The organism is Microbacterium sp. NPDC077663, from assembly GCF_044542795.1.
Classification (GTDB): Bacteria; Actinomycetota; Actinomycetes; order Actinomycetales; family Microbacteriaceae; genus Microbacterium.
Genome location: NZ_JBITVE010000002.1, coordinates 844,766 through 902,436 on the forward strand (window position 1 = coordinate 844,766; position 57,671 = coordinate 902,436).

The following is a 57,671-nucleotide window of genomic DNA, read 5'->3' on the forward strand; positions in this document are numbered from 1 at the left end:
AGCGGTCTCGCTCTTCGGCATCCGCCGCAGAGTGGACAGCCGCACGCTGTGCCAGTCGAAGGTGCCGATGCAGACGACGATCATCACGGCCACCAGCGCCGCCATCGGGATGATCGCGACGACGTCGCCGAGCGCGAGCACGAGGACGAGCAGGAAGACGCCGGCGAGGAAGGTCGAGATGCGCGTGCGGGCGCCCGACGCCTTCACGTTGATCATCGTCTGGCCGATCATGGCGCAGCCGCCCATGCCGCCGAATGCGCCGGATAGGATGTTCGCCGCGCCCTGGCCGAGGGCCTCGCGCGTCTTGGGCGAGTGCGTGTCAGTGATGTCGTCGACGAGCTTCGCGGTCATGAGCGACTCGAGAAGACCGACGACCGCCATCGCGAGCGCGAACGGTCCGATGATCTGGAGCGTCTCGAGCGTAAGGGGGACGGACGGCAGGAAGAGGGTGGGCAGGCTCTCGGGCAGTTCGCCCTGGTCGCCGACCGTCGGCACGTTCCAGGCGAACACGACGACAGCCGCGGTCAGCAGCACGATCGTGACCAGGGGAGCGGGCACGGCCTTGGTGAGTCGCGGCATCGCAGAGAGGATGACGAGCCCCACGGCGAGCAGCGGCCAGACGAGCCAGGGGATGCCGTCGCCGAACAGCTGCGGCAGCTGTGCGATGAAGATCAGGATCGCGAGGGCGTTCACGAAGCCGACCATGACGCTGCGCGGGATGAACCGCATGAGCTTCGCCACACCGAGCAGTCCGAGCACGATCTGGATCGCCCCGCCGAGCAGCACAGTGGCGATGAAATAGTCCATCCCGTGCTCGCGGGCCACCGGTGCGATGACGAGGGCGATCGCCCCCGTGGCCGCGGTGATCATGGCCGGTCGGCCGCCGAGGAACGAGATGGCGACCGCCATGATGAACGACGAGAACAGCCCCAGGCGGGGATCGACGCCGGCGATGATCGAGAAGGCGATCGCCTCGGGGATGAGGGCGAGGGCGACGACGAGTCCCGCGAGCACTTCGCGGGTGAGCAGGCGTGGGCTGCGCAGAGCCTGCAGCACCGTGGGTTCGATGCGCGGGCGCGGGGGTGCCGTGGTGGTCATGAGGACTCCGGGGGAGTGGTGCGCGCGGGGAGGGGGACGCGGAAGAATGGGGGCGCGCGGATCGCGCGCGAACAAACCTAACGTAACGTGAGATTTGCGTCCACTCGAGAGGGAGACCGTGTCGGAGAGCACGATGCGCATCGGCGAGGTCGCCGAGCGGACCGAACTCTCGTTCCGCACCCTCCGGCACTACGACGAGATCGGCCTCGTCACCCCCTCGGCGCGCACCGACGGGGGCTTCCGCCTCTACACGGAGGGCGACGTCGCCCGCATCCTCCTCATCCGCCGCATGAAGCCGCTCGGGTTCACACTCGATGAGATGCGCGAGCTGCTCGCCGTCGTCGACGCCATCGGAACGGATGCGGCCGATCCGCAGGTGCGGGCGCGCCTCGATGCCGTTCGCGCCGAAGCAGCATCGCGCCGCGAGAAGCTCCGTCGTCAGGTCGAGATGGCGGACGAGTTCCTCGCGTTGCTCGCCGAGATCTGACGGACCTCAGACCGCCGTCAGCTCGACGACGGTGGACTGCTGCGGGTTCTGCACCGGCGGTCGCAGGCCGACGACCGCCAACTGGCGGCCGGTCAGTACCGTGTCCTCGTGCGCCCACTCGAGCGGCGACTGCGCCGGGGTCTGCACGACCCCTCCCGGGGTGGCGACGCGGATCCGGTAGGTCCGGTCGGCGTCGAGCCCCGGCAGGCGCACCCGCCCCGCGGGCGACGAGATCAGGGTCTGCGTCTGCGTGATCGTGAAGAACGCGGATGCCGCGTCCTCGGCGACGACGCCGCGGACGTCGAGTCCGGGGTCGGCGACATCCGCGTTGACCGCACGCCCGGTCGCGACGAGGGGGCGCACCCGTTTGGCGAGCGCGACCCACGCGCCGACGGTCGCGGCATCCGTCTCGCTGAGGGTCGTCACGTCCCATTCGATGCCGAAGTGGCCGAACAGGGCGACCGCTCCGCTGAGGGTGAGGGACACGGTGCGGCCGGTGGAGTGCACGTGCGGTGTCGTGAGGTGCATCCCCATCATCTCGGGCGGCACGACGAGTGCGGTGTAGCGCTGGTTCTCGAGGCGTTCGATCGGGTCGAGGCAGTCGCTTGTCCAGATCCGGTCGGTGCGGTCCAGGATCCCGAGGTCCACCCGCGCGCCGCCCGAGGCGCAGCTCTCGATCTCCAGCCCCGGATGCGCGGCTTTGAGTTCGTCGATCAGCCGGTACACGGCGAGGGTCTGCGCGTGGACGAGCGCGGCGCCGCCGGGGCCGGCGGCGGCGTCGACGAGGTCGCGGTTGTGGTCCCACTTCACGTACGCGATCGGGTAGGCGCCCAGGATGTCCGAGATCACCTGGAACATGTACGCGTACGCGTCGGGGTGGGCGAGGTTCAAGACCTGCTGCTGACGGGCCGACGGTGGCAGGTCGGTGCGGCCGCGGAGAATCCACTCCGGGTGGGAGCGGGCGAGATCGCTGTCGGGGTTGACCATCTCGGGTTCGAACCAGAGTCCGAACTCCATCCCCTTCGCGACGACGTAGTCGGCGATCGGGTGCAGGCCCTCCGGCCAGACCGTCTCGTCGACGTACCAGTCGCCCAGCCCTGCGGTGTCGTCGCGACGGTGACGGAACCAGCCGTCGTCGAGCACGTACCGTTCGACACCGAGCTCGGCCGCCGCATCGGCGAGGGCGATGAGCTTGGGCAGGCGGTGGTCGAAGTACACCGCTTCCCAGGTATTGAGCGTGATGGGACGGGGGCGGGTCGGATGTTGCGGCCGGGCACGCCACTCGTCGTGGAACCGCGCGGCGAGCTCGTCGAGGCCGTCGCCCCACGATCCGAGCAGCTCCGGGGTGGCGATCTCCTCACCCGGGGCGAGGCGGATCTCGCCGGGCAGGTACAGCTCGCCCGCACCGAGGAACGACTCTCCCGTGGGCGTCCGCTCGGCGAACATGCGGGAGTTCCCGCTCCACGCCAGATGCACCCCGTGGGCGCGTCCGCGTTCGAAACCGAACCCGGCGACACCGGCCGCGAGCAGCAGGGTGGCGTCGGCACCGGGGCGGCCGCGCCGGGACTCGCGCAGGTGCGTCCCGAACGTCAGCTCGTGACGTTGGGCGGACCGCTCGCGCAGGTGACGACCCGTCGTGTCGAGGATCTCCGTCGCCTCCCACGGCAGCGGGAGCGTCACGTGCAGGGCCTGCACCGTGTAGTGGCCGTCGCCGTCGTTCCGCAGGGTCGTCCGGGCGCGCACGAGGCCCGAGGGCGTCACACGCAGTTCGTAGCGCGCCGACAGGCCGGCCTCGCCGTCGGCGAGTTCCACCTCGAGCGCGTCGCCCGAGGTGCGCGTCTCGACGACGGTGAACAGCGCGCTGACGCCCGCGCCATCGCGGTGGCCTTCGAAAGCGGGGGTGCCGGCCCACCCCGAGGCCGCCGTCGTGACGACCCCGAGGCGCACGGTGTGGTCGAGCCCGCCCGAGATGCGCTGCAGGCGGGATGCGGTGGCCAGCGAGACGAGCGTCTCGCGCGGCGCATCGCCCAGGTCGTCGCCCCAGTGGACGATCGCGGGGACCGCTCCGGGCTGCAGGTCGACGACGACGCTGGTGCCGCCGGAGCGGAGGTGGACGACGGTCTCGTCAGCGGAAAGGACGCGCATGCTCCCAGTGTGTCAGGAGTCTGGGAACGTGCACACACGTCCGATGCGCATCACGTGCGGAAGAGCTCCGCCATCGCGCGGTCCGTCCCGTCGCGGCAGCTCGTAGAGGTCGAGCATGAGCTGCACCGGGTAGTCGATCCGCTGGGCGACCGTCTTCACCCACCGACCGTCGATGAAGAACCGCAGCCGATCGGGAGACCAGTCGACGGCGTACTCATGCGGCGTGGTGAGGTCGCCGTCGATGCGGATCCTCTCGACGTCGTCGCGCAGCCGCGGGTCATGGTGGGCCTTGACGCCGACACCGACCCATCCGCCGGTGTCGTCCACCTCCGATCCGAAGATCTCGGCGATGCAGATCTCCCCGGATTCCTCGGGCGAGTCCTCGAACCCGATCGGCCAGAACGCGACCATCGCGTCCGGATGCCGCACCGCGGCGAGGCGTGCCGCGATCACCCCGAAGCGGGGTAGCCACAGGCGCCGCTCCACCTGGGACTCGCGGACGACGAGCCCTTCGCGGAAGCGGTGCTGACCGGCATCCGATCCGACCTCGGCGGCGGCCTGCCCGGTCTGCAGGTGCGAGACGCGGACGTCACCGTCCCACTCCGGCGCCCACGGTTCGGTGTCCGCGTCGATGCGCAGCTCGAGGCCGCCGTCGACCCGGTACCGCGCCGCCGTCCGCGAGCGCGACGACCAGTGCGGCAGGTAATGCGGCCACCACCGCTCCGCGTCGAGAGCGTCACCTGCGAAGCGCTCGTCGACATCGGGGGTACGTCCGGTCAGATCCAGCGGCGACATGTCGAGCACCCACCTCCGGAAGGTGAGGATGCCGCCGCGCCACGGCTCCGATCCGGTGCCGCGTTCCTCGAAGCCGGCTCGGGCGCACAGCGCGTTCGAGGGGGCGTTGTCGACGCCGGGATACGCGGTGAGGAGCAATCGGGTGCCGTCACGACGCACCTCGGCGATCAGCAGGCGCAGCGCCGCGGTGGCAACGCCGCGCCCCTGGAAGCCGGGGAGGACGCTCCACCCGGTCTCGAAGGCGGGCGTGCCCTCCTCGTCGACGGGCCAGAATCCGATCGCACCGGCGGGCTCGCCGTCGACGTCGATGCGGTACATCGCTCCCGGTCGATCGGACCACGTGCGCACGTACCGGTCGTGCCGGTCGTCGAGCTGCTCCTCGGTCTCGGGGCCGCCCAGATATGACGTCATGGCAGGTGCGTTCAAGAGCGTCAGCAGGCCGCGGTCGGTGGCATCCCATCGGGCGAGTGTGATCATCGAAGCCTCCGGGGCGAGTCTGCCAGGGCGCCCCGACATCGACCGGTGTAGGCGGAGCACAAGTCAGGACGACGACGTCCCTCCTGCATCTTGTCTCAACCGGACAACGCCTTTGGTTCGCTGTTAGAGGACTCCTACCGTTGTCGTCGAACTTCCCTGTCCCGTCGCCCTCACCGGCGTCCTCAGAAAGGCCAGTGATGACTGACACCGTCGTCCGCTCCACCACCCCCGCCGCCGACAAGCGCACCCCCGCCGGCGGCGCTCCCACCGTGCCCCACACAGCCGACGAGGCGCACGAGCCCCGCATCGACATCGACGCCGTGGGCGCGATGCTCCGCGGCACCTGGGGAGACACCCGCCTCACGGTGCGCGAGCTCATCAAGGACCCGGCCTACTGGCGCATCGACGGCCAGAGCGTCGCCGAGCACCGCGAGCGGGTCATGGATCAGGTGCGACTGCTGGCGAAGAACGGCGGCTCGACCCGCGCCCTGCCGAAGGAGTACGGCGGCGAGGAGGACAACGGTGCCAACCTGGCCGGGTTCGAGGAACTGGTGCTCGCCGACCCGAGCATGCAGATCAAGTCCGGCGTGCAGTGGGGTCTGTTCGGCTCGGCGGTGCTGCAGCTCGGCACGAAGGAGCACCACGACACCTGGATCCCGGCGATCCGCGACGCAGACCTGCCCGGCGCCTTCGCCATGACCGAGATCGGTCACGGGTCGGATGTCGCGGCCATCGGCACGACGGCTGCGTACGACCCTGAGACCGAAGAGTTCGTCATCCACACCCCGTTCCGCGCGGCGTGGAAGGACTACCTCGGCAACGCCGCGAAGCACGGGCAGGCCGCGACGGTCTTCGCGCAACTCATCACGAAGGGCGTGAACCACGGTGTCCACTGCTTCTTCGTCCCCATCCGCACCGCCGACGGCGAACTGCTGCCGGGCGTGCGGAGCGAGGACGACGGGGTGAAGGGCGGCCTGAACGGCATCGACAACGGTCGTCTCGCCTTCGACCACGTCCGCGTGCCCCGCACGAACCTGCTCAATCGTTACGGAGACGTCGCCCCCGACGGCACGTATTCCAGCCCGATCGAGAGCACGGGACGTCGCTTCTTCACGATGCTGGGCGCGCTCGTCCAGGGACGCGTCTCGCTCGATGGGGCGGCGACCATTGCGTCATCCCTCGCCCTCCACATCGCCGTCACCTACGGCAACCAGCGTCGGCAGTTCGACTCCGGGGCGGGCACCGACGAGGTCGTCCTCCTCGACTACGGCAAGCACCAGCGCCGCCTCCTCCCGCTGCTCGCGCAGAACGTCGCGCAGTACTTCTCGCACGATGAGCTCCTGCGCACGTTCGACGGCGTCTTCGGCGGCACCGCCGACACCCCCGCCGAGCGCGAGAACCTCGAGACGCTGGCCGCTGCGCTCAAGCCGCTGAGCACCTGGAACGCGCTGCAGACGATCCAGGAGGCCCGCGAGGCCTGCGGCGGATCGGGATTCATGGCCGAGAACCGCCTGGTCGGACTGCGCTCCGACCTCGACGTCTACGTGACCTTCGAGGGCGACAACAACGTCCTCCTGCAGCTGGTCGGCAAGCGGCTGCTCGCCGACTTCGCGAAGCAGTTCAAGGGGGCGGATGCCGCGACCCTCGCGAAGTTCGCCGTCGGACAGACGGCGGGCAAGGTCTTCCATGGCGCGGGGCTCCGCAGCCTCGGTCAGACCGTCGCGGACTTCGGCTCGACCGCGCGCTCGGTCGAGTTGGGCCTGCGGGCCGAGCAGCAGCACGAGCTGCTGGCGGGACGCGTCGAACAGATGGTGGCCGACATCGCCGGTGCGCTGCGCCCGGCATCCAAGCTGCCCGCGGCCGAGGCCGCGGCGCTGTTCAACGCGCACCAGGCCGAACTCATCGAGGCGGCGCGGGCGCACGGCGAGCTGCTGCAGTGGGAGGCGTTCTCGGACGCCGTGAAGACGACGGAGGATGACGGCACACGTCAGGTGCTCACCTGGCTGCGGGATCTGTTCGGTCTGCACCTCATCGAGAAGCACCTCGCCTGGCACCTCATCAACGGGCGCCTCTCGACGCAGCGCGCCGCCGCGGTGTCGAAGTACATCGACCGGCTGTGCGCCCGGCTGCGTCCGCACGCGCAGGACATCGTGGATGCCTTCGGCTTCGCGCCCGAGCATGTTCGCGCGCCCATCGCCTCGGGCGTCGAGCGGCAGCGGCAGGACGAGGCCCGTGCGCACTACGCTGACCTCGCGGTGCGCGGCGAGGCCCCCGTGCCGGAGAAGTCGCTGAAGAAGAAGTGAGCGTCCGAGGCCGTCGGTAGCCTGGCACACGTGGAACTGCGTGTCGGGCCCGACGGCCTCCTTCGTTGCGGCTGGGTGGGCGACGACGCCGAGTACCGCCGCTACCACGACGAGGAGTGGGGGCGGCCGCTGCACGGGGACCGGCCCCTGTTCGAGAAGATGAGCCTCGAGGGCTTCCAGGCAGGGTTGTCGTGGATCACGATCCTTCGCAAACGGCCCCGGTTCCGTGAGGTGTTCGCCGGGTTCGAGCCCGAGGTGGTCGCCGGGTTCGCAGAGGCGGACGTCGACCGGCTGATGGCGGACGCGGGAATCATCCGCAACCGCGCGAAGATCCTCGCCACGATCGGCAACGCGCGGATCGTCACGGAGATGGCCCCGGGCGAGCTCGACGCGTTCATGTGGTCGTTCGCCCCGGCATCCCATCGGCGTCCGATGTCCTTCGCGGAGGTCCCCGCCACGACGCCCGAGTCCGACGCGATGTCGAAGGGGCTCCGCACGCGGGGGTTCCGCTTCGTCGGGTCGACGACGATGTACGCCCTCATGCAGTCGACGGGCATGGTCAACGATCACGTGACCGGGTGCCACCGCGCTGAGGACTGACCCCCACAGGTGGGGAGGAGTCCCCATGGGCTCGCGTCCGCGCCGTCGGTAGCGTCGTCCCCGAACGGAGGTGGCGGAGTGAGCGACGTGCGGTTGGACCTGACCGCCCTGGCGGCGGCACGCGATCGGGCCGCCTCGGCCGTCGACACGTTCTCCTCCGCCGATGCGGTGAGCGAGGACCTCGCGGCGGCCACCGGTGAGGCGCGGCTGGCGGGCAAGGTCCGCGACTTCGCCGCCAACTGGGACGACAACCGGGGCAAGCTCGAGGATCAGCTGGTCACCGTGCGCGACCTGCTGACCGCCATCGTCGACGCATTCACCGAGCTCGATGCGACGAGGCGACCGTGAGCGCGCTGTCCGCCGAGTTCGAGGATCTCCTCGCCGGGCGGCCCGATGACCTCGAGGGGCGCGCCCGCGATCTCGCCCGCACCGCCGAGGCGATCGAGTCCGCCGCCCTTGCGCTGCAGGAGCTCGTCGCGCAGCAGCACAGTCTGTCGACGGATGCCGCGGGCACCGCCGCGGGCGAAGCCGCCTCCGGTCTGCAGCGCGCCCATGAGCTGTACGCCGGCACCTCGACCGCGCTCGTGACGTATGCCGTCGAACTCGGCGAGATCCAGCGAGAGGCGAGGTCGGCCATCGAGGAGGGCGACGCTCAGCTCAGCCTGGTGCCGGTGCGCGAGGCGGAGATCCACGACCTCGAGAACGCGCTCACGCTCGCCATCGCCGAGGGCGAGCCCACCGGGCGGATCGAGGACGACTTGTGGGAGGCGCGCGAAGCGCTGGGTGCGGCCGTGACCGCCGCCGAGGAGGCTCGCCGTGCCCTGACATCGGCACGGCAGCGGATGTGGGATGCGGCGGACCGCGCGGGCGACCAGATCTCGACGGCGATCGAGGAGGGTGCCGACTCGTTCGGCGACAACTGGAACCAGTTCTGGGAAGGCGTGGGCGATGTGTTCGCCGTCGTCGTGGACTGGGCGGAGGACGTCCTCTCCGCGATATACGTCGAGCTGTCCGAGGCGATCAGCGCGCTGGTGTCGGCTGCGGTCGTCGCGGCCCTGTTCCTCGTGGGCGCCCTCGTGTTCGGGACGCTGTTCGTCGCGCTCGGCCCGACGGGCGTCCTGCTGCTCGTCGCGCTCGTCTCGGCATCCCTCATCCAGATGGCGATCAGCGAGCTGATGGCACCACCGGTCGTGCAGCGCACCGACCGCTTCGAGATCTCGGACGACCTCGAGCCCCGCGACTACCGGGATCTCTTCGGTGAAATCGCGGCGCAGGACGCGGCCGGCGGGGCGGACTACACGGAGATCCGCGTGGTCGCGGTGCGCGACGCCGGCGGTGAGGTCGTCGGCTGGCGGGTGCAACTGCCCAGCACGCAGGAGTGGTCGCCGACGAACACGGACGGCGCACTGAACGATCTGCGCACCGACGTGATGCTGTCGATGTTCCCCGAGCTCGAGACGCAGTACGAGCGGGCGGCCTGGCAGGCGATGACGGATGCCGGTGTCTTCGACAGCGACGCGCCCATCATGTTCACCGGCTGGTCGCTCGGCGGCATGATGGCCGGCGAGATGGCGACCGACCCGCGCGTCGCCGACCGCGTCGAGTCCGTCGTGACGGCGGGATCGGCGATCGACAAGCACCACAGCGACATGCCCGACGGCGTGCGTGTCACGCAGTTCAACAACGGCATCGACCCGGTGCACACCCTGGAGTTCGTGGGCCTGGACGTCCGCGACTACCTCCGGTTCGATCAGGACTGGCAGACCTATCGGCCGCTCACGTGGCCGATGCACGACGCGACGATGTACGGCGACGCCGCCGAGCACTACCTGCCCGAACCCCGTCCCGGCGACGACATCTTCTTCGCCGGTGCGGGAGACTCGGGCAGCGAAGAGGTCTACGTCGCCGAGTTCACCCGAGGATCGTGAGGTTCCCCATGCCCCGACAGCGCCGTCCCCTGAACGCGTTCCTGGCTGCCGTCACCCTGTGCGCGGGCGCCCTCGTGCTCGCGGGATGCGCCGCCGACCGCGATACGTCGGCACTCGAGACGGACCTCGGCGCCGTCGACGGCGTGAACGGGGCCTTCGTCTGGACGACCCACCCGAACGCGCCCTGGGTGACGCACGTGGAGGTGATGCTCTTCCTCGACGACCCGTCCGAGACCGGGGTCGTCGACGCCGTGCGCGCCGCAGCTCCCGTCCTCGCCGCCGATGACGCCGCGGCATCCGCCGACGCGATCGGCCTCACGTTCGTCGACGGGCAACGTTCCGACTACACCGCGCGCGGTGAGGCCACGCGTGACGTCATCGCGGTCACCCCCGACATCGCGCGGCAGCTCGGCGTCGCCGACACGGGCACGCGCAGGTTGCAGCTCCGCCCCGCCGACCTCGGGGCGCTCGCCGGGGCGCAGTGAGCATGCCCGCGCGCCTCTCGTTCACCCTGCCCGGGGAGTGGCTCGCGATCGACCCGCGGGACGAGGCGGCCGCGGCGGACCGTGTGGATGCCGCGGTCCGCGACATCGTCGGATCGGCGGACGATGCCGCCCTGACCCGACGGCGCTTGCGGGAACGGCTGACGGTCGTCGTCGGTGCGGCCCGCACCGCCGGGGCGCACGGGGTGTTCCTTTGCCTCGAGGTCGCGCCCGGGGTGCGCCTGCCGGCGACGTTGACGGTGCACGCGCCGAGCGGGATGTCCCTGACTCCGTCGATCGGCACGTCCGCCGATGCGGTCCTGGGGACTCTCGACCGCAGCCTCCGCGCGGTCTGTGCGGCCGGGGCGGACACCGCGACGAAGGTGTCGGCGTCGGGCGGGGGCGCCCTGCGCCTGCACCGTGTGGTCGAGGACCCCGACGCGGCTGACGAGTCCGTCCGACGGCTCGAGGCCGACTACTGGTATCCCGTTCCCGGCGCCAAGCGCGTCGTCCTCGCGAGCTTCGCCACCCCGCTCGGTCACCTGCACGACCCGATGCTGCACCTGTTCGACTCGGTCGCCGCGACCGCGTCCTTCGCGTCGGGCGTGTGAGCCCTTGCCCGGCGGCACGCTGCGCGAGGATCATGTGGTGACGGCTGGCGGAGAGGTGGACATGGCGGACTACGAGGTCACGGAGATCGGCGGTCTGGATCAGTGGCGCGACCACTTCGGAGGGTTCGCTCCCGCTCGATCGCGCGACGGGCGTCGCGTCGTCGACCACGAGCTCGCGATGCAGTTCATCGGGCTCACGGCGAACGCGCTCGAACCGGGAGAGGAGGCGGGTTACTGGCACACCCACTCCGAGGTCGAGGAGCTCTACGTCTTCGTCGAGGGGCGCGGCCAGATGGGGCTCGACGACGACCTCGTCGACGTGGGTCCCGGGTCGGTCGTCCGCGTCGGTCAGGGCGTGTGGCGCACCTGGCGCGCCCACCCCGAGAGCCCCGGTGAGCTGCGGTGGCTGTGCATCCGCGCGGGAGGCGGCGAGCTGCCGCACCTGCCGGATGACGCCACTCGTGACGAAGTGGCGACGCGGCCCATGCCCTGGGCTCAGGGCTGAGCCGTGGCATCCGATCTGCCCGTCGCCGATGCGCACGACGTCATCCGCGTCATCGGGGCACGGGAGAACAACCTCAAGGGCATCGACGTCGAGATCCCCAAGCGACGCCTGACCGTGTTCACCGGCGTGAGCGAATCGGGCAAGTCCTCGCTCGTGTTCGGCACCATCGCGACGGAGTCGCAGCGCCTCATCAACGAGACGTACCCGACCTTCGTGCAGCAGTTCATGGCGCAGCTGTCGCGCCCCGAGGTCGACGGGCTCGAGAACATCAGTCCCGCGATCATCGTCGATCAGGAGCGGATGGGGGCGAACGCCCGCTCGACGGTCGGAACCGTCACCGATGCGTACGCGATGCTCCGATTGCTGTTCAGCCGGCTCGGCGAGCCGAACGTGGGGTCGCCGCAGGCGTTCTCGTTCAACATCCCCTCCATGCCGGGTTCCGAGGTCGTCACCGGCGGCATGTGCCCCCGCTGCGAAGGCCTCGGCGAGGTGAGCGACGTCGACCTCGACGAACTCTTCGACAGTTCCAAGTCACTCGCCGAGGGGGCGATCACCGTCCCCGGCTACACCGTCGACGGCTGGATGGTGCGGATCTTCACCGAGTCGGGATTCCTCGACGCATCCAAGCCCATCGCGACCTACACCGACCAGGAGCGAGCGGACTTCCTCTACAAGGAACCGACGAAGGTCAAGCTCCAGAACATGAACATGACCTACGAGGGTCTCGTTCCGAAGATCACGAAGTCGTTCCTGCAGAAGGATCGCGAGTCGCTGCAACCCCACATCCGCGCGTTCGTCGATCGTGCCGTCAAGTTCCTGCCGTGCCCCGACTGCGGCGGGAGCCGCCTGAACGAGGGCGCGCGGTCGTCGCGCATCGGCGGGGTGAACATCGCCGAGGCCTCCGCGATGCAGATCACCGATCTCGCGACGTGGCTCGGCTCGATAGACGGCACCACCGTCGGGCCGCTGCTGTCGGGTCTCCGCAATGTCATCGCCTCGTTCATCGACATCGGTCTCGGCTACCTCTCGCTAGACCGCTCGTCGGGGACGCTCTCCGGCGGCGAGGCGCAGCGGACGAAGATGATCCGCCACCTCGGCTCCGCGCTGACCGACGTCACCTACGTCTTCGACGAGCCGACCGCAGGCCTCCACCCGCACGACATCCAGCGCATGAACGACCTGCTGCTGCTCCTGCGCGACAAGGGGAACACCGTCCTCGTCGTCGAGCACAAGCCCGAGGTGATCGCGATCGCCGACCACGTCGTCGACCTCGGGCCGCATGCCGGATCGCGGGGCGGCGAGATCATGTACGAGGGAGACGTCGCGGGACTCCGGGCATCCGACACCCTCACCGGGCGCCACCTCGATCACCGCGCCGCGCTCAAGACCGACACCCGCTCGTCGACGGGAGCCCTGCAGATCCGTGGCGCGACCCAGCACAATCTCGTGGGCGTCGACGTCGACATCCCGCTCGGTGTGCTGACGGTGGTGACCGGGGTCGCCGGCTCGGGCAAGTCGTCCCTCATCCACGGCAACGTGCCTGCCTTCGACGACGTGGTCGTCGTCGACCAATCGCCCATCAAGGGCTCGCGCCGGTCGAGCCCCGCCACCTACACGGGTGTGCTCGATGCAATCCGCACCGCGTTCGCCAAGGCCAACGGAGTGAAGGCGTCGCTGTTCAGCGCGAACTCCGAGGGAGCCTGCCCCGCGTGCAAGGGGCTGGGGGTCATCATCACGAACCTCGGCTACACGCAGAGCGTCGAGACGCGGTGCGAGGTCTGCGGCGGGTCTGGTTTCAGCGACGCGGTGCTCGAGTACACGCTCGACGGGCGGAACATCGCCGAGGTGCTGGCGATGTCGGCCGAAGAGGCGCACGGGTTCACCACCGGCCCGGCGAAGACGACGCTTGCGCGAATGATCGACGTGGGGCTCGGGTACATCACCCTCGGTCAGGCGCTCAACACGCTCTCGGGCGGTGAGCGCCAGCGACTGAAGCTGGCGATCGCGATGGCCAAGAAGGGTGCGGTCTACGTCCTCGACGAGCCCACGACCGGACTGCACCTCGCCGACGTCGACAACCTTCTGGCTCTGCTCGACCGACTGGTGGATGCCGGCAACTCGGTCATCGTCATCGAGCACCACCAGGCCGTCATGGCGCACGCCGACCACATCATCGACCTCGGCCCGGGCGCAGGTCGCGACGGCGGCCGGATCGTCTTCGAAGGCACGCCGGCTGCGCTGGTGGCCGCGCGGAGCACCCTGACGGGCGAGCACCTCGCGCGCTACGTCGGGGCGGAGTGAGACTTCGCGCGATCCGACGACGCTACTGCTTGGTGATGAGAATCCGCTTCGTCCAGGTAACGGCGATGCCGTCTGCCGTCGCTGTGACGCTCAGCGTCGCCCCGCCGGGAGAGACGCCGGTGACGATGCCGGTCGACGAGACTTTCATGATCGCCGAATCCGTCGTTGAGTAAGTGATCTTGGCGCGCGTGAAGGTCCCGCCGGTGCTCGCCTTCGCAGTGACGGCCAGGGTCGCGCTCTTGCCGACCGCCAGCGAGGACGGCGCCCCGGTAGCTGAGACGGATCCGAGGCGCGACGGCGGGACGGTGTCTGCACTCGCGGGGGCGAGGACGACCTCGATGTAAGCGCCGGGGGCGAACTCTTTCGAGGGCATCGAGACGACCACGCCCTTGGCGCCGACGCCATCCTGTGAGAGGGAGTAGGACGCGGTCTTGGTCCCGGCCTTGGCGAGACCCGCGAGGTGCTTGGTCAGATCGGCTGACTGGGCCTGCTCCGTCTTGGTCGCGAGAATGCTGGCGACGGTGGAACCGCTCGCCGGCCGATTCGCGTAGGTCATCGATGATTCGGACCACGCCGCTGTGACCGGATGCAAGTCGATCCGGGCGGTGGACACGGTCGAATTGTCCTTGATCACGGCCGGGACCGTGAGAACCGCGGACCGCACCTCACGGCCCGCGATGGGGGTCACGTCGAACGCCAGATAGCCGATGCGCTCGAGCGCGGCTGAGGTCGTGGGCTTGTTCAGGATCGTCGCGGAGGAGCCGAAGTTCTTTGACGGCTCGGATCCCGCCACATACGTGTCGCGCAGGACGGGGATTCTGATCCGCGTGGGATCCACGACCGTGACGCTCACCGTGGCGGTGGCGGAAACCCGGTCTGGAGACGTCACGATGGCGCCGACCTGCGCGGTGCCGCGCCCGGCTGCACGCCAACCCCCCGAGCTGGTCACGGAAACGACCTTCGAGTTGCTCGTCATCCACTTCGTCGTGGTCGTGGCGGTGCCGTTGGACCAGGTCGCGGAGGTCCGGGCCTGACCTGTTGCGCCGACGTTGGGTTTGGTCGCGAAGCCCGAAAGTGCCGCTTTCGTCGGGACGGTACGGGGTGGCGCCACATTCTCCGGGGAGGCGTCGTAGCGCAGGAAACGCGCCTCAGCGATCTTCGCGTCGCCGCGTGGCACGGTGATCCGCACGAACCTGATGGGCGAGGCGGAGGCGACGGGGAATGCCTTGGTGGCGGTCGGGCCATCGAATGTACCGCCGTAAGGCGCCGACCATGACGACCGGTCCGGTGAAACCTCCAGCCTGACCTCGGTCGGAGTGTGCGTCGAACTCGCCATGGTGAGCATCACAGAGCGGAGAGGCACCGGCTCATCAAGACGCCAGACCAGCGACCGTGACGACACTGATGCGGGGTCCCAGGCAGTCTCAGGTCTTCCGTCGACGGTTTGGGAGCGCGGATCCCGCGCCGTCCGGCCGTCGACCACGGCGGAATCCCCCGCAACGACAAAGCGCACGACGTACGTCGTCGCTCGGGCGGTGCCGTTGGTGACTGTGATGCGGGCGGTCATGCTCGACCGCGTGGCCTGCACGGTTGAGATCGTGCCGGTACCGGTCGCGGAGACCTTCGGCAGCGAACTGGGGTCTGAGATTGGCACGTCGTACGACGCGGTCTTGCCGGAGAATCCGGCGAGCTTCTGCCCGCCCACACTGATCCCGGTCAGAACGGACGCTGTGCCCATCGAGGTCCAAGAGGAGAGCGCGGTCACCTTCGCGGCGCGGGGTGGTGCCGAGGCGTCCGTGCCTGGCAGGAGCGGTGTGAACTGCACAGCGAGTGTGGTCGTCGCCCCCGCGTTCGCTGAGAACCAGATCGAGAGCCTTCGCACGTCGTCGTTCCGCTCCTGCGAGGGTTGCGGTGACGACGGGAGGGGCGCTGCGGGCATGTCGCTGAAGGTGGTGCCGGTTCCCGAGACGATGCGCGCGAGGAGTCGTTTGCCGTTCTGCGAGAGAATCGCCTGCCGACCATCGGCCGAGATCTTGATCTGTGCACGCGTGTGCATCCCCCACATCGCGTCCACTGTCGTCGCGGTCGTGATCTCGTCTTGGACGAGCGCATTCGTGCGTCCGTCGATCAGGCGGACGCCGCGCTTCCAGTTGCTTACCGAATCGGCGAACGTGGCGCTCGCGTTCGTGGTCGCGAAGAATTCATCCGGGGCCGAGGAAACACGGCCCGCAACAGTGGCGGAAGGCTGCCCGGCGCTGGCCTTAGAGGGGGCGATGGTCAGCGTGTTGTGCCCGATCGTCGTGGTCCGGTAATAGTTCCACCGGGCGCTCGAGCGAGCGGGATTGCTGAGGTCGTACGTCGCCTCCTCGAGTCCCAGCTCGACCGCCCATTCTTCGCCCAGGGATGCGAGCTGGAAGTCGCCCGCATCCATCTGCTGGTGGGGCGCCTCGAATGCGGTTGCAGACCGGAAGGCCAGGTAGGTCGCGTCCGGGCTCGTGGGTGACGATCGCGCCGTAACAACACCAGTCGAGTACGTCGAATTCAGGGAACCCGTCGCGGGCGTCACGCCCTTCCAGGACGGGTCGCGCATGATGAGCTGCTGCGCCGCTCGGGTGTATGACCCCGGGACATTCACGGCGGACGCAGCGCCGAGTGCTCGCGAGTTGTAGAGCCGCGCGAGCCCCGCGAGGGGCAGATTGACCACGCCAGGAAGCGACGACGAGTCCGCGAAGTTGTAGATGGTCTCGGCGGAACTGCGGAGATCGAGCGCGAACGACGCCGTCTTCGAGAGGCCGCCGACGGAGGCGAGACCGTAATCCGATCCGGTCGCGGTCTTCAAAGAGAGGAGAGCCGCCGTCGCGAATCGGGTGGCGTAGGCCCAGTACGTTGCGCCCTCGGGGAATCCGCCGTCGGCCTTGTACTCGGAGAGGCCGCTCCGAATACTCTTGCTCGCACCTGTCAGGACGCTCTGCACCGATGTGCTCGTGGCGTCCTTCGCCACAGCGAGCGCGCCCAGGATCATCGCGGAATTGATGTTGGTGTTGATGTTGCCGGCCTCGAGGCGCCAGTTGCCCAGGTAGCGGTAGGGGCTCTTGGCGCCGTCGGTGAGGCTGTAAATCTTCAGTGACGGCTCGAGGCCGAGTTTGACGATGGCGGTCCGCATCTGGGACCGCTGGGTAGAGTTCCACGCGGAGTACGCCCAGTCGTACGCGATCGCTGAGGCATGGGTGAACTCGGCGCCGTCGAGCATGTGATCCGGATTCCAGGATGTCAGCTTCGTCGCCGGCCCGAGGTCTTTCCAGAGGAGGTCCAGATAGCTGCGGTCTCCCGACACGACCCAGGCGACGACCAGAGTGTATGTGCGATCCACGAGTTCGGTCGCAGAACTCAGCATCCGTCCGCCTGAGACCGTGTAGGCGATGCGGGGCTCTGAGCGGAGCGCGTCGGCCTCCGTGAGGACGCGGTCGGCGAGCCCCTTGCTGACGGGGTCTTGAGCCTGCTGTGTGCGCAGCTGCTCGATCCGGGACGCATCAGCCATGAGGCGCGGATGCGTCGAGGTCACCGCGGCAATCGTGGGTGTGGTGGTGCTTGCGGATGCAGCCGTGACAGCGGCCGGCGGAGCGGCATGCGCGGACGGACCCAGCGCGATGGACGCGAGCAAGGCAGCCACGGTCATCATCGCTGCGACAGGTCCGCGCGCACGTAGGCGCCAGGTGGGGTGTCCGTACACGGCGTCCTGCTCCTCGCCGCGCCCCCCAAAAGCGCTGATCATGTCGCCGTCGCGGCGATCATGACCATGTTTACAGGAAGATCCCGACTGCCGTGAGAGCAGTCGATAACGATCGGGTCCCGGCGCGAACCCAAGATCATAAGTGGGGAGAACTCCCCACGTCACGCGCTCGCCGGAAATTGGTCCCTCGCTTAGGCTTTATCGCGTCCACACGCTGCTCCGCCCGGTCGCTCGATCGGGCGTGCGCGGTCCTGCGAACTTGTCTGCCCGGGGGGGAGCCAGAACTCTCATGAAGTCCTTCGCCTGGCTCCGCTCACGGCCGAAAACGATGGCGTCGATCGGGGCGGTCACCGCCGCCGTCGTGGCGGTCGGTGTCCTCGCGCTGACGTACGAGGGTGAGCCGACGACCGAGGTCGAGCTCAATGACGGCGGAGTGTGGCTCACGAAGCAGACGAGCCTGCTGGTCGGGCACTTCAACAACGAATCCCGCCTCCTCGACGGCGGCCTGCGCACCCTCTCGCAGGACTACGACATCCAGCAGGCGGGCAACCGCGTCCTGGTGACGGACCAGACCGAGAACACCGCGACCGCCATCGACCCCGCGCGCGTCGTGCTGTCCGACAAAGCCGATCTGCCGTCGAACTCCCAGGTGGTCCTGGGAGGTCCGACCGTCGCGGCGATGGATGAGGGCGGCGCGCTGCGTGCGGCCCCCTTCACCTCACTCGGTGCCGTCGGCAAGGAGGCCGGCGACCCCATCGCCGAGCTCGGCCGCGGGGCTGCGGTCACGGTCAGCACCGCCGGTCTCGTCTACGCGGTCTCGGCCGAGAAGGGCGCGCTCTACGCGTACGCCCCCGATGCGCAGGGCGTCTTCGTGCAGACCGCCGAGCGCGAACTCGAGGGCATCGAGAAGACCGACGAGCTGGCGATCACCTCCGTCGGCGGGGTGAGCGTCGTCCTCGACCGCACGTCGTCCACGCTGTACTCGAGCGACGGGCTCGTCGCCCAGGTGCCCGACGAGGCGATCCTGCAGCAGCCGTCCAACGTGACCGACACCGTCACCCTGGCGACTCCGACCCAGCTGGTGCGGGTCCCGCTCGCCGGTGGCGACTTGGTCACGAAGGATGCAGGCGATGGCGGCGCTCCTGCGCAGCCGGTGTACGTCGCAGGGTGCGCCTACGGGGCGTGGTCGGGCTCCGGCGCGTTCGTGCGCGACTGCGCCGGAGACGCGGACGATGTGACCAAGACGGTCGAGGGGATCGATCGGACGAGTCAGCTCCGATTCCGGGTGAACCGCGACGTCGTCGTCCTCAACGATGTCTTCGGCGGGTCGGCGTGGATGGCCAGTGACGCGCTTCAGCAGGTCGACAACTGGGAGGACCTCACGCCGCCCGAGGGCGAGGGCGAGGAAGAGGAGGAGACGACCGAGGAGACCATCCAGTCGACGCTCCCCGAGCGGACCGAGAAGAACACGCCGCCGGTCGCCGAGAACGACCGCTACGGTGTGCGTCCGGGCCGCACGACCGTTCTCCCCGTGCTCGAGAACGACCTCGATGCCGACGGCGACGTCCTCGTCGCGAAGGTGGTCAGTAAGCCGTCCATCGGCGAGGTCACCCCTATCTACAACGGCACAGCCCTGCAGATCGAGCTGCCCGAGGACGCGAGCGGGACGACGACGTTCACGTACGAGGTCGACGACGGGCGCAAGGGTAAGGACACCGCCCGTGTGACCCTCACCGTCCGGCCTCTCAGTGAGAACTCGCCGCCGGTCCAGAAGCGCAAGACGGCCATCACGGTCGAGCAGGGCGGTGTCGTCTCGTACAACGTCCTCACCGACTGGGTCGACCCCGACGGCGATGACATCTTCTTGGCGTCGGTCACCCCGGACGGTGGCGACGAAGCGGAATTCACGTCCGACGGGCAGATCACCTACCGCGCGATCGGTGGCATGCAGGGGCGCAAGGACGTGCCCATCACCGTCTCGGACGGCAACGAGGACGGCGCCGGCGTCGCACGGTACGACATCCGTCCGCTCGGCACGACGCTGCCGGTCACGAACGCGGACCACGTCGTGACCCGTCCCGATCGTCCCGTCACCGTGCGGCCCCTCGGCAACGACACGAGCACCGGCAGCGAACAGCTGAGGCTGACCCGCGTCGACGACGTCGAGGGCGGGACCGTCACGCGCGACTACCCCGACAAGTCGTTCACCTTCCAGTCCGGCTCGACCGGCACCTACTACGCGACCTACCTCGCCTCCGCGGGCGCCAACTCCGCCCCGGGCATCGTGCGCATCGACGTCCTCCCCGAGGAGGATGCCGACGTCGCGCCGATCGCGGTCCGAGATGTCGCTCTCCTCCCGACAGGGGGGGACGTGCTGGTCAACGTGCTGGGCAACGACACCGATCCGGCCGGCGGCATCCTCGTCGTCCAGTCCGTATCGGTCGGTGCGGACAGCGGCCTCACGGCCGCGGTCCTCGGCCACGAGACGATCCGTGTCAGCGATCAGTCCGCCCTCGACCAGCAGGTCCGCATCCAGTACCGGATCTCGAACGGGTCGCAGTCCGCGGACGGTGAGATCATCGTCATCCCGGTGCCCGCCCCCGAGAAGCTCAAGCCGCCGACCGCCCTGGACGACGAGGCCGTCGTGCGCGTCGGAGACGTGGTCACCATCCCCGTGATGGACAACGACTACCACCCGAACGGCGACGAGATCCACATCTCGCCCGAGCTGGTCCCGCCCCTCGTGGACGAGGCCGACGGCGACGTGTTCGTCTCGGAGGACACGCTGCGCTTCCGCGCCGGCTCCGAGCCCAAGACGGTCAACGCGACCTACGAGGTCGAGGACTCGACGGGACAGCGGGATGCCGGCTACGTGACCATCCGCATCCTCCCGCTCGACGACGAGTCGAACGCCGCGCCGCGTCCACGCGACGTGACGGTGCGTGCGCTCAGCGGGTCCGCCGTCCAGGTGCCCATCGACCTCAACGGCATCGACGCCGACGGAGACTCGGTCCAGCTCGTCGGGCTCGCGTCGTCGCCGAAGAAGGGCAAGGTCACGGCGATCGAGGCGGACTCGTTCACCTACACCGCGTTCGAGGATTCCGTCGGGGTCGACCGCTTCCGCTACCGCGTCCGCGACAACCTCGGCAAGGAGGCGACCGGCATCGTCGAAGTCGGGATCGCCCCGGCCGAGTCGACGAATCAGGCGCCGTACGCCGTGCGCGACACGATCACGATGCGGCCGGGCCGCACCGTCGCCGTCGACGTGCTCCAGAACGATTCCGACCCCGACGGTGACGACTTCGGCTTCGCCGAGAACGCCGTCGAGGTGCCGGATGTGCCCGGACTGGATGCCGAGGTCTCGGGTCAGCAGCTCCTCATCACCGCGCCTGACGAGCCGATGCAGACGAGCGTGCTCTACACGATCGCCGACGAGCGCGGCCTCGAGGCGACCACCTCCGTGCAGATCACTGTCGACCCGGATGTGCCTCTCGCGCGACCGATCGCCCGCGACGACCGTGTCCTCGCCGAGGACGTCGAGGACGACGGCTCGGTGGTGGTCGATGTGCTCGAGAACGACGACGACCCCGACGGCACCCGTTCCGCTCTCCGGGTCGCGCTCGGGGAGGGCGGCGAGAACGCCCGCGTACTGTCTGACGGCCGGGTCAGCCTGACGGTCGGCGACGAGCGTCAGCTGATCACCTATCTCGTCACGGACGAGGACGACCAGGTCGCCGCCGCATTCATCCATGTGCCCGCGCTCGCGGATCTGCCCCCGACGCTCATCTCGACCGAGGGTGTCACCGTCAAGAGCGGCGAGACGATCGAACTGCCGCTCTCGGAGTACGTCCGCGCCTCCGGCGGCGGCGATGTCGTCATCACCGAGCAGGAGAAGGTGTCGGCGTCGCACGGCAACGGCGCCAACCTCGTCAAGGATGAGCGGACGCTCGTCTACACCTCGGCCGAGCGCTACTTCGGCTCGGATGCCCTCACGTTCGAGGTCACGGACGGGAACGGACCCGACGACGAGAACGGGCGCAAGGCGACGCTGACGATCCCCATCACGGTGACCCCGCCCGACAACGAGCAGCCGACGATGGTCGGCGCGTCGCTCAACGTCGCCCCGGGTGAGGACCCGGCGACGCTCGGCCTCCGTGAGCTGGTGACGGACCCGGATCCCGGCGACCTGGACAACCTCACCTTCACGCTCGCGTCCGACGCACCGGCCGGCACGACCGCTCGGATCGAAGGAAGCACGCTATCGGTCGGCGCCGCCGCCGACACGGCGAAGGGCACGGCGTTCCCGCTCACCGTCCGCGTGACCGACAATCAGACGGATCCCGTCGAGGCGACGATCCAGGTCACCGTCACGGCGTCGACCCGCGAGCTCGCGTCGCTCAACGACGACATCGTCCCGCAGGCCGATCAGGGTGAGACCATCCCGGTCGACGTCCTCGCCAACGACGTCAATCCGTTCCCCGAGACCCCGCTGCGCCTGGTGTCGGCGAACATCGAGACCGGTCAGGGCCGCGCCGACGTCAACGGCAGCCGCGTCGACGTGACGACTCCGTCGGACTTCGTCGGCAACGTCGTCGTGCGATACCGAGTGCTGGATGCCACAGAGGACGCCGATCGTGCCGTCGAAGGACGCATCCGCATCACGGTGCAGGGCCGCCCGGATGATCCCGGCAAGCCGACGGTCACCACGGTCGAGAGCCGCACGGTCGTCCTCAGTTGGACGCCGCCCGTCGACAACGGGCGTCGCATCGAGGGGTACACCGTCACCTCCACGGCCGGGGGTTACACCCGCGAGTGCCCGTCGACGACCTGCACCCTCGACGGCCTCACGAACAACGTCGAGTACAACTTCGTCGTGACGGCGACCAACAGCGTGGGCGAGTCTGACCCGTCGGTGCCGTCCGAGACCGCGCGCCCCGACGTGCGCCCGGATCAGCCGGCCGCGCCGACCCTGAAGTTCGGCGACCGCAGCCTCGACATCGCGTGGAAGACCCCGCGCACCGAGGGTTCCCCGGTGGAGAGCTACACCCTCGAGATCTCGCCCGCACCGCCGTCCGGCGTCGCGCAGAAGACGGGGCTCACGGGCAACACGCACCGTTGGGAGGGTCTGCAGAACGGCACCGAGTACCAGGTGCGCGTCCGCGCCCACAACCGGGCGCCGGAGCCGTCAGAGTTCTCGCAGTGGTCCGCCGGTGAGATCCCGGCCGCCCCGCCGGCAGCCTCTGGTGCGCCCACGGTGGCGCGACTCGAGCCGGTCGGCAACCGTGCGCAGATGCGCGTGTCGTGGAACCAGCCCGCCGAGAACGGCGACGCGATCGACGGCTACGAGCTCCGCGTCATCCGCGGCGGCAACGTCGTCGACACGATCGCGGTCCCCGCCGGCCAGACCAGCCAGGCCGTCGTCGTCGACACGTCGCAGTCGGACTACACCTACGACGTCCGAGCCCGCAACAAGGCGGGCTGGGGTGACCGCAGCCCGCAGTCCGCGCCCCGGCGCGCTTTCACCCCGCCGGGTGCGCCGGCGAACGTCGTTGCACGCGAGGGAGACAACCAGGTCGTCGTGCAATGGGAGCCGGGAGCATCGAACGGGGCGAACCCGAACGAGATCCAGTACCAGTACAGCGTCAACGGCGCGGGCTGGAGGGCCGACTGGGTCGCCGGGGGCGGCTCTGGGACCTCGGGCACCATCGGCAACGGCGCGGTCAACAACAACGGCGCCTACACGATCCAGATCAGGGCGGTCGCCACGGCAGACGGCAGCACCTACGAGGGGCCGGCGTCGGCGGCATCCAACCAGGTGCGGCCGTACGGCCAGATCGGCAACCCGGCGGCGAAGGCGACCAAGACGAACGATCGTCAGATCACGATGGAGTGGAGCTCGCCGGCGGCCAACGGGCGTCCCGTGACGACAGAGATCCGTACCGGGGACGGTCGCGGCTGGCGGCAGGTCGCGGCCTCGGGCTCGGAGACCTACAGCGGTCTGAACTACAGCGAGACCCGCACGATCGAGGTCCGCACGAGCGCGGAGGGCAGCCAGACCACGACCGCCCAGGACAGTGCGACGACGGACGCGCCGCCGCCGCCGGACCCGCGCGCCCGCGTGAGCCGTGGTTCGAGCGCCAGTGGTCAGCCCGGCTGCAGCGGATCCGCCTGCGCCTACTTCAAGGTCACCGTCTCGGACTTCACCCCGGGAACGTACGCCTACGACTGCTACGGCAACGGGGCACGTTTCGACACCGCCAACGAGAGCCGCTACTTCCCCGCCAACGGCGAGGTCCAGCTCGGCTGCTACTGGGGTTTCCCGGGCGCAGACGTGTACGTGACGCTCAACGGCAAGAGATACGAGACGAGCCAATGGTGATGATCCCCTTCGAGAGCAAGGACTGAACGAATGAGCATGACCCCCGAACAGGCGGCCTGGTTCCGCGACACGTTCACGCGTCTCGTCGACAACGTCGACCAGGCGCTGATGGGCAAGCGCGAGGTCGTCGGCCTCGTGCTGGCGGCCATGCTCGCCGAGGGCCACGTGCTTCTCGAGGACGCACCCGGCACCGGCAAGACGAGCCTCGCCAAGGCGCTCGCCGCCAGCGTGCAGGGCACGTCGACCCGCATCCAGTTCACGCCCGACCTGCTGCCCTCCGACGTGACCGGTGTGACGATCTACGACCAGCAGAACCACAAGTTCGAGTTCCACAAGGGACCCGTCTTCGCGTCGATCGTCCTCGCCGACGAGATCAACCGCGCCTCGCCGAAGACCCAGTCCGCGCTCCTCGAGGTCATGGAGGAGTCGAGGGTGACGGTCGACGGCGTGCCGCACGAGGTCGGCCGCCCGTTCCTGGTGATCGCGACGCAGAACCCCATCGAGCAGGCCGGTACCTACAAGCTGCCCGAGGCGCAGCTCGACCGCTTCATGATCAAGACCTCGATCGGCTACCCCTCGCTCGCGGTCGCGGAGCGGATCCTCGCCGGCGAGGTCGACCGCAACCCGTCCGGCAAGCTCAGCCCTGTCATCACGACGAAGGCTGTCGCCGACATGGCCGACCTCGCGGCCTCCGTCCACGTCGACCCCGCCGTCGCGCGGTACGCCGCCCAGCTCGTCGAGGCGACGCGCGAATCGGATGCCACCAAGCTCGGCGTCTCGGTCCGTGGCGCCATCTCGATGATGCGCATCGCCCGTGTGGTCGCCGCGTCCCAGGGCCGGCACTACGTCATCCCCGACGATGTGAAGACCCTCGCCGCGCCCGTGTGGACCCACCGTCTCGTGCTCGACCCCGAAGCGGAGTTCGCGGGCACGACGTCCGAGTCCGTCATCGAGCGCGCGCTCGGGCAGGTCGAGGCGCCTCTCGCGAGGGCATCGGCCTGATGACGATGACGCCGGAGACCGTGGCCGAGGCGCCGGACGCGCCCGGCCCGTCCGGCGTGCCCGCGAACGCTCCGGAGGACACGGCCGACGCGCCTCAGCTCTCTCCCCGCGAGGCGACGAAGTGGGAGAAGCTCCGAGAGGATGCCGGGGTGTGGGCGCGCCGGGCCGCGCACCGTGCGGCCGTCATCGCGGAGGTGGTCCAGGTGACGGGCTGGGTGGTCATCGCCGCCGCCGTCGTGCTGTGGATCACCGCCTTCGCCCTCGGCTGGCAGGAGGCGTTCGTCGCCGCCGTCGTGGCGACCATCCTCGCGCTGCTGTGCGTCGTCTTCCTGTTCGGCCGCACTGCGTACGAGGTCGACCTCGACCTGACCCGCACCCGCGTCGTGGTGGGAGAGCGTGCCGTCGGGGCGCTCTCGCTCGCCAACCGCACGTCGCGCTCGCTCCTGCCGTCCGAGGTCGTCCTCCCCGTCGGATCGGGCCGCGGCCTCTTCCAGGTGCCGCGCCTCGCGCCCGGGGCGGAGCACGAGGAGCTCTTCGCCATCCCCACGACCGCCCGAGGCGTGCTCGCCGTCGGCCCCGTGAGCGTGCTGCGCGGCGACCCGCTCGGCCTTTTCGAGCGCACGCACGATCGCCGTCAGGCGGTCGACCTCTTCGTGCACCCGCGCACCCTCCCGCTCGAAGGGCTCTCGCTCGGCCAGATGCGCGACCTCGAGGGTCTGCCCGACCAGCATCTCGCGCGCGACGACGTTTCGTTCCACGCGCTGCGCGACTACCAGCCGGGCGACGACCTGCGCCACGTGCACTGGAAGTCCACGGCGCGCACCGGCACGCTCATGGTGCGCGAGTACGAGCAGACGCGCCGCTCGCACTTCGTCGTCGCCCTCTCGACGCACCCCGGCGAGTACCGCGAGCTCGAGGAGTTCGAGACCGCGATCTCGATCGCCGGCTCGATCGGCCTGCGCGCGCTGCGCGACTCCCGCACCCTCGACGTCCGCACCTCGACCGGCAAGATCCGCGCCGAGTCCGGACGTCGCTACCTCGACTCCCTCTCCGCCCTCGAGCCCAGCAAGCCGCGCGACGGCGGGATCGTCGCGCTCGCCGGCATCCTGGCGGCCCATTCGCCGGATGCCGCGGTCGCCGTCCTCATCTGCGGGTCCACCGTCGACGCGAGTCAGCTGCGCCTGGCCTGCTCGCGGGTCCCGTTCGGCGTGCGGACGCTCGCGATCATCGCGGACGGTCGCCTCGACGCGCCCGTCCTGCGGCGGGTAGGCGACGCGGACGTCGTCGCCCTCGGCGAGCTCGACCAACTCCCGAACGCGATCCGCAAGGTGCTGTCGTGAACCGCCTGCGATTCCTGCTGCTGCCCGGCGCGACCTGGCGGCGACTCGTCGCCGACATCGGCGCGGTCATCCTGCTCCTCGCCGTCGGCATCGTCGGCTTCGCCGCGACCTTCGAAGGCCCGGCCTACCTCGTTGCGGCCATAGGTGCGCTGGTCGTCGGCATCGCCCTCGCCTGGGTGGGCGCCCGCTGGCGCTGGGGCGTCCTGACCCTCACCGGCGCGACCGTGGCCCTCTACTTCCTTCTCGGCGGGGCGTTGGCTCTGCCGCACACGTCCTTCCTCGGGGTCGTGCCGACGCTCGAGACGTGGCGGCAGCTCGCGTTCGGCGTCGTGACGTCATGGAAGGACCTCCTGACGACGGTGCCGCCCGTCGCGTCGGACGACGGTCACCTGATCGTCCCGTTCCTGATGACGCTCGCGGCGTCCGTACTGACCGCCTCGCTCGCCCTGCGACTGCGGCACCCGGCGTGGGCGCTGATCCCGGCATCCCTCTTCGTCGCCGGCGAGATCCTGCTCGGCACGGCGCAGACCGTCGCCCCCATCGTCCAGGGCGCACTGTTCATCGTGGTCGCGGCCGTCTGGCTGGCGCTGCGGACCCTGTGGAGCCCCGAGCGCACGGCGGTCGAGGCCGCGACTCCCGGGGCGGTTGCCTCGCGTGCCGCGCGACTGCGTCGCCTGATCTCGGGCGGGGTCGTCGTCGCCCTCGCGACCGGAGCGGGCGCGGCCGTCGCGGCTGTCGCCGCACCCCCGACGCAGCGGTACATCCTGCGCGACTTCGTCGTGCCGCCGTTCGACATCCACGACTACCCGAGCCCGCTGCAGTCCTGGCGCGGATACGTCCGCGACTACGAGAGCGAGCCCCTGTTCACGGTGAGCGGTATGCCGGATGACGGCCGCGTGCGACTCGCGACGATGGACGCCTACGACGGCATCGTCTACAACGTCGCCGAGGACGGCGCCGGATCCTCGAGCGCGTTCACTCCCGTGCGCACCAACATGTCGCCGCAGGCCGAGGGCGACGAGGCGACCGTGCGTTTCGACATCGAGAACCTCGACGGTGTCTGGCTCCCCTCGGTCGGTGCCGCGCACGACATCCGCTTCACGGGCGACCGGGCGACCGACCTCCGCCGGGGCGCGCACTTCAACGACGGCACCGGTACGGCCGTGGTCACTGCGGGCCTCGGCTCGGGCGACCAGTACACGATCGACACGACGGTGCCCGTCGAGCCGAGCGACGAGCAGCTGGCGGACCAGCAGTTCGCCCCGCTCAAGATGCCCAAGCAGACCGGCATCCCGCAGGCGCTGAGCGAGCTCGCCTCGGACGCCACCGAAGAGGCAGAGACCCCGATCGAGCGGGCCCGGGCGCTCGAGAGCTACCTGCAGACCGAGGGGTACTTCAGTCACGGCCTCGCCGACGACGTCTACTCGCCGTCGGGTCACGGCGCCGCCCGCATCACGATGCTGATCTCCAACGAGCAGATGGTGGGCGACGACGAGCAGTACGCCGTGACCATGGCGTTGATGGCGCTGCAGCTCGGGATGCCGGCGCGGGTGGTCATGGGGTGGTACCCCGCCGAGGGCGAGCAGGATGCCGGCGGCGTGTTCACGGCGACTGGCGACAACATGCACGCGTGGGTCGAGATCGCGTTCGAGGATGCCGGATGGGTGAGCTTCGACCCGACTCCCGACGAGGACAACGAGCCGAGCCAGCAGAACACGAAGCCGCGCGCCAACCCGAAGCCGCAGGTGCTGCAGCCGCCCCCGCCCGCACAGGAGCCGGCTGAGCTGCCGCCGGCGCTCGCCGAGGAGCGGGACCAGGACGAGGAGGAACCGCCCGGACCCGACTGGCTCGGACCGGTGCTCCTGTGGACGGGCGTCGGGCTCGGCACGATTCTCCTGCTGATGTCGCCCTTCCTCGTGATCGGCGGGGTCAAGGCGGCGCGGCGCACGCGACGGCTGCGCGCCGAACGCACCGCAGACCGTGTCTCGGGCGGGTGGGACGAGCTGATCGATCGCGCCGTCGACTACCGCGTCGCTGTGCCGCACGGGTCCACCCGCGCCGAGAGCGCAGAGGTGGTGGGGGAGGCCTTCGACGGTGCCCGTGTCGCGACCCTCGCGCGGCGCGCGGATGCCGATGTGTACGGTCCTGGTGACCCGACCCCGGAGGACGTCGACGCCTTCTGGCGCGAGGTCGACGAGATCGTGGCGGGGATGGCCGGCGGCGCCACGTTCTGGCAGCGGCTGCGTGCCCGACTCAGCCTGCGGTCGCTGAGGCGACGGGGCGGAGTGCTCGGAATGGCGCGACGGCGATGACCAGCCGCGTGCCCGCGTCGATGCGTCACCGCGTCCTCGCCGTCGTCATCGACTCCGCCGTCGCGGCGGGGCTGACCGCGATCTCGGCCGGGGTCGTGGTCGCCCTGTCGATGCTCACCGCGGGGGCTGTCTCGGCGATGTGGCTCCTCCCCGTCGTGGGGATCGTCGGGGTCGGCTGGTTCCTGGTGTACTCCGCGATGCAGGGCGGCCGGGGTTCCATCGGCATGCGCTTCATGGGTGTGCGGCTGGGGCATGCCGCCGACGACGCCGCGCTCGGCTTCGGGCGGGCTCTCGGCCGGAATCTGATCTGGGCGCTCACCGGCAGCGTGCTCGTCGGGTTCTTCTCCCCTCTGTTCGACCCCTCGCGGTGGCGTCGCGGATGGCACGACATCGCCGCCGGCGCCGTCGTCCTCGACGTCGTCCCCGCGCCTCGGCCGCCGGCGCCGGTCGAGGCCGTTCCGGCGGCCGACCTGCGCTTGGACCCGATCCCGACGGCGACTCCGACCGTCCTCTCCGCCGCCACCGGCGCGTCCGCACGGAGCACGCCGGCAGCCGCTCCCGCCGCGATGCCCCTGTCGCCGCCGTCATGGGCGCCGGCATCCGCCCCGGCTCACCGTCGGATCCCTCGCACGCTCCCCGTCGATGTGATCTCGACCGTGCCGGGTGTACCGCACCGCGAGGGGCGCCCCGCCTCGGCGGAGAGTGTGGCGCCACCGGTGATCGCGATCCTCGGCTGGGACGACGGTACGCGTCACACGGTGTACGAGCCGACGCTGTTCGGGCGCGGACCGGGGCAGCAGCCGGGCCGGCGCAGCACGGCGGTGCGCGACGAGACGCTGTCACTGTCCAAGACGCACTTCGAGATCGGCGCCGACGAGGACGGTACGTGGGTCGTCGACAGGCATTCGCTCAACGGGGTGGTCATCGTGCGCGGCGGCCAGCCGCAGCGCCTCGTCCCCGGCCAGCGGGCGCGCATCTGGTCGGGCGACGTCCTCGAGCTCGGCGACCGACGTCTGCGGGTGGAGAGCGCCCGATGACGGCGATCGACGTCCGCGCCGGGGCGGCGACGCATCCGGGGCTGCGTCGCCGTGTCAACGAGGACTCGCACCTGGCGGAGTACCCGCTGTTCCTCGTCGCCGACGGCATGGGCGGGCACGACGCCGGAGCCGCCGCGAGTGCCGCCGTCGTCGCCGAGTTCCGTGCTCTCGTCGGGCGCGATCCGGTCGGCATCGACGAGATGCGGGCCGCACTCTCGCGTGCCCGCGTCGCCGTCGAGCGCATCGGGCACGCCGGACGCGCGGCGGGGACGACCCTGAGCGGGGTCGCGATCACCGAGGTCGCCGGTCACGGTTACTGGTTGGCGGTGAATGTGGGCGACTCGCGCACGTACCGCTACGCGGACGGCGAGCTCGAGCAGATCAGCATCGACCATTCGGTCGTGCAGGAGCTCATCGACGCGGGCGAGCTCACCGGCGAGGCCGCGGACCGCGACACTCGCCGCAACGAGATCACCCGGGCGATCGGCGCCGGCAGCGGCGGCGACGCGGACTTCTGGCTGCTCGCGGCCGAGGCGGGGGACCGCATCCTGGTGTGCTCGGACGGGCTGTCGGGCGAGGTCCCCGACGAGCGCATCGCCGGCATCCTGCGCGAGGTCGCGGACCCGCAGGATGCCGCGACCCGACTCGTCCACGAGGCGATGCTCTACGGCGGACGCGACAACATCACGGCGGTCGTGGTCGATGCCGTGCGCGTGGCGGGGCAGGATGATGGGGATGACACGTCGCCCGCCGCCGGGTCGTCGAACGCCGATGAGGACACACGGCCGCGTGCAGCGGCAGGAGGAGACGCCTGATGCGCGCAGTGCGGTATCGGCCCGACGGTGACGCGGGAGCCTGGCGTGCGGCCGTGACCGGATCGGCACTGGCCGTCCTGCCCCCCGCCGTCACCCCGCACGCCGTGGAGGGTGTGTGGCGTCGCCTCGAGAGCGGAGGCATCGGCGCCGTCCTCGATTCGCTCACGGGGGCGTTCGGCACCTCGCTCGCCGCGATCCCGCCGTTCGGTCTCGCCGTGGCCGAGGGCGACGGCGTCCGGGTCGCCGTGCGCGGCCCGGTCGCGCTCGTCGTCGAGACGGCGGACGGCGTCGAAGAGGTGTCGGGAGCCGGGGTCGCGACGTGGACCGAGCGTTTCCTGCCCGGCGTCGTCCGGGTGACCGTCGACCTCGGCAGGGGATCGGATGCCGACCTGCTGCCGATCGAGTCGGGGGTCGTCCCCGTGGGCGAGATCGTCTTCGACCTCGCCGCTCGTGAGGGCGCGCCCGCCGCCGCCGCGCCCGCCGCCGCCGCGCCCGCCGCCGCACCGGCTGCGTCGGAGGAACAGGCTGCGGATGACGCGTCCGACCCGGACGACGTGCCGGGAGAGGTGCCGCCGGAGGATGCGGCTGAGCCCGCTCCCTCGGCACCGGAGACCCCGGGCGCGCCCGAGTCGCAGGAGGCGACGGGGACGGCGGAGCCGGACGCGGGGGACGACGTCGGTGAGACCGTCGCCTTCGTCCGCACAGCGCCGAGCCAGTCCGCCCCCGCGGCCACGGCCGGCCTCGTGACCGGGGTGCCTCCCGCTCACACGCTCGGCGGATCGCCGGTCTCGGCCCCGGGTATCCCCGAAGCGACGCGCGCCCCCGACGGCGGCGAGACGATCGCAGGGATCGACGAGGACCCCGTGCTCGGTGCGACGGTCGCGAGCCCGCGCACGGCGGCGAACGGCACCTCGCCGGTGCCCGCGCTCCCGCCGTTCGTGCCGCCCCACCCCTCGGCGCCCCCTCTGCCGGGGACGCCCGACCTCGGCGATCATGACGGCGCGACCGTGTCGGTCGCCCAAGCGCGGGCGATGCGCGCGGCATCCGCCTTCGACTCCATCGACGACGTGCCGCCCCGCAGCCCGTCGCGCGGCCGCATCCGTCTCTCCGACGGCCGCGTGATCGAGCTCGAGCGCACGGTCATCGTGGGCCGGCGGCCGCGCTCGACGCGCCCCGCCGAGAACGAGCTGCCCACGCTCGTCGCGGTCGACGGACCGCAGCACGACATCTCGCGCAACCACGTCGAGATCCGCGCCGAGGGCGAGCACGTGCTGGCCGTCGACCTCGCGAGCACGAACGGCACCGTCCTCCTCCGCGGCGGGCACGACCCCGTGCGACTGCACCCGAACGAGCCGACCATGGTCATCGACGCCGACGTGCTCGACCTGGGTGACGGGGTCACGCTGACGTTCGAGGACCTCCCGTGAGCTCGAAGCGCGCCCCTGCAGCGCCCCCGCAGCTGCCCGGCTTCTCCTACGTCCAGGTCCTCGGATCGGGCGGATTCGCCGACGTCTACCTGTACGAGCAGGCGCTGCCGCGCCGCCGCGTCGCCGTCAAAGTGCTCCTCGCCGACAAAATGACCGGCGGGGCCGTGGAGCAGTTCCAGGCCGAGGCGAACGTCATGGCGATGCTCTCGACGCACCCCGCCATCGTCACGATCTACCAGGCCGGCGTCTCGGACGACGGCCGGTCGTACCTGGTCATGGAGTACTGCTCCAAGCCGAACCTCCAAGTGCGGGCCCGGTCGGCGCCCATCTCGGTCGCCGAGGCGTTGCGCGTCGGCATCCAGGTCGCCGCCGCCGTCGAGACGGCGCACCGTGCCGGCATCCTGCACCGCGACATCAAACCGGCCAACATCCTCGTCACCGAGTACAACCGGCCCGCCCTGACCGACTTCGGCATCGCGACGACGGCCGACGGCAGCGACCCCTCCGCGGGGATGTCGATCCCGTGGTCGCCGCCGGAGTCCTTCGCCGACACCCCCGATTTCACCGTGCAGTCCGACGTGTGGGCGCTCGGGGCGACGGTGTACAACCTGCTCGCCGGGCGGTCGCCGTTCGAGGTTCCCGGGGGCCGGAACGGCGGCGCCGACCTCATCCGTCGGATCGAGTCCGAGCCGCTCACCCGCCTCGAACGCCCCGACGCACCCGCGTCGCTGTTCCAGGTGCTCGAGAGGGCGATGTCCAAGCGTCCGGTCGACCGGTTCGAGTCCGCGGTCGCATTCGCCCGCGCCCTGCAGAAGGTCCAGATCGAGCTCGCCCACTCGGTCACCCCGATCGACATCCTCGACGACTCCCCGCCCGTCGAGGAACAGGAGGAGGACGGCGAGCTAACGCGTGTGCGGGGCATCGTCAGCATCGATCCGCACACCGCGCCCGCCGCAGGCCCGACCTGGGAGCGCTCGGCGTTGGCGGCGGGGCTGGGCGCCGCATCCGACTCGACCGCCCGGCGGGACACGTCCGCCTGGGCCCCCGGTGGACCCGGCGGTGCGGCCCCCGTCGATACGGGTTCGGAGGCGACCGTGCTGCGACCGCCGACCGCGATCCCGCCGGCTGCTCCCGTCGTGAGCGAGGTCGACGAGGGCACGATCCTGCGTACGCCGCACCCCGCGCCGGGAGGGGCGGGTCCCGCGCCCGCCGCCCCCGCCCCAGCCGGCCCCGCGCCGGCCGCTGCGTCGACGCCTCCTCCGAACCGCTCCCGCAAGGGGCTGTGGATCGGGCTGATCGCGGCGGCCGTCGTCGCGGTGGTCGTCGTCGGTGCGGTGCTCGTCGCGTCGGCGCTGACGCCGCCGGCCGAGGTCGCATCGCCGCAGGAGACGGCGACGACCGCGCCCGAGCCGCAGGATCCCGTCGCGGACTTCATCGCTCCGCCGGAGAAGAGCGACTACACGATCCGCAACGGCAAGGTCATCTTCCGCTGGGCCAACCCCGACCCGCAGGACGGTGACACCTACGTCTGGCAACCGGTCCGGCTCGACGGCGGCGAAGCCGAGGCGAAGAACGTGAGCGAACCCCGCGCGGTCGTCGATCTCGACGGGGACACACAGGTCTGCATCGACGTCAGCGTGCGGCGGGAGAACGGCGCCACGAGCGACGCGACCCGCCTGTGCGCGTCGTCCTGACCGCCGCGATCAGGCGCGGTCGAGCACCTTCACGATGACCGAACGCCGGCGCAGTTCGGCGACGGTGCGCGTCTCCTCGTGCGCGTCCCGTCCAAGGGCCTTCACATCGGTCACGACCAGGACGTCGCCGGCGCCGAGGCGGCCGAACAGTCGCGAGAGGCGCTCCTCCCACGTCTCACCCGTCTCGGGAGCGGGATGCCGGAACCCCTCGATCGGCACACCGAACCTCGCGAGCGCCTCGCGTTGCGCGGCGATGGTGGGCATGTCGGGTCGTGAGACGACGAGCCCCACGAGCCGTGAGCCCTGCGGGAGGGCCAGCCACCACTCGGGGCTCGGGTGCACGGCTGCGAACACGGGGGCGTCCGCTACCGGGTCGTCGGGGATCGCGATGGTCCGCGACTCGGCGTAGTCACCCGGGGCGGCGTCGCCTGATCGTGTCTCCACTGTGCTCTCCTCGCCCTCGGCTGCAGCGTGACCGCGCTGTGCGATCCATTCTGACCGATACCGCGGTGAGCACGAAGGACCATCCCTTCGCAACCATCTCGTCGCCCGCCGGCCGCGGGCGTACCGTGCGGTCATGACATTCAACCCGGATGCGGATGTGCGGGGGACGCGGGCCACTCGCCGCGGAGGTCGGGGGGCGGTGATCGCGGGCGGCGCGGGCGGCGCGGGTGCGGTGGTCGTGCTGCTCCTGTTCCTGTTCACCGGACAGGACTTCAGCGGCCTGCTCGGCGGCGGCACCGGCGGTGGCACGTCCACCGACCAGGGCGTCGTCGAGAACTGCAACAGCGGTGCGGACGCCAACGCCGACGACGACTGTCGCCTGGACGCCGGTGAAGAGGTCGTCAACTCCTTCTGGCAGCGCGAGCTGGACGGCTATCAGAAGCCGAAGCTGGTCCTCGTGGAGGGTCAGACGCAGACGCCGTGCGGCACGGCATCCAATCAGGCCGGTCCGTTCTACTGCCCGACCGATCAGACCGTCTACATCGACCCCACGTTCTGGAGCATCCTGCGCGAGCAGTTGGGCGCCGAAGGCGGCGACCTCGCCCAGCTCTACGTCCTGGCCCACGAGTACGGGCACCACGTGCAGAACCTCCTCGGGGTCTTCGAGGAGTACCCCCGCGACGGCAGCGGCGCCGACAGCAACGCGGTGCGCACCGAACTGCAGGCCGACTGCTTCGCAGGCGCCTGGACGGCGGCCGCTCCGGAGCAGAAGGATGCCGACGGTCGCCCCTTCCTCCTCGAACCCACGCAGGCGCAGATCGACGACGCCCTCGGTGCGGCCGCCGCGGTCGGCGACGACCACATCCAGGAGCAGTCCGGGAGGGTGAACCCGGAGAGCTGGACGCACGGGTCGAGCGAGCAGCGGCAGGGCTGGTTCATGACCGGTTACCGTGAGGGCTGGGACTCGTGCGACACGTTCGCCGTCTCCGGAGAGGACCTATGAAGACCCAGACCGACCTCGACGGCATCCTCTACCCGAAGATCAAGCCGCATCGGAAGGGAGAGCTGGACGTCGGCGACGGGCAGCGCGTCCACTGGGAGGAGTCCGGCAACCCCGACGGCAAGCCGGTCATCTTCCTGCACGGCGGTCCTGGTGCGGGGACGTCGCCGTGGCACCGGCGTTTCTTCGACCCCCGCCGGTACCGGATCGTGCTCATGGATCAACGCGGATGCGGCCGCAGTACGCCGCACGTGAGCGCGCCCGACGCGGACCTGCGACACAACACCACCTGGCACCTCGTCGCCGACATCGAGCAGCTGCGCCGCGAACTCGGCATCGAGACCTGGCAGGTGTTCGGCGGTTCCTGGGGGAGCGCGCTCGCCCTCGCGTACGCCGAGACCCACCCCGAGGCGGTCTCGGAGCTCGTGCTGCGCGGTGTCTTCACCCTCCGCCGTCACGAGCTCGAGTGGTTCTACGAGGGCGGTGCCGCCGCCGTCTTCCCCGACCTGTGGGAGGGGTTCCTCGCCCCTGTGCCCGTCGCGGAGCGGTCGCACCTGATCGATGCCTACCACCGACTGCTCTTCGACCCGGACCCCGCGGTGCACGTACCGGCCGCCGTCGCCTGGACGACGTGGGAGGCATCCACCCTCACCCTCCGACCCGATCCGAAGCTGGTCGATTCGATGGCGGAGGATGCCCGGGCCACCGCCTTCGCGCGCATCGAGAACCACTTCTTCGTCAACGGCGGATGGTTCGAGGACGACCAGCTCATCCGCGGCGTCGACGCGATCCGGCACATCCCGACCGTCATCGTGCAAGGCCGGTACGACATGTGCACGCCGATGATGAGCGCGTGGGACCTACACCGGGCGTTCCCCGAGGCGGAGTTCGTCGTCGTCGACGACGCCGGTCATTCGGCCAGCGAGCCGGGGATCGCCGCCGCGCTGCGCACCGCGACCGACCGCTTCGCAGGCTCCTGACGCGGGGGACTGCTAGGGTGGTGGGGTTGCGGCATCCTCTCTGGGTGCCCCTCGCGTCGTAGAACGCATCATCCGCTGCCGATCCATCGATCGTCGCCGGCGACTCCTTCTCACGGCGAACCCGTCTGCGCACTCGCACTCGGGACACCGATCCGGGCGATCACGCCCGAGTTAGTTCTCTCATGACTGAACCCACGTTCGGCACGCTCGGCGTGCCCGCTCCCCTCGTCACCGCGCTCGCCGCGGAGGGCAAGACCAGCCCGTTCCCGATCCAGATCGACACCCTGCCCGACACGCTCGCGGGACGCGACGTCCTCGGCCGCGGCCGCACCGGCTCGGGCAAGACCCTCGCGTTCTCGATCCCGATGGTCGCCCGCCTCGGTCAGGGGCTGGCCGGCGGCACGCGCCGCCGCGGCCGCATCCTCGGTCTCGTCCTGGCCCCCACCCGCGAGCTGGCGACGCAGATCGACCGCGTCCTCGCGCCCCTCGCCGCGGCGTACGGCATGAAGACCGCGACGGTCTTCGGCGGTGTCAACCAGAACCGGCAGGTCGAGGCGATCCGCGCCGGCGCCGACATCGTCGTCGCCTGCCCCGGCCGCCTCGAGGACCTCATGCAGCAGAAGCTCGTGAGCCTGGATGCCGTCGAGATCACCGTCATCGACGAGGCCGACCACATGGCCGACCTCGGCTTCCTGCCGGGTGTGACCCGCATCCTGAACGCGACGCCGCAGGGCGCGCAGCGCATGCTGTTCAGCGCGACGCTGGACAACGGCGTCGACAAGCTCGTGAACCGCTTCCTGCAGAACGAGGTGCTGCACTCGGTCGACGAGGCGCACTCGCCCGTCGCCGCGATGACCCACCACGTCTTCCACGTGCCCGGCTCCGACGAGAAGAAGGAGCTCGTGCGCTTCCTCGCCTCGGGCACCGGTCGCCGCATCCTGTTCCTGCGCACCAAGCACGCCGCGAAGAAGCTCGCCAAGCAGCTGACGTCGCAGGGGATCCCTTCGGTCGACCTGCACGGCAACCTGTCGCAGCCGCAGCGCGACCGCAACCTGGCGGCGTTCTCGGCGGGCACCGCCCGCGTGCTCGTCGCCACCGACGTCGCCGCCCGCGGTGTGCACGTCGACGGCGTCGAGCTCGTCGTCCACGTCGACCCGCCCATGGAGCACAAGGCGTACCTGCACCGCTCGGGTCGCACCGCGCGTGCCGGCGCCGAGGGCGCCGTCGTCACGATCGTCCTGCCCGAGCAGCGTCGCGACGTCGACCAGCTGCTGCGCAAGGCAGCCATCTCCGTCACGCCCGAGACCGTGACCGCGGCATCCGCCTCGGTCGTCGAGCTCGTCGGTGAGATCGCGCCGCACGTGACCCCGGCCCCCGAGCAGCCGCAGGTCCGCGGCGGCGGGCAGAGCCAGGGCGCGAACGCGCAGCGCAAGCGCGCCGCCCGTGAGGGCCAGGGCGACCGCGGTCGCTCGGGCCAGGGCGGTGGCCGCGGACGCGGGCAGGGTCGTACGTCCGACGCGCCCCGCCGCGACGCGCAGCCCGCGCGTGCCGCAGGCCACGGACAGGCCCCGACGCACGGTGCGCCGAAGGCCGCCCCGACCGGCGGCGCGCGCCGCACCGGTCGCCGCGCGACCGGTGGCGGATCGCTGACCGTCGGGTCGGTCGTCCGCCAGAACGGTGCGGGCCGCCGCGGCGGTCGCTGACCCCCGACATCGCAGAGCCGCATCCCGTCCACCGGGGTGCGGCTCTCGTCGTCGACGCGGCAGTCAGCCGGCGGCGTCGAGGGGCGGCTCGATCACGACGCCGGTGACGTCGAGCGTGCGGCCGACGATGCCCGAGATCCGGAAGACCGTCGCCTGCCTCGGCGTCGACACGTCGAGGGGCAGGATGACGACCTCGATCCGATGCTCACCGACGCTGAGGATGCCGTGACCGGGCGCATCGACGAAGAGGGAGTACGTCCGCGCGCGCGTCGGCACGGCGCCGTCCGCGGAGGTGCCGGCGTCGGGCGGGCGCGGGAAGATCCGTCGCACGGTCGGCTGCGGGCGACCGGGAATCGGTCCGCTCTTCATCCGGAGCGGGAACAGCGCGACAACTTGTCCGACGAAGAGTTCGATCGCATCGTCGGAGCCCGCTGAGGGAGCAGCGTCGTCAGACGCTGCCGCGCTCACGCCGACTCGGAACGGAGCTCACGATCGACCGACGCGACCTCGAGCGCACGGCGGAGCTGACTGCTCGAGGTGTGCACGGTGTACGGGAAGTAGACGACTTCGACCCCGACCTTCGCGAACTCGCGCTCGAGACGGTCGCCCTTCTCGGTGCCGCGCCAGTCATCGCCTTTGAAGAAGTGAGTGAACCCCACTTCGCGCCAGACGTCGATCTTGTCGGGAACCGTCTCGATGTGGACATGATCGACGAAGCGGATGCCGCGCACGATGTCCGCTCGCTCCGAGGTCGGGATGAACGGATCGACGCCCTTCACCTGGTGCAGCATCTCGTCGCTCACCACCCCGGCGATCAGCAGATCGCAGTTGTCCCTCGCATGTCGAAGGATGTTCAGGTGTCCCACGTGGAAAAGGTCGAACGCCCCCGCGGCGTAACCGATACGCACAGTCATCGCAAGCTCCCCAGCAAGCAGACAGATCGAGCCCCAACTCGAACCAGGCCCCCAAAGCCCGATGGGGGGAGACTACACCACGGTGAGGCGAGGCGTCACGACCCGTTCCTCGGCCGGTACTCGAGGTAGCGGAATCCCGCTCCGCCGGCGGCCATGCCCAGCCCGCGGGCGACGAGTCGCGCGCCGCGGGCGCGGTGCACGGTCGATCGGGAGAGCGCGCCGACGAGCCACCTGCCTGCCCCGGCCACGGCGCGAGCTGCGCCGACGGCGATCCATCGGACGCGACGGGCCGATCGGCGCGGTGCGCCCTCGGTGAGGTCGATGTCTCCGCGGGCCGTCGTCGTCCCGACGCGGAAGGCGCGGCGAAGGACCCACGACGCCGTCGCGCGCTCGTCCGGTACGTGATCGATGACGACGGCGTCGGCAGCGGCGACGATTCGGGCACCGCGCCGGTGGAGGGCCGACGTGAAGTGGATGTCCTCGCCCCCTGTCCGACCGAACTCCTCGTCGAAACGGATGCCCGTGGCGCGGAGGACCGCACAGCTGATCAGGAGATTGTTCGTCGGGGCCACCGGCATCCGCTCGCCGTCGGAGAATCGCACGCGTCGGAAGAACCCGCCCGCGGTGATCCACGCGGAGGGCGGCGAGTCGAACACCGACTCGACCCGGCCGGACACCAGGTCCGCCTCGCCCGACACCCACGGGGCGACGAGCGTCCGCAACCACCCCGCCTCGGGTACCTCGTCGTCGTCGATGAAGACGAGCGCGTCCGCCCCCCGGGTGAGCGCCTCGTCGATGGCGCGGTTGCGGACAGCCGCGAGCCCCGGTCGGGGTTCCGACACGTACGACGCCGACGCCCTCTGCGCGGCACCGGCCGCGCTGCCGTCCGGATCGTTGTCGATCACGAGGACGTCGACGCGCAACGGGAGGACGTCGTCACGGTGTTCGGCGAGCGCTGCCAGCAGTCGGCTCAGGCGGTCGGCACGTCGGTACGACGGCACGGCGACGAGGACGGTCGACGGCGAAGTGCTCACGCGCCGCCTCGTCGCGCGCGGACCGCACGCGCGTAGGCGTCGCGGTGACGGATGCCGACGAGCGACCAGCCGCGATCGGTGAGGTCCGGGCCCGCCTCTGGTGGCGAGGTCGCAGCGTCTGCGAAGTTCTGAAGGTCCGCGGCGCTGAGTTCGCCGTCGAACATCGAGACCCAGCCCGGCCCGACCTCGTCGGCGAGCGCGGTGTTCACGTCGTTGCGGGGGACGAGCACGGGGCGTCCCAGCGAGAGCGCCGCGAGCGCCGTTCCCGAGTTGTGCATGAACCGGTAGGGCAGCACGATGCCCATCGATGACATGACCGCGCGGGCGAAATCCTCTTCGGACAGGTACCGGAGGTCGGCGGTGATCCGTTCGTCGGCGTCCGCCAGTGCGCGGATCTCGTCGGCGAGCTCCCGGGTCGAGGGGTTTCCGGAGATGCGGAGCGTCCACTCCGCCAGCCGCGTCGAGCGGAAGGCCGCGATCAGCGACTCGACGCCCTTGTACCGCCGGACGAGGCCGACGAAGCCGAGCGTGCGCGGCTCGGCGGGAACGGGCTCGACGGCGGCGAACCAATCCCGGTAGTGCCCGTGCGGGATGACGGCGGAGGGGACACCGGCGCGGACGGGGGTCGACTCGTTGAGCCGGATGTGGAAGTCCGCCCGGCGGTCCACCCACCGCAGGAGCACGCGCTCCCAGCGCGAGTCGACGTCGGGGAGTTCGACGTTGTGGAGCGTGCGGACGATCGCCACCCTCGTGAGGCGCAGACGGGCGATCAGCACCGTGCCGAACAGTCGCCTGATGACCCTCTTGAGCGGCGTCGCACCGCCGAAGAGCGTCTCGGGCCAGTGGAAGTGCAGAGCGTCGTACCGACCGAACAATGCCGTCCGGCGATCGAAGCGCAGATGCTCCAGACCGGGCTCGGAAGTCAGCGCCGCGTCCAGCATGTGGACGTAGGGGTTGGAGGTGGGCCGCGGCGCACCGAAGGACTGCATCACGCGCAGGCGGTCACCGGTCGACATAGGCGACAGTCTGGCAGGTTGACGCATCCCCTATGCTCAGACCGGGGACGATGCATCTAGTCGGGGGACGGAGCATACAGCGATGAGCGCATTCGGGGACTCGTACGGTCGGCTGGCGGCGGCGCAGAAGGGGCACGCGCGCGGCGCGCCGGCCTACTCGGTCTACGTCAACAGGCGGATCGGCCGGGCGTTGGCCGCGGCCGCCCACCAATGGGGGGTCACGCCAGACGGCGCGACCGGGATCAGCGCGCTGCACACATTCGGCGCGCTCGTCCTGCTCGTCGTCGCGCCGGCCCAGTGGTGGACCGGATGCCTCGTCGCCCTGCTCCTCGTGCTCGGCTACGCGTGGGATTCGGCCGACGGTCAGCTCGCCCGTCTTCGCGGCGGAGGGAGTCTCGCGGGGGAGTGGCTGGACCACTTCGTCGACGCCTTCAAGACGGCATCCCTCCACCTCTGCGTCCTGGTCGCCCTGTGGTGGCACACCGACGCGCGCGACACGCTGTGGCTCGTGGTGCCGCTCGCGTACTGCGTCGTCGCCGTCGTGACCTTCTTCGGAATGCTGCTCAACGATCTGCTGAAGGGTAAGAAGGGCGTGCCCTCGACGCACGCCCGGGGCGGGGGCACGGCGCTGCGCTCGCTCATCCTCGTGCCGACGGACTTCGGACTCCTGTGCCTCGTGTTCGTGCTGTGGGGCGCGCCGCCGCTCTTCCTCGCGGCGTACACGCTGCTGCTGCTCGCCAACGCGGTCTTCCTGGCCGCCGCTGCCGTCAAATGGCACCGCGAGATCCGAGCCCTCGATCTCGCGCCGGCGGCGCCTGCGGGGCTGACCCCCACGGGGGTCGCGGCGCCGTGATGCCCCGCGCTGCGGTGGTGATCGTGAACTACGGTGCCAGCGGGATTCTCGAGCCCAATGCGGCGACGGTGACACCTCCCGCGGACGGGTTCGTGGTGGTGGTCGACTGTTTCAGTTCCGCCGACGAGCGACAGCGCATCGAAGCGGCCTGCCGGCGCCACAGGTGGGTGCCGGTCCTCCTCGGACACAACGCGGGCTTCGGCGGGGGGACCAACGCGGGTGCCGAGATCGCCCTCGAGCGCGGGGCAGAGGTCATCGTCGCGCTCAACCCCGACGCCACCATCGACCCTGACAGCCTCGCTCAGCTGGTCCAGGATGCGGCGGCCGACCCCCGCGCGCTGGTGTCGCCCACCATCGTCGACGGCGCGGGCCGCGTGTGGTTCGGCGGCAGCGACCTCTACCTCGACGACGGATCGATCGCCGGTGCGCGCCGCCGCGCCGAGCGGGCGGGCAGGCCCCGCCACGAATGGGCGACCGGTGCCTGCTTCGCGATGTCGGCAGAACTGTGGTCGGCCGTCGGCGGCTTCGACGAGGAGTACTTCCTCTACTGGGAGGACGTCGACCTGTCGCGGCGGGTGCTCGACGCGGGCGGGTCGCTGCGGACCCTTTCCGTCACCGCCGTCCACGACGAAGGACAGACGCACGACGATGCCGTGCGCGGACGGGCGAAGTCCGAGACGTACTACTACTACAACATCCGCAACCGGCTCCTGTACGCCGCGAAGCACGGCGACGCCGAGACGGTACGGCGCTGGTGGCGCGCCACCCCCCGGGTGTCGTGGCTGATCCTGATGCAGGGCGGGCGCGCCCAGCTGCGGTCCATCCGACCCTGGCGTGCGCTCGCGCGGGGCATCCGCGACGGACGACGAGCGATCGTCGACGCATCGCGGAGGGGCCCCGCCTAGCGGGCGACGGCCGCCTCGCGCAGCCGTTCCACGGCCGCCCGCCACGAGTACCGCGCGACGACGGCATCGCGGATCGCGGCATCCGGTCGCCTGCCCCACGCGCCATCGATCGCCGACGCCACGACGTGAGCGGATGCCGTCGGTGACACGAAGTCGGCGTAGTCCCCCACGGTCTCGCGGAAGACGGCGATGTCGCTGGCGAGCAAGGGAGCTCCGAAGCCCGCCGCCTCGACGGCGGGCAGCCCGAATCCCTCGTCGAGGCTCAGGCTGACCACGAGCGAGGCGCGGGAGTAGAGCCAGGCCACCTCGTCGTCATCCAAGGCCCCGAGGAACACCACCCGCCCCTCGACGACGGCGGAACGCAGTGCCGCGGGCAGCTCTGTGCTCACTCCGGAATGGGCGGACCCGCCGACGATGTACAGCGGTGTCTGCGGGGTGACCGCGGCGGCGAGACGTGCCCCGTCGATCACCGCGGCGAGGTTCTTGCGGACGTTCAAGCGCCCGACCGTGACGGCGAACTCCGAGCCCTCCGGCACAGCTGCCGGGCGGCGAGGAGCGGCATCCGTCAGAGCGGTGGGAACGCCCAGCCCCACCGCGATCGGCGCGAGCTGCGGCACGAGGCGGGAGATGCGCCGCGCCTCGGTCTCCGTCGAGGTCGTCACCACCGACGCGCGGCGAGCCCAGGGCAGCATGGGGGCGAAGTACAGCCGCTCCCGACGGGAGAACCACTCCGGGTTGTCGTGGAACATCGCGTCGTGCACGAACACGACCGAGCGCCCCGACCGCGGCGCGTAGTTGTGGACGACGCTCACGTCCGCGCGGGACGCGCGGGACAGTCGCGGAAGCTCCCAGCGGTTGGCGAAGGCGTGCGGCCACAGTCTCGTGCGAACGACCTCCGCGCCCGCGGGCACGTCAGACGCATCGGCATCCTTCCGGAGGGCGAGGACGAGCTCGTCTTCCGGGAACGTGTCCGCCCAGAAGCGGATGAACTCCTTCTGCACCGTCCGGTTCGCCCCGGGTCCCCGGCCCCACCAGAACGCGTCGAACATCACTCGCATAGTCCCCCCCCGGGGGTCATCATACGAGCCGCCGCGGCACCGCGGCGAAGACCGTACTTGCGCTCCCGGCCCAGGGGACGTATGTTGTGCACGATCCTGCTGGGGGCGGGATCTCTCGTTGGGGAACGAGAAACGACTTTGGGGGTCGGGGTTTCGTGGGGACATTGGACGCTGCGCGTTTCGCGCGCCGACTGCGGTGGGGGACGGTGATCGCCCTCGCGGGCGTCACGCTGCTCGCCGGCTGCACCGCGGTGGAGGCGGCCGAACGGCCCGCCGCCGCACCGACGCAGGCGACGGTGTCGCCCACGCCGATCGACCCGGACGCTCCGGCGCCCGTGCCGTCCGAGGACGCGGACGCGCCCACGACGGCACCGAGGGTCGACGTCGAGAAGGGCGCGATCGATGAACCGATCGCGCTGTCCACGGGGCTGGTCATCGAGCTCGACTCGGTGTCGGCGACCTCCGTCGAGGCGAAGACGCCCGGCGAGGTCTCCGGGCCCGCTGTGATCGTGCGGCTGACGGCCCGCAACGATTCGAGCGAGGTCGCCGATCTCGACTCGGCCGTCGTCACTCTCACCGCGGCTGACGGTGAATACGGCATCGGCACGACTGCGGGGCCCAACACGCCCCTCGCCGGTGACCTCGAACCGGGCGACTCCGCCTCCGGTTCCTATGTCTTCATGCTCGACCCCGCGGCGAATCGTGCCGTCACCGTGAGCGTCAACTACTCGGCGGGCGAGCCCGTCGCCGAATTCTCGGGAAAGACGGACTGAAGATGACCACTGCAACGACTCGGAAGCCGTCGCTGCTCGCGCGCGCCGTCAGCGTCCTGGCGGCGACGGTGCTGATCGGCACCGGACTGCTGGCCGTGGCGCCGGCCGCCCACGCCGCAGAGCCTCTCTCACCGGATCCGGCACCGCTGCTCCAACGCGAAGCCGACGTCGCGACCGCGGATGCGCTCCCGACGGTGCAGATCGACGACGGCTACGTCTGGGCGCAGACGATGATCGGCAACACCGTCTACGCCGCGGGATCGTTCACCAACGCCCGCGCGCCGCTGGCCGCACCCGGCACGAGCCTCACGCCGCGGTCGAACATCCTCGCCTACGACATCGCGACGGGGAATCTGAAGTCTTTCGCGCCGCAGGTCAACGGTGTCATCAAGGCCATCGCCGCCTCGCCTGATGGCAGCAGGGTCTACATCGGCGGCTCGTTCAACTCGGTGAACGGCACGACCCGGTACAACTTCGCGGCGCTCGACGCGACGACCGGAGCCCTCGTGCCCGGGTTCGCCCCGTCGGTGGGTGGGACGGGCGTCTACGCCATCGCGACCACCGGCAGCACCGTCTACGTCGGCGGCCGCTTCACGCAGGGCAACGGCGTCGCGCGCGGCAACCTCGCCGCCTTCAGCACGAGCAACGGCGCTCTGCTGTCCTGGGCCCCCACGACCGACCTGCAGGTCGACGCGATGGTGATGGAGCCGGGCAACCAGAAGGTGATCATCGGCGGGCGCTTCTACACCGTCAACGGCGTCGGCGGTGAGCAGCGCGGCATCGGCGCGCTCGACCCCGCAACGGGCGCGACCGTGCCGTGGGCCGTGACGTCCGTCATCAAGAACGGCTGGGCCGAGGGCGGCAACGCGGGGCGCAGCGGCATCTTCGCACTGGCGACGGATGCCGGTGGTGTCTACGGCACCGGCTGGACGTACGCCGACGTCGCGACGGGGAACATCGAGGGCACCTTCGCGGTGAACGCGGGCGCCGGAGACCTCCGCTGGCTCGCGGACTGCCACGGCGACCACTACGGCGTCTGGTCCACCGGCAAGGTCGTCTACTCGACGAGCCACACACACCAGTGCGACACGGTCAACCTGTGGCCCGAGCAGCCGAAGCGTCAGTACCGCTACCTCGAGGCGTACACCGCCGATGCGCGCGGCACGTTGCCTCGGACGCCCAGCGAGAGCTCCATCTACAAGAACTGGGCCGGGACCCCGTCGCCGTCGGCCTACGCCTGGTACCCGGACTTCACGGTCGGGAACACGTCGGGGCTCGGGCAGGCTGGGCTGTCGATCACGGGAACCGGCGACTACATCTCCGTCGCCGGCGAATTCGGCAGCGTCAACAACCAGCGGTACCAGGGCATCGTCCGCTTCTCGACGAAGCCGTCGACAGGTGCGAAGCAGGGTCCGCGCATCGCGACGGCGAGCTGGGCACCGAGCGCCCGCTCGATCACCGCAGGCGAGGCCCGTGTGCAGATCCAGGCGAACTGGGACCGCGACGACATGAACCTCACCTACGAGCTGCGTCGCAGCGGACGGTCCACCCCCGTCGCGACGACCACAGTCGCCTCGACGTGGTGGCAGCGACCGGGCATCGTGATGAAGGACACTGACGTCACAGCCGGGCAGACGTACACCTACACGGTCATCGCTCGCGATGGGAACGGCAACGCGGTCCAGAGCTCCGCCGCGACGGTCACGATCAGCTCCACGTCGGCCTCGGCGTACGCGACGGCGGTCATCGAGGACAGCGCGTCGCACTACTGGCCACTGGGCGAGGACTCCGGCACGGCCGCGTTCGACTGGGCGGGCAGCGAGGACCTCACAGTGAACGGCGCGACCCGCGGTGTCGCCGGGCAGAACCAGGCGACGACGACGAAGGCGACGCAGTTCGCCGGCGCCGACGGTTCGTTCGCCTCCACCGCGTCGTCCGAGGCGGGACCGAACACGTTCTCCGTCGAGGCGTGGTTCAAGACGACCAGCACCTCCGGCGGCAAGATCGTCGGCTTCGGTGACAACGCGGGCGGCACATCGGGCAGCTACGACCGTCACATCTACCTGAGCAACGACGGTCGCCTGACGTTCGGGGTCTATCCCGGCAGCGTTCAGACCCTGGAGAGTAGGCCTGGCTACAACGACGGAGCGTGGCACCACGTGGTGGCGAGCCTGTCGCCCGCCGGTATGCGGTTCTACGTCGACGGCGCCCTCGCGGGCGGTCGATCGGACATCACGTCGGCCCAGGGGTACAACGGCTACTGGAAGGTCGGCGGCGACAACACGGGCGGATGGCCGAACGGCGGCAGCAGCAACTACCTCTCGGGAACAATTGCGGATGTCGCGGTCTACCCGTCGGCGCTGAGCCTCGACGCGGTCGCCCGACACTACGCCGCGAGCGGTCGGGGTACTACGCCCGCTGCCGCACCGTCCGACGCGTACGGCAAGGCGGTCTACGACCTGAAGCCGTCGGTGTACTGGCGTCTCGACGAGACGTCGGGGAACGCCGCGGCCGACTCCAGCGGTGCCGGCTACATCTACCCGGGAACCTACTTCGGTGGGGTGACCAAGAGCGCGCCGAGTGCACTCGCCACCGGCGCGGGCAGGTCGATCACCCTGAGCCCGAATGGCCAGACCGGTGTGACGGGCGACAAGCAGGTGTTCAACCCGACGACGTACTCGATGGAGACGTGGTTCAAGACGACCAGCACCCAGGGTGGCAAGCTGATCGGCTTCGGCAGCAACCGCGTGGGGGAGAGCGGAAGCTACGACCGGCACGTCTACATGAGCGGTGACGGCGCGCTGCGGTTCGGCGTCTGGAACGGCTGGGCCGGGATCATCCAGAGTGGGCCAGGGTTCAACGACGGGAAGTGGCACCACGTGGTGGCCTCGCAGTCGTCGGCCGGTATGCGTCTGTACCTCGACGGCCAGCTCGTCGACCAGAACGACATCACCACCGCCCAGAACTACAGCGGCTACTGGCGCATCGGTGGAGACTCCGGCTGGGAAGGCGCGACGTACTGGACCGGCTCGCTCGATGAGGCCGCGGTGTACCCGACGGCACTGACGCAGTCTCAGGTGTCGGATCACTTCATCATCGGCTCGGGACAGCAGCCGCCGAACGCCGCACCGCGCGATGTGGCCTTCACCGCCGATGCGAACGGCCTGACCGCCGGCTTCACCGGCACGGCCGCCGACCCCGACGGCGACCCGCTCACCTACGCGTGGAGCTTCGGCGACGACGCCACGGCGACCGGCGCGGCGGTCTCGCACCGCTTCACGGCGGCCGGCACCTACGCCGTCACCCTCACCGTGACCGACGGTCGCGGCGGGTCCACTCAGCACACGGAGAACGTGACGGTGACACACGCTGCACCCGTGGCGGCCTTCACGACGGAGACGGACGAACGAGCGGTGACCACGGACGCCGCGGGTTCCTCGGCCTCCGACGGCGCGACGATGACGTACGACTGGAACTGGGGCGACGGCTCCGCGCACTCGAGCGGTGCGACGGCGACGCACGAGTACGACGAGGACGGGGACTACACGATCACCTTGACGGTGACCGACAGCCTCGGCGCGTCCTCGACGAAGCAGCACGCGGTCACGGTCGCCGCGACCCCCACTCCCGCCTACGCCGCATCGGATGCCTTCGGGCGGACGGTCGCGTCGGGATGGGGCACCGCCGATGTAGGCGGTGCATGGACCTTCGCGAGCAGCTCGACCTCGGGGGCCTCCGTGCAGGACGGCAAGGGTCAGCTGACGGTCGCCGCCGGGCAGACGCGGACCCTCGCCCTCGGCGCCTCCGTCCGCGACTCGGAGAACCGTGTGGATTACACGCTGACGAACGGCCCCTCTGCGGGCGCCGGCTACGTCGGCCTGGGTGCACGACGCAACGGGTCGAACTTGTACAACGTGCGTGTCTGGCACCGTGAGACGGGAGCGGTCTGGCTCGTCGCGCAGCGGGGCACCACGGTCATCACCTCGAAGGCTGTGACCGGCCTGACGTGGGCTGCGGGGGACTCGTTCTCGCTCCGCGTCGACGTGACCGGTGCCAGCCCGACAGCTATCAAGGCGAAGGTGTGGAAGCAGGGCACCGCCGAGCCGTCCGCGTGGCAGCTCGAGACGACGGATTCGACGGCGGGGCTGCAGGCGGCCGGTGGACCGATCCTGCACTACGCGATGGCGGGCTCCGCCACCTCGCCGGGCACGGTCCGCTTCGACAACCTGACGGTGCGCGACACCCAGGGCGCTCCCACGCCGAACCAGGCGCCGGTGGCGAGCTTCACGTCGTCGGCCTCCGGACTCACCGCCTCGGTGAACGGCGCCGGGTCGACGGATGCGGACGGGTCGATCGCGTCGTACTCCTGGAACTGGGGCGACGGATCACCGGCATCCACGGGAGCCACCGCATCGCACACCTATGCGTCGGCCGGCGACAAGCAGGTCACTTTGACGGTGACGGATGACGACGGTGCCACGCACTCCGTGACCAAGACCGTCACCGTCACGGCTCCCGCACCGAATCAAGCCCCGGTGGCGAGCTTCACGTCCTCGACGTCGAACCTGACGGCGTCGGTGAACGGTTCGGGGTCGACGGATGCGGACGGGACGATCGCGTCCTACTCGTGGAAGTGGGGGGACTCGTCGCAGGACGCGACCGGCGCGACCGCCTCGCACACCTACGCGGCGGCGGGCGATTACGAGGTGACGCTCACGGTCACCGACGACAAGGGTGCGACGCACGCGGTAAAGAAGACCGTCACGGTCACCGCGCCCGCTCCGACGGACGTCCTGGCTCGCGACGCCTTCGAGCGCACCGCGGCAGGCGGATGGGGGACCGCGGACGTGGGCGGCGCGTGGACGATCAGCGGTGGCGCGGTCTCCGCGGCGAGCGTCAGCGGCGGCACCGGAAAGTTCGCGCTGACCGCCGGGGGAACGCGCACTGCGCTCCTCTCCCAGACTCCGCTGCGCAACTTCACCGCGTCGACTGACTTCACGATCGATGTCGCCTCGTCCACCGGGTCCGGCTATGTCGGCATCGTCCCGCGCCACGCGGGGAGCACCTACTACGTGGTGAACGCCTGGCTCCGCTCGGACGGCAAGGTCTACCTGGTCGCTCAGCGCGGCTCGACCGTGCTGCAGACCTTCACCGCGACAGGGCTCACCTACGCAGCGGGTGACAGCTTCTCGATGAAGGTGGAATCCACGGGTGCGACCGGCACGACGGAGTTGCGGGCCAAGCTGTGGAAGAAGGGCGCTGCGGAGCCCACATCCTGGCAGTTGGTCGCCAGCGACACGACGAGCGAGTTGCAGGCAGCGGCGCCGGTGGGTGTCCGTGCCAACCGGGCGTCGTCGTCGACGAGCACGATGACCGTGTCGGTCGACGACTTCCAGGTCGCGCCGATCGAGTGACGAAGAAGCCGACCCGTCGGCGTGCAACGAGGCATGCCGACGGGTCGGCCTGCGACGAGAGGGGGTGAACGCGGATGTCGGACGGTGTGATGATCCTGGCCGCTCTCACCGCGCTCCTCGCCGCGGGGATCGCCGCCATGTTCCTCGCCAGGGCGCCACGAGCCAGCTTCGCCCTCTGGGTCCTGGCTGCGTTCTTCCTGCCCATCTGGGTGGGCGTCAACGTCGGGTTCTACCTGTCCGCCATCACGCTTCTCACCCTGGGGTTCCTGGTCCTGCACGGACGTCGGTTCAGGCTGGCGGCGGCGGACGCTGCCATGCTGCTGTTCGTCGGCATGGTCATGCTGCTCTTCGGAGCACGTCAGGTCGAGCTCTCGCACCTCATGTCGGGAGTGCTGGAGCTCGTCCTGCCCTATTTCTGGGGTCGGATCGTCTACACGAGGCTCGGGTCCCGGACGATCACGGGGTGGATCGCGGGCGCAGCCGTAGCGGTCGGGGTGCTCGGCGTCGTCGAGTTCGTGACGGGCTCGAACGTGTTCATCGGCATTCCCGGCTACGAGCCTCTTCGGGCGACCTGGGGGACGCTCCAGCCGCGCGCGGGCTTCCTGCGCGCCGAGGGCGCCTTCGGTCACTCCATCGCACTGGGCGCCGCGCTGGCGATGTCCGCCGCCTTCGTGATGGCCGCGTCGCTGCGCACGTGGGCGAAGGTGGCGGGGCTGATCGTCGTCGGCGCCGCCGAGGTCTTCACCTTCAGTCGCATCGGCATCGTCACCTTCGTGCTGACGATCGTGCTGTCGGTTCTCGTGCTTCGCGGCGTCGGCTCGGCGATGCGCTGGGTGACGGCGGGAGCACTGACCGCCGGACTCTTCGTGCTCGTGCCGTTCCTCGACACGGTATTCGCCGATGCCGGCGGAGAAGCCGGCGGCAGTGCGGACTATCGAGGCAGTCTGACGGTCCTCCTCGGTCAGGTCCAGCTGATCGGCGGAGCGACCGGATGGCAAGACCTCGTCGTCGGCGACACGTACCTCGGCAACTTCACCGCATCCACCGACAACGCATTCATCTCGTTGCTGCTCCGTTACGGGTGGCTTCCGACGGTGACTCTGTTCGGTGTCGTCGTGATCGCCGTCATCGGCGCGGTGAGGGGTGGACGGATGTCGCCCGCATCAGTGGCCGTCATCGCCCAGGTGCCCGGCCTGTTCGCCGTCGCCTTCATCACGCAATACGGCGTCCTGTTCTGGTTCGTCGCGGGGCTCGCGGTGTCGAGCGTGCTGACGCCGCGGGGTAGCGCGCCCTCTGAGCTCGGGGTCGAGCGCCGGAGCGAAGAGCGAATGTTCACAGACGGCGCCCTCGCGGGCACGTCATCACGGGGGAGATGAATTGTCAGGACGTCGAGAAAGCAAACCCAAGAAGTCCGCGCTGACGACGCTGAAGGCGTCGATCGCGGCGTGGCGACGGGTCGCACCGTTCTTCACGAGATCGCGAGGCAAGATCGTCCTCATCGCGGTCGCCTCCGTGGCAGCGGGACTGTTCGAAGCGGCGCTCCTCACATTGATCGCGGCGCTCGCGCTGGCGCTCGCAGAAAGTCGCGACGTCCAGATCGGCCTCATCGGATTCCAGATGACCCTGAACATCCCGACGACCTTGATCGTCGGGATCGCGCTCGCCGTGCTGCGCGGCGCACTGCAGCTGTGGGTCGCCTACCTGCCGGCGGTCATGGCCGGTCAGGCGATGGTCGACTTGCGCACGCGGCTGTTCGACGCCTTCGTCGGCGCAGCGTGGCCGTCGAAGGCGGCCGAGCGTGACGGTGGATTCCAGTCCGTCATGCTCAACCAGGTCCGGGCGACGTCCGAGACGATCATCCTCATCGCGGGAGTCATCTCTTCGGGGCTCATGTTCCTGAGCCTCCTCGCCTCCGCAGTCGCGATGAGTCCCACCGCCGCCGCCGTCATCACGATCGTCTCGCTCGCGCTGTTCGCCGTGCTGCGGCCGCTGTCGCGTTCGCTGCGACGCAACTCCACGGTCCTGAGCTCGGAGAACATCGAGTACGCCAAGACGACGCAGGAGGTCGCGACTCTGGCGGAGGAGACGGAGGTGTTCGGGGCGACCCCCGCCTATCGGGAGCGGTTCTATGCCCAACTGCGAGCCGTCCAGCAGCCCTTCCAGAAGGTCCGCTACCTGTCCGGAGCGGTGCCTGCGCTGTATCAGAGTGTGGCTCTTCTTGTCCTCGTGATCGCCCTGGGCGTCGTTGCCCTGCTCGGCGCGGGCAGCATCGCGACCCTCGGGGCAGTGGTTCTCATCCTCATCCGAGCAGTCACCTACGGTCAGCGGGTGCAAGGGGCGATCACATCGGTCGACGAGAAGCTCCCCTTCGTCCACCATCTCGCGGACGCCATCGAGCGATATGAATCGCAGCCGCAGCGCCCCGGTCACCAGTCCGCCGATCGCATCGGCGACCTCACGATGAGCGGTGTCGGGTTCGGGTACGACCGCGGCGTCGACGTCCTTCACGACATCTCCTTCTCGGTCAAGATGGGCGAGATCGTCGGGATCGTCGGCCCGTCGGGTGCGGGCAAATCGACGCTCGTGCAGCTGCTTCTCCGACTTCGCGAACCCACGACGGGCACCTACTCCGTGAACGGGGCGGCCGCCGGCGACATCGACCGGGACGACTGGCGGCGAATGGTGACCTACGTCCCGCAATCGCCGCAGCTCTTCTACGGAACCGTTCGCGAGAACATCCGCTTCTTCCGCGATGGGATCGATGACGCCGCAGTCGAAGAGGCAGCCCGCCGGGCGCACATCCACGAAGACATCCTGCGACTGCCCGAAGGCTACGACACGATCGTCGGCGCCCGCGCCTCACTCGTCTCGGGGGGTCAGCGTCAACGGATCTGCCTCGCGCGCGCACTCGCGGCCAAGCCGGCGGTGATGATCCTCGATGAGCCGACGAGCGCCCTCGACGTGAAGTCGGAGGAGTCCGTGCAGTCGACGCTCCATGACCTGGGCGGAGACGCCGTGGTCTTCTTGGTGGCGCATCGCTTGTCCACACTCGCGATCTGCGACCGCGTGATGGTCGTCGCAGACGGCACCATCGCGGGGTTCGACACCGCGGAGAACCTCCGGCGGGACAACAGGTACTTCCAGGAGGTCAGCGAGATCTCCCGCCGAGTCACCGCCCACCGCCCCGCACATCGATCGGCGTTGGGCTGATATGACGCATCCGCTCTCGGTTTCCGACGGTCGCCGGCGCGTGCGTGCGGTCGGCGACGATCTGGCGCGAGGTTTCTGGGTGAGAACCGGTCCTGTGATGTGGCGCCGGCTGGGATCCGGGCCTGTTCCGGGTCATGCCGCGACCACGAAGGGTCTCGGATCGACGCGCAGAAGAGTGAACCCGCTGCGGTGGATGAGCGATCTCCGGTATGCCTTCCTCGTGACCCGTGGCCACGGATCGGCGGACGCCGCCATCGCGGCTCACGATGGCGGGACGGTGCTGCTCGACATGAAAGAACGTCGCGTGATCCGTCGTTACGGAACGGGGGATGTGACCGCGGAGTACGTGCGGATGCGGCGCGCATTCACGGCCCACGTCGGTGCTCCTGCGTTCACGGTGGGTGGCGCCGGCGAGTTCGTCGTGGAGGAACTGATTCTGGGGGAGCATCTGCTCGACCTACCTCTCGCCACCCGGGTGTCCGCGCTTCGCCGGTTGATCTCCGAGTACGCCCGGCTGACGGCGCACGCAGGCGTCGAAGGCGCAGGGATGCGGGACCTCTTGACGCACGTCTTCGATCGACTGATTCAGAATCGAGGGCTCCGCGACCGATGGGACGCCGCCCACCTCGGGGATCTGGCGACGCGGATGACCTGGGTGCCCAGCGCGTACGAAGCGACGGCCAAGAACCTGATGGTGTCACGCGGGCAGCGGCCCGTTCCGATCGACCTGGGTGATCTGCAGATGCAGCCCTTCTTCGCGTACCCCGTCGGTGTGCTGATCTCGGCGGGCGGCGACGTCCTCGATGCGTTCCGTCGAGGCGTGTTCGACGCCGAGTTCGAAGAGCTGTGGGCGGCCGCCGGGCAGACGTGGTCCGGGGGAGATGCGGCTCGCGAGGGCGTCCTCGTCGCGCGCGCCGCGTTCGCCGCGACCCGCGACCACGACGCCGGTGTTCCCGGTGGGATCGACGAACTGTTCGGAGCGCGATTGACGACAATCCAACCCTGGCTGAACGACACCCGCACGGGAGGGTTCGTATGACCGATGGCGTCCTTTTCGTCTGCCACGCGAATGTCTGCAGATCACGGTTGATGGAACGTGACTTCCGCACCGCCGATCTCGCCGCGGGTGGAGAACCGTGGCACGTCGCCAGCGCAGGAGTGGCGGCCGTCGCGGGTCAACCGATCTGCGAAGAGGTCCGAGCGCTCACTCCCGACTCCGCGGAGCAGGATTCCGATGACGGTGCTCGGCTCCTCGACCGGGACCTGCTCCTCGACGCCGGTCTGGTGATCACAGCGACGCGGGCAGAGCGGTCCGAGATCGCTCTACTCGACCCGGCGATGCGCTCGCGGACTTTCACACTCCGCGAGGCGGTGATCCTCGCGAAGGTCGACCCGCCACTCGTACCGACGAACCGAGCGGCGGGAGGCGTCGACCTCCTCGCCGCTTTCACGGACGCCCTCGATCAGCGACGCGGCAGCGTCCGTGTGGAGACGGCGTCGGGGTGGAGTCGCTGGGTGGGCGGGCGGAACCGTTCCGACGACGCCGACATCGCTGACGCTCACAACCGGCGGCTTCGTGATCACCGGCGCGCGCTGCAGGCCGTTCGCGAGTCGACCCTCACTCTTCACACCCAGCTGCGTGAGTTCGCAGAGCGCTGGGAGCGCCACGTTGCACGCAAGCCGTGATCAGGCCGGCGGTCGCGCCGTCCCCACGTCGTCTGCCGAAGCCCTCACTCGGGTGACCGGGCCGTAGTAGTCGCCGGACTTCTTGTCGTGGCGGGCACGATTGAGGATGCTGCCCAGAACGCGGGCTCCCGCACCCTCGAGAAGCTTGATCGACTTGGCCGCGTTCGGGCGGCGCGTCTTCGTCGCGTCGACGACGAAGAGGACGCCGTCGACCGCGGGGGCGAGCAGACTCGCGTCGGCGACATTGAGGATGGGGGGAGCGTCCACCACGACGAAGTCGTAGCTTTCGGCCGACTGCGCGAGCAGTTCAGCCATCGCGCGCGAGGCGAGGATCTCCGCCGGGTTGGGGGGAGTGCCGCCCGAGGGGAGGACGTCTAGCGTCGAGGATCGGAACGGGTAGCGTGCGGTTTCGAAGTCGTGCATCTTCAGCAGGACGGACGTCAGACCCACGGCATCCTCGATGCCGAAGAACGCGTGGACCTGGGGGCGTCGCAGGTCGGCATCGATCAGCAGGACCCGGTGATTGAGATCCGCGAGCGTCAGGGCGAGGTTGACGGCGACGGTGGACTTGCCTTCGCCGGGGGACCCCGACGTGACGAGCAGAGTGGAGGTACGCGACCCGACGTTCGCGTAGGTCAGTGCGGACCGCAGCCGTCGGAACTCCTCGGCCGATCGGCCCATCGGCTCCTGAGCGACACCCGCTGCACGGTGTGCGAGCAGCGGTGCTCGGGTGATGACCCCGAGAACAGGGGTGCCGCTGACACGCGCGAGGATGTCCTCGTTGCGCACGCGTGTGTCAGCGGCGCTGAAGATCAGCGCGCCGGCGATGCCGATGATGGCACCCAGAAGGACGCCGAGGAGGGCATCGCGCGGCTTGTTCGGTGACGACTGGGATGCCGGTACCACCGCCTCATCGATCGTCTCCGCGGTGATGGTCGGCGCTCCCTCCGCGCCCTTCGGAGAGATCTCGAGGACGACATCCGCGAGCTCGGCCGCGACCGCGTTCGACAGCGTGGCAGCGCGTTCAGCGTTGGTCGTCGTGGAGGTGATGCGGAGGATGACGGTGTCCTGCGGGATCGCGACATCGATCGACCGCGCGAGCTCCCGTGGTGTCGTGTCGATGCCGAGTTCTGCGATCACCGGTTCGAGCACCCGAGATGTCGTGGCCAGCTGCGCGATGGAGAGCATCTGATTCTGGGTGTACGCGGAACCCTGATTCAGGTCGGACGCGTTGGTCCCCTGGTTGAGCGCGAAGTACAGCGAAGCCGTCGACTGATAGCGAGGGGTTTCCAGCGCGGAGAGCCCATAGGCCAGTGCGCCCCCGACGACGGCGCACACAGCGACTCCCCACCAGAACTTCCGCAGCGCACTCAGCAGCCAATGCCCCGACCACGGCGTTGTTTCCGCCATCGGTCCCCCTCCCCCAAGTTCACCCATTCTACGGGGGCGCGCGCGCTGGCCGACAGCGTTCGCCGGGGCGAGATGGAGAGGAGACAATACCGGCTCTGCTCCGACCTCCGCATGAGGGATCTCTCATCGGAAACAGGGGCGCACAATGGCTCTGATACCGTCATCGAAACTTTCCCCCGTTCGCGACGCAATTCGTTGTCGCTTCGTCTGTCGCTCCCCCCGGCGAATTGAGGCCCCATGTCCCCGTTTCCCCTGCCCAGACGCGCCTCCGGCGTCTCCCTGGCCCTGGCGTTCGTTCTGATCCTGAGCACGCTGGTGGCCAGTGGTGCACCGGCCTCCGCCGCGCCCACCGTGTACGCGACCGACGCGATGTCGCGAACAGTCGCATCGGGCTGGGGCAAGGCAGCATCGGGCGGTACATGGAGCACGCTCTCCGGAACGGTCGCCTCCGTGACGGGGGACAAGGCCTGGGTGACCAGCCCGAGGCCGGGGCGCACGTCGCGTCTGACACTCCCGATCTCGGCGCGCGACGTCGACTCGCGATTCACGATGACTGTGCCGACTCTCCCCACGAGCGGGAGCGGCCTCTACCTTTCGCACGGCGTGCGCGCCACCCCGAAGGGTGCCTACGTCGTGGGTGTCCGCGTCATGGTCGGCGGTGAGATCGATCTCACGCTGGAGAAGCGATCCGGCGCGGCGGTGACCACGCTCGAGCGTGTGCGTCTGAAGGATCGGGTCCGCGCAGGAGGCACACTGAACGTGCGGGTGCAGGCGACCGGGTCCAGCAAGGTCGAGCTCACCGGCAAGATCTGGGCGTCCGGAGCGTCCGAGTCCAGCGCGCGGACGATCACGCACACCGACTCCTCACCCGAGCGCATCGCCGGGTCGGGTGGGGTCGAGTTCTCCCTGTACACCTCCGCCTCGACGAAGGCCCTGCGAGTCGGTGTCGACGACCTGAGAGTGTCCGCCGCAGTGGCTGCATCCCCGTCGCCCACACCCACACCGACACCGCAGCCCAGCGAGCCTGCGTCCCCACCCCCCACTGCGGGAACAATCGCGGGTGCACGTGCAGGCGCCGGGGCGGCAGAGCCGGGGACGAGAACGTACGCTGTGCCGTCGAACGCGGTCATCGTCTCACCGACCGGGAGCGATTCGGCCGCGGGTACGGTGGCCTCCCCGCTGCGGACGATCACCGCTGCTGTGAAGAAGGTGTCGAACGGCGGAACCATCGCCCTCCGAGGGGGGACCTACCACGAGAGCGTCATCATCCCGCCGCAGAAGCGGGTGACGCTCCAGCCCTACCGCGCCGAGGCCGTCTGGTTGGACGGTGCCGAGACGGTGACCGGGTGGCGGAAGTCGGGGTCCGTGTGGATCCGCTCGGGGTGGACGCAGACCCTCGACGCCAGTCCCACCTTCAAGCGTGGCGCGCCGGACGGCACGGAGGACGGCTGGCGCTTCGTCGACCCCGCGTACCCCATGGCGGCACATCCCGATCAGGTGTGGGTCGACGGGCGGCAGCTCACGCAGGTCGCCTCACGGTCCCAGGTCGCGAACGGCCGCTTCTACGTGGACGAGAAGGCCGATGAACTCGTGGTCGGAACGGACCTGACCGGTAAGAAGGCCAAGGTCAGCACGCTGATCAGCGCCCTTTCCGTCCGTTCGGCGGGCTCGCTCGTCCAGGGGATCGGTGTGCGACGCTTCGCGACCAGCGTGCCGTCGATGGGCACGGTGATCGTGGCCGCGAACGACGTGACGTTGTCCCACGTGACCATCCGCGACAACTCCACGACCGGCTTGTACACA

Annotated in this window: 40 protein-coding genes (2 of these 40 running past the window's edge); 29 read left to right on the forward strand and 11 right to left on the reverse strand. The window is 70.0% G+C overall.

Annotated elements, in window-relative coordinates:
• Window positions 1-1,098, reverse strand: the 5' portion of a protein-coding gene (locus ACIGEP_RS11650; protein ID WP_396661779.1) for a SulP family inorganic anion transporter. 411 nt of this gene lie to the left of the window's left edge; 1,098 of the gene's 1,509 nt are visible here — the first part of the coding sequence; it begins with the start codon at window positions 1,096-1,098; its stop codon lies beyond the left edge, outside the window.
• A gap of 118 nt (window positions 1,099-1,216) precedes the next feature.
• On the opposite strand from ACIGEP_RS11650, the gene ACIGEP_RS11655 reads away from it, so the two are divergent.
• Window positions 1,217-1,585 (forward strand): MerR family transcriptional regulator, encoded by a 369-nt coding sequence (locus ACIGEP_RS11655; RefSeq protein ID WP_396661780.1) that lies wholly within the window; start codon window positions 1,217-1,219, stop codon window positions 1,583-1,585.
• A gap of 6 nt (window positions 1,586-1,591) precedes the next feature.
• On the opposite strand, the gene ACIGEP_RS11660 is transcribed toward ACIGEP_RS11655, so the two are convergent.
• Both ACIGEP_RS11660 and ACIGEP_RS11665 read right to left on the reverse strand, forming a co-directional pair.
• Window positions 1,592-3,730 carry an alpha-galactosidase gene (locus ACIGEP_RS11660; protein WP_396661781.1) on the reverse strand — a complete coding sequence of 713 codons (2,139 nt, stop codon included), beginning with the start codon at window positions 3,728-3,730 and terminating at the stop codon, window positions 1,592-1,594.
• A gap of 12 nt (window positions 3,731-3,742) precedes the next feature.
• Window positions 3,743-5,002: a GNAT family N-acetyltransferase gene (locus ACIGEP_RS11665; protein WP_396661782.1), complete on the reverse strand. Its 1,260-nt coding sequence runs from the start codon at window positions 5,000-5,002 to the stop codon at window positions 3,743-3,745.
• 197 nt (window positions 5,003-5,199) lie between these two features.
• Here ACIGEP_RS11665 and ACIGEP_RS11670 point away from each other — a divergent pair, with 197 nt between their 5' ends.
• The 8 genes from ACIGEP_RS11670 to ACIGEP_RS11705 all read left to right on the forward strand — a co-directional run bounded on the left by ACIGEP_RS11670 (window position 5,200) and on the right by ACIGEP_RS11705 (window position 13,732).
• Window positions 5,200-7,305, forward strand: coding sequence for an acyl-CoA dehydrogenase (locus ACIGEP_RS11670; protein WP_396661783.1), 2,106 nt, complete (start codon window positions 5,200-5,202; stop codon window positions 7,303-7,305).
• A 30-nt stretch (window positions 7,306-7,335) separates the two neighbouring features.
• Entirely contained in the window at window positions 7,336-7,905 is a 570-nt protein-coding gene (locus tag ACIGEP_RS11675; protein ID WP_396661784.1) for a DNA-3-methyladenine glycosylase I, read from the forward strand.
• Window positions 7,906-7,983: 78 nt separating this feature from the next.
• Window positions 7,984-8,253, forward strand: coding sequence for a hypothetical protein (locus ACIGEP_RS11680; RefSeq protein ID WP_396661785.1), 270 nt, complete (start codon window positions 7,984-7,986; stop codon window positions 8,251-8,253).
• Window positions 8,250-9,833 carry a hypothetical protein gene (locus ACIGEP_RS11685; protein ID WP_396661786.1) on the forward strand — a complete coding sequence of 528 codons (1,584 nt, stop codon included), beginning with the start codon at window positions 8,250-8,252 and terminating at the stop codon, window positions 9,831-9,833. Before ACIGEP_RS11680 ends, ACIGEP_RS11685 begins: the two co-directional genes overlap by 4 nt.
• Before the next feature lie 8 nt (window positions 9,834-9,841).
• Window positions 9,842-10,318, forward strand: a complete 477-nt coding sequence (locus ACIGEP_RS11690; RefSeq protein ID WP_396661787.1) for a hypothetical protein — start codon at window positions 9,842-9,844, stop codon at window positions 10,316-10,318.
• A 2-nt stretch (window positions 10,319-10,320) separates the two neighbouring features.
• Window positions 10,321-10,926 carry a hypothetical protein gene (locus ACIGEP_RS11695; protein WP_396661788.1) on the forward strand — a complete coding sequence of 202 codons (606 nt, stop codon included), beginning with the start codon at window positions 10,321-10,323 and terminating at the stop codon, window positions 10,924-10,926.
• A gap of 37 nt (window positions 10,927-10,963) precedes the next feature.
• On the forward strand, window positions 10,964-11,431 hold the full coding sequence (locus tag ACIGEP_RS11700) for a cupin domain-containing protein (protein WP_396661789.1): 468 nt from the start codon (window positions 10,964-10,966) through the stop codon (window positions 11,429-11,431).
• Window positions 11,432-11,434: 3 nt separating this feature from the next.
• Window positions 11,435-13,732: an ATP-binding cassette domain-containing protein gene (locus tag ACIGEP_RS11705; RefSeq protein WP_396661790.1), complete on the forward strand. Its 2,298-nt coding sequence runs from the start codon at window positions 11,435-11,437 to the stop codon at window positions 13,730-13,732.
• Window positions 13,733-13,754: 22 nt separating this feature from the next.
• Here the strand turns inward: ACIGEP_RS11705 and ACIGEP_RS11710 are convergent, their stop codons facing one another.
• Window positions 13,755-17,270 carry a DNRLRE domain-containing protein gene (locus tag ACIGEP_RS11710; protein ID WP_396661791.1) on the reverse strand — a complete coding sequence of 1,172 codons (3,516 nt, stop codon included), beginning with the start codon at window positions 17,268-17,270 and terminating at the stop codon, window positions 13,755-13,757.
• A 481-nt stretch (window positions 17,271-17,751) separates the two neighbouring features.
• On the opposite strand from ACIGEP_RS11710, the gene ACIGEP_RS11715 reads away from it, so the two are divergent.
• The 8 genes from ACIGEP_RS11715 to ACIGEP_RS11750 are packed head-to-tail and all read left to right on the forward strand — an operon-like array spanning window position 17,752 to window position 33,468.
• Complete coding sequence (locus ACIGEP_RS11715) at window positions 17,752-23,841, forward strand: Ig-like domain-containing protein (RefSeq protein WP_396661792.1); 6,090 nt, start codon at window positions 17,752-17,754, stop codon at window positions 23,839-23,841.
• A 30-nt stretch (window positions 23,842-23,871) separates the two neighbouring features.
• A complete protein-coding gene (locus ACIGEP_RS11720; RefSeq protein ID WP_396661793.1) occupies window positions 23,872-24,843 on the forward strand; it encodes an AAA family ATPase in 972 nt (323 codons plus the stop codon).
• Window positions 24,843-26,183 (forward strand): DUF58 domain-containing protein, encoded by a 1,341-nt coding sequence (locus tag ACIGEP_RS11725; protein ID WP_396661794.1) that lies wholly within the window; start codon window positions 24,843-24,845, stop codon window positions 26,181-26,183. The genes ACIGEP_RS11720 and ACIGEP_RS11725 overlap by 1 nt, the downstream gene beginning before the upstream one ends.
• Window positions 26,180-28,495 carry a transglutaminaseTgpA domain-containing protein gene (locus ACIGEP_RS11730; protein ID WP_396661795.1) on the forward strand — a complete coding sequence of 772 codons (2,316 nt, stop codon included), beginning with the start codon at window positions 26,180-26,182 and terminating at the stop codon, window positions 28,493-28,495. The genes ACIGEP_RS11725 and ACIGEP_RS11730 overlap by 4 nt, the downstream gene beginning before the upstream one ends.
• Entirely contained in the window at window positions 28,492-29,532 is a 1,041-nt protein-coding gene (locus tag ACIGEP_RS11735; RefSeq protein ID WP_396661796.1) for an RDD family protein, read from the forward strand. The genes ACIGEP_RS11730 and ACIGEP_RS11735 overlap by 4 nt, the downstream gene beginning before the upstream one ends.
• A complete protein-coding gene (locus ACIGEP_RS11740) occupies window positions 29,529-30,347 on the forward strand; it encodes a PP2C family protein-serine/threonine phosphatase (RefSeq protein WP_396661797.1) in 819 nt (272 codons plus the stop codon). The genes ACIGEP_RS11735 and ACIGEP_RS11740 overlap by 4 nt, the downstream gene beginning before the upstream one ends.
• Window positions 30,347-31,774 carry an FHA domain-containing protein gene (locus ACIGEP_RS11745; RefSeq protein WP_396661798.1) on the forward strand — a complete coding sequence of 476 codons (1,428 nt, stop codon included), beginning with the start codon at window positions 30,347-30,349 and terminating at the stop codon, window positions 31,772-31,774. The genes ACIGEP_RS11740 and ACIGEP_RS11745 overlap by 1 nt, the downstream gene beginning before the upstream one ends.
• Window positions 31,771-33,468, forward strand: a complete 1,698-nt coding sequence (locus ACIGEP_RS11750) for a serine/threonine-protein kinase (protein ID WP_396661799.1) — start codon at window positions 31,771-31,773, stop codon at window positions 33,466-33,468. The genes ACIGEP_RS11745 and ACIGEP_RS11750 overlap by 4 nt, the downstream gene beginning before the upstream one ends.
• Window positions 33,469-33,477: 9 nt before the next feature.
• Here the strand turns inward: ACIGEP_RS11750 and ACIGEP_RS11755 are convergent, their stop codons facing one another.
• A complete protein-coding gene (locus ACIGEP_RS11755; protein WP_396661800.1) occupies window positions 33,478-33,912 on the reverse strand; it encodes a recombinase family protein in 435 nt (144 codons plus the stop codon).
• 133 nt (window positions 33,913-34,045) lie between these two features.
• Here ACIGEP_RS11755 and ACIGEP_RS11760 point away from each other — a divergent pair, with 133 nt between their 5' ends.
• From ACIGEP_RS11760 to ACIGEP_RS11770, 3 genes are all read left to right on the forward strand, one after another.
• Window positions 34,046-34,915, forward strand: a complete 870-nt coding sequence (locus ACIGEP_RS11760) for a neutral zinc metallopeptidase (protein ID WP_396661801.1) — start codon at window positions 34,046-34,048, stop codon at window positions 34,913-34,915.
• Window positions 34,912-35,892, forward strand: a complete 981-nt coding sequence (gene pip / locus ACIGEP_RS11765) for a prolyl aminopeptidase (RefSeq protein ID WP_396661802.1) — start codon at window positions 34,912-34,914, stop codon at window positions 35,890-35,892. The genes ACIGEP_RS11760 and pip overlap by 4 nt, the downstream gene beginning before the upstream one ends.
• Before the next feature lie 182 nt (window positions 35,893-36,074).
• The gene (locus ACIGEP_RS11770) at window positions 36,075-37,595 is read left to right on the forward strand and encodes a DEAD/DEAH box helicase (RefSeq protein ID WP_396661803.1); all 1,521 of its coding nucleotides are present in this window, start codon (window positions 36,075-36,077) and stop codon (window positions 37,593-37,595) included.
• Window positions 37,596-37,658: 63 nt separating this feature from the next.
• Here ACIGEP_RS11770 and ACIGEP_RS11775 read toward each other — a convergent pair whose 3' ends face one another.
• The 4 genes from ACIGEP_RS11775 to ACIGEP_RS11790 all read right to left on the reverse strand — a co-directional run bounded on the left by ACIGEP_RS11775 (window position 37,659) and on the right by ACIGEP_RS11790 (window position 40,559).
• Window positions 37,659-38,063, reverse strand: coding sequence for a hypothetical protein (locus ACIGEP_RS11775; protein ID WP_396661804.1), 405 nt, complete (start codon window positions 38,061-38,063; stop codon window positions 37,659-37,661).
• Window positions 38,060-38,509: an adenylyltransferase/cytidyltransferase family protein gene (locus tag ACIGEP_RS11780; protein ID WP_396661805.1), complete on the reverse strand. Its 450-nt coding sequence runs from the start codon at window positions 38,507-38,509 to the stop codon at window positions 38,060-38,062. Before ACIGEP_RS11780 ends, ACIGEP_RS11775 begins: the two co-directional genes overlap by 4 nt.
• A 95-nt stretch (window positions 38,510-38,604) precedes the next feature.
• A complete protein-coding gene (locus ACIGEP_RS11785) occupies window positions 38,605-39,543 on the reverse strand; it encodes a glycosyltransferase family 2 protein (RefSeq protein ID WP_396661806.1) in 939 nt (312 codons plus the stop codon).
• A complete protein-coding gene (locus tag ACIGEP_RS11790; protein ID WP_396661807.1) occupies window positions 39,540-40,559 on the reverse strand; it encodes a glycosyltransferase in 1,020 nt (339 codons plus the stop codon). Before ACIGEP_RS11790 ends, ACIGEP_RS11785 begins: the two co-directional genes overlap by 4 nt.
• Window positions 40,560-40,641: 82 nt before the next feature.
• On the opposite strand from ACIGEP_RS11790, the gene ACIGEP_RS11795 reads away from it, so the two are divergent.
• Both ACIGEP_RS11795 and ACIGEP_RS11800 read left to right on the forward strand, forming a co-directional pair.
• The gene (locus tag ACIGEP_RS11795) at window positions 40,642-41,412 is read left to right on the forward strand and encodes a CDP-alcohol phosphatidyltransferase family protein (protein WP_396661808.1); all 771 of its coding nucleotides are present in this window, start codon (window positions 40,642-40,644) and stop codon (window positions 41,410-41,412) included.
• The gene (locus ACIGEP_RS11800) at window positions 41,412-42,317 is read left to right on the forward strand and encodes a glycosyltransferase family 2 protein (RefSeq protein WP_396661809.1); all 906 of its coding nucleotides are present in this window, start codon (window positions 41,412-41,414) and stop codon (window positions 42,315-42,317) included. The genes ACIGEP_RS11795 and ACIGEP_RS11800 overlap by 1 nt, the downstream gene beginning before the upstream one ends.
• Here the strand turns inward: ACIGEP_RS11800 and ACIGEP_RS11805 are convergent.
• Window positions 42,314-43,366, reverse strand: coding sequence for a glycosyltransferase family 4 protein (locus ACIGEP_RS11805; RefSeq protein ID WP_396661810.1), 1,053 nt, complete (start codon window positions 43,364-43,366; stop codon window positions 42,314-42,316). The genes ACIGEP_RS11800 and ACIGEP_RS11805 overlap by 4 nt on opposite strands.
• Window positions 43,367-43,539: 173 nt before the next feature.
• Here ACIGEP_RS11805 and ACIGEP_RS11810 point away from each other — a divergent pair, with 173 nt between their 5' ends.
• The 6 genes from ACIGEP_RS11810 to ACIGEP_RS11835 all read left to right on the forward strand — a co-directional run bounded on the left by ACIGEP_RS11810 (window position 43,540) and on the right by ACIGEP_RS11835 (window position 54,458).
• Window positions 43,540-44,148, forward strand: coding sequence for a hypothetical protein (locus ACIGEP_RS11810; RefSeq protein WP_396661811.1), 609 nt, complete (start codon window positions 43,540-43,542; stop codon window positions 44,146-44,148).
• A gap of 2 nt (window positions 44,149-44,150) precedes the next feature.
• On the forward strand, window positions 44,151-49,562 hold the full coding sequence (locus ACIGEP_RS11815; protein WP_396661812.1) for a PKD domain-containing protein: 5,412 nt from the start codon (window positions 44,151-44,153) through the stop codon (window positions 49,560-49,562).
• 89 nt (window positions 49,563-49,651) lie between these two features.
• Window positions 49,652-50,938: a hypothetical protein gene (locus ACIGEP_RS11820; RefSeq protein WP_396661813.1), complete on the forward strand. Its 1,287-nt coding sequence runs from the start codon at window positions 49,652-49,654 to the stop codon at window positions 50,936-50,938.
• Window position 50,939: 1 nt separating this feature from the next.
• Window positions 50,940-52,772, forward strand: coding sequence for an ABC transporter ATP-binding protein (locus ACIGEP_RS11825; RefSeq protein WP_396661814.1), 1,833 nt, complete (start codon window positions 50,940-50,942; stop codon window positions 52,770-52,772).
• Window positions 52,773-52,965: 193 nt separating this feature from the next.
• Window positions 52,966-53,811, forward strand: coding sequence for a hypothetical protein (locus tag ACIGEP_RS11830; RefSeq protein WP_396661815.1), 846 nt, complete (start codon window positions 52,966-52,968; stop codon window positions 53,809-53,811).
• Window positions 53,808-54,458, forward strand: coding sequence for a hypothetical protein (locus ACIGEP_RS11835; RefSeq protein ID WP_396661816.1), 651 nt, complete (start codon window positions 53,808-53,810; stop codon window positions 54,456-54,458). Before ACIGEP_RS11830 ends, ACIGEP_RS11835 begins: the two co-directional genes overlap by 4 nt.
• Here ACIGEP_RS11835 and ACIGEP_RS11840 read toward each other — a convergent pair whose 3' ends face one another.
• Window positions 54,459-55,868: a polysaccharide biosynthesis tyrosine autokinase gene (locus tag ACIGEP_RS11840; RefSeq protein ID WP_396661817.1), complete on the reverse strand. Its 1,410-nt coding sequence runs from the start codon at window positions 55,866-55,868 to the stop codon at window positions 54,459-54,461.
• A 237-nt stretch (window positions 55,869-56,105) separates the two neighbouring features.
• Between ACIGEP_RS11840 and ACIGEP_RS11845 the strand changes: the two genes are divergently transcribed.
• Window positions 56,106-57,671, forward strand: the 5' portion of a protein-coding gene (locus ACIGEP_RS11845; protein ID WP_396661818.1) for a right-handed parallel beta-helix repeat-containing protein. The gene runs 897 nt beyond the window's last position; 1,566 of the gene's 2,463 nt are visible here — the first part of the coding sequence; the start codon lies at window positions 56,106-56,108; the stop codon falls past the right edge of the window.

What these genes read in the sequence shown, in the direction of transcription:
- ACIGEP_RS11660 (WP_396661781.1), bottom strand. Translation starts at nt 3,730, where the DNA reads ATGCGCGTCCTTTCCGCTGACGAGACCGTCGTCCACCTCCGCTCCGGC.
- ACIGEP_RS11665 (WP_396661782.1), bottom strand. Translation starts at nt 5,002, where the DNA reads ATGATCACACTCGCCCGATGGGATGCCACCGACCGCGGCCTGCTGACG.
- ACIGEP_RS11670 (WP_396661783.1), top strand. Translation starts at nt 5,200, where the DNA reads ATGACTGACACCGTCGTCCGCTCCACCACCCCCGCCGCCGACAAGCGC.
- ACIGEP_RS11690 (WP_396661787.1), top strand. Translation starts at nt 9,842, where the DNA reads ATGCCCCGACAGCGCCGTCCCCTGAACGCGTTCCTGGCTGCCGTCACC.
- ACIGEP_RS11695 (WP_396661788.1), top strand. Translation starts at nt 10,321, where the DNA reads ATGCCCGCGCGCCTCTCGTTCACCCTGCCCGGGGAGTGGCTCGCGATC.
- ACIGEP_RS11710 (WP_396661791.1), bottom strand. Translation starts at nt 17,270, where the DNA reads ATGGCTGATGCGTCCCGGATCGAGCAGCTGCGCACACAGCAGGCTCAA.
- ACIGEP_RS11715 (WP_396661792.1), top strand. Translation starts at nt 17,752, where the DNA reads ATGAAGTCCTTCGCCTGGCTCCGCTCACGGCCGAAAACGATGGCGTCG.
- ACIGEP_RS11720 (WP_396661793.1), top strand. Translation starts at nt 23,872, where the DNA reads ATGAGCATGACCCCCGAACAGGCGGCCTGGTTCCGCGACACGTTCACG.
- ACIGEP_RS11725 (WP_396661794.1), top strand. Translation starts at nt 24,843, where the DNA reads ATGACGATGACGCCGGAGACCGTGGCCGAGGCGCCGGACGCGCCCGGC.
- ACIGEP_RS11735 (WP_396661796.1), top strand. Translation starts at nt 28,492, where the DNA reads ATGACCAGCCGCGTGCCCGCGTCGATGCGTCACCGCGTCCTCGCCGTC.
- ACIGEP_RS11740 (WP_396661797.1), top strand. Translation starts at nt 29,529, where the DNA reads ATGACGGCGATCGACGTCCGCGCCGGGGCGGCGACGCATCCGGGGCTG.
- ACIGEP_RS11745 (WP_396661798.1), top strand. Translation starts at nt 30,347, where the DNA reads ATGCGCGCAGTGCGGTATCGGCCCGACGGTGACGCGGGAGCCTGGCGT.
- ACIGEP_RS11760 (WP_396661801.1), top strand. Translation starts at nt 34,046, where the DNA reads ATGACATTCAACCCGGATGCGGATGTGCGGGGGACGCGGGCCACTCGC.
- pip (WP_396661802.1), top strand. Translation starts at nt 34,912, where the DNA reads ATGAAGACCCAGACCGACCTCGACGGCATCCTCTACCCGAAGATCAAG.
- ACIGEP_RS11770 (WP_396661803.1), top strand. Translation starts at nt 36,075, where the DNA reads ATGACTGAACCCACGTTCGGCACGCTCGGCGTGCCCGCTCCCCTCGTC.
- ACIGEP_RS11780 (WP_396661805.1), bottom strand. Translation starts at nt 38,509, where the DNA reads ATGACTGTGCGTATCGGTTACGCCGCGGGGGCGTTCGACCTTTTCCAC.
- ACIGEP_RS11790 (WP_396661807.1), bottom strand. Translation starts at nt 40,559, where the DNA reads ATGTCGACCGGTGACCGCCTGCGCGTGATGCAGTCCTTCGGTGCGCCG.
- ACIGEP_RS11795 (WP_396661808.1), top strand. Translation starts at nt 40,642, where the DNA reads ATGAGCGCATTCGGGGACTCGTACGGTCGGCTGGCGGCGGCGCAGAAG.
- ACIGEP_RS11800 (WP_396661809.1), top strand. Translation starts at nt 41,412, where the DNA reads ATGCCCCGCGCTGCGGTGGTGATCGTGAACTACGGTGCCAGCGGGATT.
- ACIGEP_RS11805 (WP_396661810.1), bottom strand. Translation starts at nt 43,366, where the DNA reads ATGTTCGACGCGTTCTGGTGGGGCCGGGGACCCGGGGCGAACCGGACG.
- ACIGEP_RS11815 (WP_396661812.1), top strand. Translation starts at nt 44,151, where the DNA reads ATGACCACTGCAACGACTCGGAAGCCGTCGCTGCTCGCGCGCGCCGTC.
- ACIGEP_RS11820 (WP_396661813.1), top strand. Translation starts at nt 49,652, where the DNA reads ATGATCCTGGCCGCTCTCACCGCGCTCCTCGCCGCGGGGATCGCCGCC.
- ACIGEP_RS11830 (WP_396661815.1), top strand. Translation starts at nt 52,966, where the DNA reads ATGAGCGATCTCCGGTATGCCTTCCTCGTGACCCGTGGCCACGGATCG.
- ACIGEP_RS11835 (WP_396661816.1), top strand. Translation starts at nt 53,808, where the DNA reads ATGACCGATGGCGTCCTTTTCGTCTGCCACGCGAATGTCTGCAGATCA.
- ACIGEP_RS11840 (WP_396661817.1), bottom strand. Translation starts at nt 55,868, where the DNA reads ATGGCGGAAACAACGCCGTGGTCGGGGCATTGGCTGCTGAGTGCGCTG.